This is a genomic window from Geobacter sulfurreducens PCA (genome assembly GCF_000007985.2).
GTDB classification, from domain to species: Bacteria; Desulfobacterota; Desulfuromonadia; order Geobacterales; family Geobacteraceae; genus Geobacter; species Geobacter sulfurreducens.
Genome location: NC_002939.5, coordinates 1089841 through 1147511, shown reverse-complemented (window position 1 = coordinate 1147511; position 57671 = coordinate 1089841). Strand labels below are relative to the sequence as shown.

Sequence of the window (57671 nt, the reverse complement as noted above, 5' to 3'; positions counted from 1 at the left end):
CCGGCCCTCATGCAGCGGCTCGTGGCCAAGCTGCAGCGGTCCTCCGTGGACATCGGCGAGTACCAGGCCAAGCGAGACCTGTTCTACGACAGCCTCACCGCCATGGGGTTCCGGATGGTGAAGCCCGACGGCGCCTTCTACCTCTTTCCCCAATCGCCGCTGGCAGATGATGTGGCATTCGTCACCATGGCCCAGAAACACCGCATTCTGCTCGTCCCCGGTGCCGGATTCGGCGCACCCGGCTTCTTCAGGATCGCCTACTGCGTGGATCGGGGCGTCATCGAACGGAGTCTGCCCGCATGGCGGGAGCTGGCCCGCGACGCAGGCCTGGGCGGGAGCTGACGATCGGCAACAATTTTAATTTTCAAAATCACAGCATTATCGATTCAAATCAATAACATTTGAAACTTGACTTTTCGAATTGAAATGCGCTAAGGTCAGCTCACTTCAGACATAGCGTCAACACTGCCGCAGATACACGACAATACTAAACCATCCGCGAGGATGGGACGGAAAGCCCACAGGGTCTCACCGAGACAGCCGGGTCGCCGAATTATCGAGATCGATATTCAGGCGACCCGGCTTTTTTTGTGGCGACGATTAAGGAGGAAACACCATGAATATGGGAAAAAAGATACAGGAAATGGCCGTGTGGCTCGAATTTCTCGTGGGATCGGGACTGGCGATCTTCTTCCACCTGGTGCTCCACTACGAGCAGGCCGCCTACGTGATCTTCGGCATCGGCATCCTGCTGGCCCTGGGCACCTACCTGATCCGCGAAGAGATCGAAAAAAACCGCTCACACTTAGTGGAACAGTACCAGCAGGCCCACGAAATCCCCTTTGCCATGGCCGGGATCGCCGACCCCGAATGCCTGGCAAAGGCTCATGAGCTGATCGCCGGCACCCGACGCACCATCACGATTCTTCAGCAAGGGTACATTCCTCTGGACGAGAATGAGTTCTACCTGGAAGGGGCGAAACTGTCCGATCAGGCGGTACGCGAAATACGTGCCGTGGATCCGCTGATGGCGGGATGGTGGACCAGGGGAGCCCTGGTCAACTTTTACCAGGCAAACCTGCGCGCCCTGGACCGCGGCGTGAGGATCAGGCGGATCTTTGTCGTCAACCGGGAAGAACTTGGAGAGCCGGAGGTGCAGAAGGTGCTCCTCAGCCACTACCGCGACGACATCGACATCCGGATCGTGTACCGGGACGAGCTGCCGGCAGCGGGCGAGATCATCGGCCGCGACACCAACAGCTCTTTCGACTTCGCCCTCTACGACGATCGCGTTGCCACCGATGTCTTCGCTCATCCGGGCAAGTATTACGGCAGGAAAACGGCCCAGCCCATGGAGGTGGCCAAGTACCGGCACCTCTACGAACTGATCGAGCACAGCGCCCACACGGTCAGCGAGGATGGTGACAGGATCGTGCCGTCGGCCGAGGTCATGCCCCTGGCCTCCTGAAATGAACGAAAAAACCCGTACCCCCGCGAGGGTACGGGCTCAGCCACAGGGTAACGGAACCGCCTAGCCCTTGCCCAGGGCTTCCAGCATGGCGACGCCCATCTTGGTGGGGCTGGTGGCCACCACCACCCCGCATTCGGAAAGGGTCCGGATCTTGTCCTCGGCTTTTCCCTTGCCGCCGGTGATGATGGCGCCGGCATGCCCCATCCTCTTGCCCGGAGGCGCGGTGACGCCGGCGATAAAGGATGCCACCGGCTTCTTCATGTTTTCCTTGATCCAGTAGGCCGCTTCTTCCTCGGCAGTGCCGCCGATCTCACCGATCATGAAGACCGCCTCGGTGTTCTTGTCCTCGTTAAAGAGCTTGAGCACGTCAATGAAGTTCATGCCGATGATCGGGTCGCCGCCGATGCCGACGCAGGTGGACTGACCGAGCCCCGCCTCGGTGATCTGCTTGACCGCCTCGTAGGTGAGGGTGCCGCTGCGGGAGACCACACCAATCTTGCCGGGCTTATGAATGTAGCCGGGCATAATCCCCACCTTGCACTCGCCCGGAGTGATGACGCCAGGGCAGTTCGGTCCCACGAGCCGGGTCCGGCTCTCCTGGAGGATGCGCTTCACCGGAACCATGTCGCGCACCGGGATTCCTTCGGTGATGCAGACCGCCAGTTCCAGTCCCGCGTCGGCCGCCTCAAGGATGGCGTCGGCCGCGGCCGGCGGCGGGACGAAGATCATGGACACATTGGCCCCGGTGTACCTGACCGCTTCCTCGACGCTGTTGAAGACCGGTATCCCTTCGATGTGAATCCCCCCCTTGCCGGGGGTGACGCCGGCCACGATCCTGGTGCCGTAGTCCCGGCACTGCTGGGTATGGAAGAGACCGCTGCGGCCGGTTATGCCCTGAACGACTATTTTCGAATCGCTGTTGATGAGTATGGACATTGATGATCTCCGTCAATTGATGTGTAGGGGCAAACCTTGTGTTTGCCCTGACAGAAGGCGATCACAAGGATCGCCCCTACGGACCCGTTCACCCGAGCATCCCCACGATCCGTTCCGCCCCCTCGCCCAGGGAGTCGGCGGTCTGGACGTTGAGCCCCGATTCGACCAAGAGCTGCTTCCCTTCCGCCACCTTGCTGCCGTCCATCCGGACCACGATCGGCAGGGTGCAGTGCACCTCGCTGGCGGCCTCGATGATCCCCTGGGCGATCACGTCGCAGCGCATGATCCCGCCGAAGATATTAACGAAGACCCCCTTCACGTCCGCATCCTCCAGGATGATCTTGAAGGCCTCGGCCACCTTCTCGCGCGTGGCGCCGCCGCCGACGTCCAGGAAGTTGGCCGGCTCGCCACCGAACTCCTTGAGCACGTCGAGAGTGGCCATGGCGAGCCCCGCGCCGTTGACCATGCAGCCGATATTGCCGGAGAGCTTGATGTAGGAGAGATCGTACTTGCCGGCATTGATCTCCAGGGTGTCGAGCTGGGAGTAATCCATCATGTCCGGGTATTCCCGGTGCCGGAAGATGGCGTTGTCGTCAAAGTTGATCTTGGCGTCCATGGCCATGAGCCAACCAGCCCGGGTGACCACCAGGGGGTTGATTTCGACCAGCGAGCAGTCCTTTTCCAGAACCACCTTGTAGAGATTGAGCATCAGCTCCACGCAGTCCTCGCAGAGGGTGCCGGAAAGCCCGAGGGCCAGGGCGATGCGGCGGGCCTGGAACGGACGAAGGCCCGTGTAAGGGTCGATGGTGAGAACATGGATCTTGTCGGGGGACTTCTGGACCACCTCCTCGATGTCCACTCCCCCTTCGGCCGAAGCGATGAGGCAGTAGCGAGAGGTGGAACGGTCGAGAGTAATGGAGAGATAAAACTCGCGGGCGATCTCCACGGCCTCCTCCACCAGGATGCGGCGGACCTTGAGACCTTCGGGACCGGTCTGGGGGGTGATGAGGCGACGCCCGAAAAGCTCCTTGCCGTAATCCTGGGCCTGCTCCGGATGATGGACCAGTTTGACGCCGCCGGCCTTGCCGCGTCCGCCGGCATAGATCTGGGCCTTGATGACGCAACGCCCCCCCATCTCCTTGGCCGCCCGCTCCACCTGGTCGGAGGTGAGGGCCACCCGCCCCCGGGGCACCGGGATGCCGTAGGCGCTCAGTATTTCCTTTGCCTGGTACTCATGAATGTTCATGACGCCCCCTTTAGTATTAATAAAACAGTTTTATGTATACCATAAACGCAATGCGAATGGTAAGACAAATTCACACGATCAACCTTAACTGTTTACTCCTGTCGTCAACGATTTATAATACTACCAGACTATGCCCAGGGAGGAAGCCGTGCCCGGAAATGAACTTCAGGAACTTGTCGCCCGCGGGATGAAGGCTGCCAACAGCGGAAGGACCGCTGCTGCACTCGAATGCTTCGAACGGGTGGTGAAGCTGCAGAGCACTCCCGTCAACTGGTCCTATCTTGCCTTCTGCGTTGCCCGGGAGCGGCAACAGTTCGAGCATGCTACCCGGCTCTGCGAGGAGGCGGTTCGCCGTGAACCCCGCAGCTCGGTCCTCTATCTGAACCTGGGGAAGGTTTACCTCCTTTCCGGCCGCAAGGACGACGCCATCAGGACCTTTCGCCAGGGGCTCCTCTATGAGCGCAACACCTTGATCGAATCGGAGCTGCGCCGGCTCGGCCTGCGGAAACCGCCGGTCCTGAACTTTCTTGCCCGAGAACACCCCGTTAACAAATATCTCGGCATTATGCTGAAAAAGTTGAAGATAAGATGAGCCCGCCGGGCGATTGGGAGGAGGGACGTGATGATCAGGCACCTGGAATTCAAGAGCAGAACGCGAACCGACATGATCGACATCACGTCCGCGGTGCAGGAGCAGGTGCGGTCCGCCGCCGTCCGGAACGGCGTGTGCCACTTGTTCGTGCTTCACACCACGGCGGGAATCACCATCAACGAGGGGGCCGACCCGGCTGTTCAGCGCGACATGGTCAACTTTCTCGATCGGCTTGTCCCCATCGATCCGTACTTCACCCACGCGGAAGGAAATTCGGACGCACACATCAAATCAACCCTCACGGGAACCTCGCTGACAGTCTTCATTGTGGAGGGGAAATTGCTGCTCGGCAGCTGGCAGTCGATCTACCTCTGTGAATTCGACGGACCGCGTCATCGACGGGTGGCCGTCAAGGTGGTACCCGACCCCTGACGCAACGGCGATGAAATCAGGGGGTCCGTCACTCAAGTTTCCTGCCGAATTGCCGATAAAGATACTAATGAAAGCATGCCTACCCGATAGTGCCCGGATCAAGGCACAGTCCCGAGCATGACCGGGGATCCCGCATCCCTCGTGGCAGCCGGCCTGCTGCTGGGAATGGTCGCGGGATTCGTCATGCACCGTTCCGACTTCTGCATGGCGGGTGCGTTTCGCGACCTGTTCCTCTTCGGCAGCGCCACTATGCTCAGGCCAGTGCTGCTGATGTCAGCGGCTGCCATGGTCCTGTTCGAGGTCGCACGCGTGTGCGGGTTGGTGCCGCTGTACCCCTTCCCCCTTTTCGGAGTACCCTCCGCGTCGAACCTCGCGGGGGGCGCCATCTTCGGCGTCGGCATGGTGCTGGCGGGAGGGTGTGTCGTGGGGACCCTCTACCGGGTCGGGGCGGGAAACGTTGCCGCGATGGTTACACTGGCGGGGCTCGTGGCCGGGAGCGCACTCTACGCAGAGATCCACCCCGTCTGGAAGCGCCTGGCCGACGCTACCGCCATGCCGGCGATGGGGGTTACGGTCCCGGCGTTTCTGGGGATTGAACCCTATTGGCTCACAACGCCGCTGGCCATCGTAGCCGCCCTGATTGTCTTCCACTGGCAACGCCGGGGCATGCTGACCCGCCAGGCACAGGTGGAAGGCTACCTCCAGCCGTGGTGGACGGCGCTGGCGCTGGCAGGGGTCAGCCTCCTGTCCGTGATGGCCACTACCATGCCGCTGGGGGTGACAACGTCCTACACAAAGGCGGGAGGATGGCTTCTCGACCGAGTCATTCCCGGGCATATTGCCGAACGTAACTACTTTCTGGCGCTTCCGCTCAACCTTGCGGCAACGACACCCCTTGGTGAAGTGCCCCTTATCGGCGGACCCGCGCCGGTAACGGACGCAATCGCGCTTGTCCAGGTACCGGTCATCGCCGGAATCATCGCGGGCAGCGCGCTTTCCGCGCTCCTGCTGGGAGAGCTCGGCTTCCGCTACCGCATCCCGGCCCGGCAGTACCTGGCCGCCCTGACCGGTGGGATACTCATGGGCCTTGCCGCACGAATGGCTCCCTCCTGCAACATCTGGCACCTGGCCGGAGGGTTGCCGATCCTGGCGTGGCAAAGCATCATCTTTACAGCAGGGCTCCTGGCCGGAGCCTGGCTGGGGAGCAGGATCATCATCCGGCTTCTTGCATGACCGGGCCCGGACGGGCTTGGGGACCATCTCGCGACAGAGGTTGATGTCATGGAAACCATTGAATTCGACATCCGCGGCCAGATCTGCCCCTCCACGCTGCTGACTGCGCTGAAGGAAATCAACCGCCACCGCACCAGCCTCAAAAACGGGAACTGCGTGCTCGTGTTCCTGACCGACAATCGGGATGCAACCATCACGATCCCGGAAACGGTGCGCAACATGGGATATGGGGGCCAGGTGGAAAAACGGAACGGATACTACGTGCTGACGATCTCACAGGCGGGCGGAAGCGATGGGCCTCATTGATACGTTGAAATCATTTTTCGGCAATCTGTCCGGCAGGGACGAGATACGCCGGCTCCGCAGGGAAAACGAGGAACTGGCCGAGCGGGAGCGCAAGGCTATCGCCTATATCCGGGAGAAGACGAACCACCTGCTGACCACCATCGGTACCCTCCCCCTGCGCCACGAAGAGCTTGACGACCGCAGCCTGCTGGAAGTGGATCCCATCGGCATCGTCTGCGATTCCTTCGAACAGATTCTTGAGCACATGAAAGAGGTGAATGCCGAGCTGAAGCTGGCCCATGACGAGATCCAGGGAATCTTCGACTGTTCCGACGCCGCCATTTTCGTGCTGGACACCTCGATGAACATCCAGGCGAGCAACTCCCAGGCCCGGAAAATATTCGCCTACGACGGCAACCCCATCGGGAAGACCTGCGACGAAATCATCTGCCGCACGAAATATCCCGAAGGCTGCATTTTCACGAGCATCATAGCCTCGAAACGCGCCGAGCGGCGCAGCGAGTGCGGCCGCGTCGGGAGATGGTTCAACGTCCACGGCGCCCCCATCAAGAACCGCTTCGGCGACATCACCCACGTGGTTCTCTTCTACACGGACATTACCGAGGAGAAGCGGGTGCTCGATACGCTCCGCGAACGCGAGGGGATGTATGACCTGATCCTCGACAATGCCAGCGACTTGTTCCAGAGCATAGCCATCGACGGTTCAATCAACTATGTGAACCGGGCATGGCGTACCACTCTGGGCTACACTGACGACGATCTCGCCACGCTCTCAATCTTCGACGTCATTCATCCTGAGTCCGTGGATCATTGCCGCGAGATATTCATGAGACTGCTGGCCGGCGCGCGTTCAGGGCCGGTCTCCTTCTCGTTCGTAACAAAACACGGCCGGATCGTACCGGTCACCGGCTCCGTATCGTGCAATTTCCGGGACGGGAAACCCTATGCCACCTGCGGCATTTTCCACATCATGTCCGGCGTCGGCCAGGACAACGCCACCGCCGGCCCCGACAAGGAGAGCCGGGCCGGCGGCCAGCGCGCCGGCTGATCCGCGACCATGGGCAGCACTTCGTCCGGTTCCTTCTTCGCCTATTCCCCCGACACCAGCATTCACTATCGTATCCACGGCTGTGGCCCGGTGAGCGTGGTCTTTATCCACGGTTTTGCCGCGGCCCTGACCACATGGGACGATCTGGTCCCCCTCTTCTCCCCTGGCCGTTTCACCCTTTACCTGATCGACCTGAAGGGATTCGGTTTTTCGTCCAAGCCGCGGCGCGGTTCGTATTCTCTGGCAGAACAGGCCGCCGTAGTCACGGCCTTCATACAGACACAGGGCCTTCGGCAGGTCGTGCTCGCGGGGCATTCCCTCGGCGGCGGCATCGCACTGCTGGCGGCCCTCCGCGCCAACGAACGGGGTGACGACGGACTGATCGACAGGCTGATTCTCCTGGACTGTGCCGCCTACCCCCAGCGGCTTCCCCGTTTCATGCGACTGCTCGGGGTGCCGGTGCTCGCCCGGCTCGGCATGGCCCTGATCCCGGTACGCCTGATCGTCAAGTCTACCCTCCGCGCGGTATTCGAAGACCCCACCGCCATCACGGCGGAACGCATCCGGCGTTACGAAACCTGCTTCGGCAGAAGGGGGATAGCGCGGGTGCTGATCCGGACCGTGCGGGAGCTTTCACGGACCGACGTCTCAGCCGTCATTCAGCGGTATGGAGAGATAGCCATCCGCACCCTCATCATCTGGGGAGAAAACGACCGCATCGTCCGGCCGACTCAGGGCCGCCGCCTGGTTGACGCCCTGCCGTCGGCGCGGCTGGCTGTCATTGGTGCCTGCGGCCACAATCCCCACGAGGAGCAGCCGCTCCGGACCTACGAACTGATGAGGGAATTCATCGAAGAAGGAGAGGATAAGGGCGAGGGTATGAGCGCCGCGCAACGCAGCCGATGTCCTGCGCTGTAGTTTTGCATCGACGAATATGGCTACGGAGTGCGGCGCAGTTCGTCAATAAAGCGCCGGTAGCGCTCCTCGCCGGCGATGAACTGGGTAATCTTGATGCCCATCCCGCTCTTCCTGACGAGATGGATGACCTGGGGGGGGACCTTTTTGGACCACCTGACCATCCCTTCCAGAAAGACCGGCTCGCTATCGGGCAGCTCCAGTTCGATCTGGATGAGGGTGCCCGGCGGGCAGAGGTTGGTGGTCTTGATGAAGAGGCCGCGGGGCGAGACATCTTCAGTGAAGGCGAGCCGACTGGGGGTATCGGTTCCGAACCTGAGCGACAGGCGTTTTTTTGACCTCCCCGTCTTCCGTTTCTCAACCATGCCCCATCCTTTCGCATCAACCCGGATCCGATGTTATGTAGAAGTCCTGGGCAGGTTTACACCAGCAGAAACCCGATGTGGTAAAGTAAAACTACCACAACCGCCACATTTGCACACACAAAATGCAGGCGATCGGAGGGCCGGGCGTCCGTCGTCTCGCCCGGACAAGGGAACGCCGGCTACGGCAGGGTGAAGGTGAAGGTTGCCCCATGGCCCGGCACGCCGTGGGCGGTAACGGTGCCGCCGTGCCGCTCGATGACCCGTTGTACGGTGGCGAGCCCCACTCCGGTGCCCGGGAACAGGCTCTCGTCGTGGAGCCGCTGGAACACCTCGAATATCCGTCCCACTTGCCTCATGTCAAAACCGGCGCCATTGTCGCGAAGATAAAAGACTCGTTCGCCGTTGCGGTCAACGGAGCCGAATTCTATCCGGCCGCCATCCACGTTCCGGGTGAATTTCCAGGCATTGGACAGCAGGTTCTGCAAGGCCACACGGAGCATTGAGGGGTCCCCCTCGGCCGTCAGATCGGGGGCAATGACAAAATCGATCCGGCGGGCCGGCTCCGACCGGCGCAGGTCCAGAGCGAGCTGGCTGACTAGTGCTCCCATGTCGACTTTTTCACGGCGGAGGTCTTTTCGCGAAACCTGGTTCAAGGCAAGGAGGGCTTCCATGAGGTCATCCATCTGGGAACTCCCTTCGCAGATACACGACAACAGGAACCGACCGTCGTCGCCCATTTGCTCGCCGTAGGTTTCCCGCAGCGTCTCAACAGCGCAGGATATCTTGGCGAGCGGGGCGCTCAGATCGTGGGAGAGAGAATGGCTGAACGCCTCCAACTCCCGGTTATTGGCTGCCAGATCCCTGGCGCGGCGCTCCAAGGCGGCATTGAGGGACTTGATTTCCTCCTCGCTGCGCCTGCGCTCGGTCACATCGCGAACCACCTCGACGCCGGCGACGATTTCACCGGCGGCATTGCGCACCGGCGAGGAGGTGATCTCCAGAAGACGCGTCTCCCCCTTGCTGATGAACCGGCGGCTTCCCGTGCATACCTCGCCCGTATCCATGGCGCGGGCCATGGGACAGTCACGGCAGGCATCCGGGTCTTCGCCGTATGCGTCGGAGCAGCGTTCTCCACCGTGCTCGCCGAGCAGGCGCTCATGGGCCCGGTTCTGGTAGACGATGCGGAAACCCCGGTCGAGCATGCAGACTCCGTCGCCGACCGCGGCAATGACGGCATCGGTCCTGGCCTTTTCATCCAGGGTAGTGGCCACCGCCGCTTCCAGCTTCCGGACCAGCAGCCGGCGCTCCCTGAACAGTCTGCGGACGAAGAAAATGAGCAGCAGTTGCGCAATGAGGGGGATCAGGTGGAACAGAGAGGCACGCACGGTCGGAGCGTGAAGGAGGCCGCATTCACATCCCATCTGGGGAATGACGGCATCGATCACCGTGTCGGCGAACCAGAAGGCCGTAAGCGCCACGAGGGTCGTGACGATGATCGATTCAATACCGTTTTTAGGCGGGTCACTCATTGTTTTCACGGATAAGACCTCGCGTCCCTGCGGGGAGTCATCTCTAAAACTACATTAACATTCCGCCAGTTGCGCCACCATACAATCAAAAATCAAAATACGTTAATTTTTTAATGCAAAGACAATACCCACAACTCAAGACGCGATACACTTGCCAGCAAAAGGCCACGGGAGGCTGATGATGCCGCCACTCTTTCACCCTCATCTCGTGAACGGCCCTTTCGATGATCCGGGACTCTACGTCGATTTTCTGTTCGAGCGGCGGGCGGTCCTGTTTGACCTGGGCGACACGGCTCCGCTGCCGCCCAGGAAGGTGCTCCGTCTCTCCCACATCTTCGTCTCCCACACCCATGTGGACCACTTCATAGGCTTCGACCGGGTGGTAAGGCTCTGCCTCGGCCGGGAAAAACGGCTTCACCTGCTCGGGCCGCCCGGATTCGTCGACCAAGTGGCCGCCCGACTGGCGGGATACACCTGGAACCTGGTGGAAACCTTCCCCACCGACTTCACCCTCGCTGCCGCCGAGCTTCATCCGGACGGAAGCGTTCACAGCGCGGAGTTTCATTGCCTTGCCGCGTTTTCGAGGGACAACGAGCGGCGGGATCGCGCCGCCGGCGGAGTGCTTCTGGATGAAGAGGCATTCCGCGTCAGAAGCGTCTTCCTCGATCACGGCATCCCCTGCCTCGCCTTTGCCCTGGAAGAAAAAAACCACGTGCACATTCTCAAGAACCGCCTGCGGGAGGCGGGATTACCGACTGGGGCGTGGCTGGCGGAACTCAAACGGGCAATCCTGGGCGGCAGGGACGACGGGGAGCCCTTCAGGGCATGGTGGCGGGACGGTGGAAAAGAATGCGAGGCGTGGTTCCCTCTCGGCGAACTGCGGGAGCGTTTTACCAAAACCGTGGCCGGACAGAAAATTGTCTACGTCACGGACGCAGCACCGACCCCGGAAAACCGGCGTCTCATCGTGGAGCTGGCGGCCGGTGCCGATTACCTCTTCATAGAGGCCCCCTTCCTGGATGAAGAGCGGGAGCGCGCCGGCGACCGATGTCATCTGACCGCCCGCATTGCAGGCGAACTGGGCAGGGATGCGGGCGTTGCGCGGGTGGTCCCGTTCCACTTTTCCCCCCGTTACATGGGAAGGGAATCGCTACTGCGGGATGAAGTGGAGCGGGCCTTCAGGGGGTGACGGCGGAGCGGAAAAACGAACCGCGGCGCCGAAAGGGCGCCGCGGTCACGGTCAGACGGCGAACAAGGTCAGGCGCCGCAACACTTTTTGTACTTCTTGCCGCTACCGCAGGTGCACGGATCATTGCGCCCGATCTTAGTGCTCACGGCGGGCTGGGGCTTGATCCCATAGCCGTCGGTAAAATACCAGGCATCATCGACCTTGCGGAACTCGGCCAGTTCATGGTGGGTGCGGCGCCCTCCGGTGTCGCGGTAACGGGCGATGAACTCAACCCGTCCCTCGGTGTCGGCGGGTCCTCCGCCGGCAGTGGCAAGGATTTCGAGCCCCTCCCACTGGGATGATTCGGCCCACTCGCGGGTTCCCTTCTCGTCGAAATCGGCCCGGTGGTCCGGATGTGTGGTGTCGTGGATATAGCCTATCTCCGCACGGGTATAAGCGGTGTAGCGCGAACGCATCAGCTCTTCGGCGGTGAGAGCTGCGCGCGCGCCTGTGACGAGGGGCTCACAGCACTCGCCGAAGCTTTTGCCGGTACCGCAGGGACAAAGGTTGGTCATGGGTGGCTCCTTGTAGCGTGTAAATCGGCCCCGTTGCCATGGGCTCGGGGGGCCTTCTGAAAGCCATTACATACCTGCCCGCGCTGTCCGTGTCAACTGTTAAGGAGCCGCTACCGGAACGGGATGACGAACAGAGCATCGAGGAAGGGGCCAACACGCTCCCGGTCTGTCGGAGTCAACGCGCTCACCGGCAGCGGTGTGCTGAAGCGCCTCAAAAACCGCCGATCGGCAAAGCCGAGCACGGGATTCTTGAGGCCGAGACGGGGAGGTACGGCCAGCGGCGCGAGACGGAGAACGCCCACATCGTGCCGGAGGGCCGGATTGAGCATCAGGAGCGCGTCCGGGGCGAGGCCGCAGCCGCCCCGGGGCTCGCGCCCCAGGTAGAGTACGAAGTTGGGCACCGGTTCACCGGCCTGCTCTAGCCCGCGCAGACGCACCACCTCGGCCCCCGGCTCGGCAAGGGCCCGGGAATGGGCGAAACGGAGCGGAACAAGACCGGTTTCCCCCACCATGGCCATAAGCTCGTCAATGCTGAAGATGCGGGCGCGGGGATGAAGCAGGGCGTCGGCAAGCCCCGCGTCCCCTCCCCCTTCGCCCGAGGCCTCCACGGCATGGCTGAGCCTCGACCCCGGCGGCGAACGGCGCAGAAGATCCTTGAGCCGCGCCACGTCCCGCACGCCGGCGAATCGCAGGGCCCGGCGGGCCGACTCCACCACCCGTCGCGCGCCCCGGCTGTAGACCATGAGCCGGAGGATCCCCCCCGGCGCCAGCCGCCGCTCCAGGGCCCGCAGTCCCGCCAGAGGGTCGGCAAGGTGGTGGATAACGCCGAAGGAATCGATGAAGCCGTACTCTCCTTGGGCCGCGGCCGGGTCCATCAGGTCTCCCTGTTCGAAGGAAATGCCGAACCTGCCGTGCATCCAGGCATGGAGCCGGGCCCGCCTGAGGTTGGCGGCGGAGAGGTCCAGGGCGGTGACCGGTACGCCGGGGTTTGCCACCGCCGTGGGGTAGGGGGAAAAACTGCCGCAGCCGGCAAGGAGGATACGGCGGGCCGCAGCCGGCGGCAGCGTGCCGTTGAAGCGGGCATAGAGAGCGTCGAGACTCAGGGCATAGGTGTCGCTCCGCCGCACCGAAGCAGCGAGCGGATAGCGGGGGTAGACCCAGGTTTCGTAGTGGAGGCGGACCTGATCGTTCATGGTTCCGGGGTTTTCCGCAACCAGAACTTGCGCACCAGTTCCACCGGGTGGTAGGAGAGCTTGGCGGTGCGCAGGCCCGGCTCGCCCAGGTCCTGCTCGCGGTTCACGAAGGTGCAGTCGGTGAAGAGACGACAGAACTCCCGGTTCACCAGTTGGGAAATCCCTTCCATGAAGGGGTCGGACTTTTCGAAGTGACAGACGGCGGTCTCTCGGTTGAGCCGTTCTCCCAGGGCAAAGGCCCCCACCCTCCCCTCCACGGCAATCACCACCCCTTCGAGCCCCAACTCGGCGGACAGAGTCACCGCTTCGGCGGCAGCGGCCGTTTCCGGGTCGAGCGACGTACTGCCGGCGGCATCGCGCACCCGGCGCCACTCGTCGAGCAGCGCCAAGCATCCTTGCCGGTGGTCCGGCCCGAACACCCGCACCTCGAAGGGATGACGCGCGGCAAAATAGTTGATCCGGTTCTTCTTCTTGTGGAAGCGGTTACCGGGGAGATCGGCCAGATCCGATCGGAGATAGAGGTAGTCGAAGCCATCACGGTCTTCTTCGACCGTGATGGCTGCATCCGCCCCATGGCGTTCCAGAAAGGTGTCATCGGCCCCGTAGATGGTGAAGCCGTCCGCCAGAAGTGTGCGGAGCGCTCCCGTAACGTCGCCGGAGAGGGGCGGCAGGGCGTACGCCTCGCCGCCGTAGCCCCGGCCGAGCACCACCAGCGCGTCTCCCAGCCGAGTGAGGCGGTAGTCGTGAATCCCGCGGAACAGGTAGAGATTGGCGAACGTCAGTTCGGACACACGGGGCTGAAGCTCTGTGAACAGGGCGTCCAGCAGCGGCTTGTCCGCCAGGGCAAGGGGGCGGGAGTCGGGGTGGCAGGGAATCTCCATGGTGTTCTTCACCCTAGAGCAGGATAACCAGCACCACCCCGCCGGCAATCACCGACAGGTTGCACGCCGCAGAAATCCCGTGGAGCTTCGAAAACTCGCGCCTGAGAGGATGATCCTTGGTGGTGGTTTCGAAAGAGGGGATCTGGCGCTTGAGCTCCGCGGCCTTCGGCTCGATGTGGAGGGCCTGGAACGCCGTGACGGCAAGCATCACCACCATCAGGGCCGCGGCCGGAATCCAGTTCTTTCCCCTGACGACCAGGAGCGCCACCAGGGCCACGGCACCGCAGGCGAGCCCCCAGCGGAAGTAGCCCGGGAAGAGGTAGCCGACGATACGCCCTGCTGCGTCACGACTCTCGGAACGGAAGATGGTCGGGGTCAGGACAAAGGTGAACAGGGTTGCGCCGCCGACCCACAGGGCGACGGCCAGGCGGCAGAGAGCGGAAACAAATGACACGGTGAACCTCCCTTACGGTGCTGGTACGCTTTTCCGAATCCCGATTCCCGGGTTCCGGCCTTTCATGACTTTTCCCGGTCCCCGAGTGCAAAGCGCTCGATGATCCACCGGGCAATGCTGCGGTGATGGGGGAGCGAACCGGGCATCCGGTCCACGCTGAACCAGCGGCCGTCCTCGATTTCATCGGGATCGACCCGGATCTCGCCGCCGGTGTATTCAGCCACGAACCCCGCCATGAGCTGGCTCGGAAACGGCCAGCACTGGCTCCCCACATAGCGGATGTCGGTAATCTCAACCCCTGCCTCTTCCCGCACCTCACGGCGGGCGCACTCCTCCAGCGACTCACCGAAATCGAGAAAACCGGCCACGAGGCTATAACGCCCGGGCGCCCACTCGGGCTTGCGAACCAGGAGAAACTCGTCTCCCCTCCTGACGAGGATGATGGCGCAGGGATGGATGTGGGGAAAATGCTCGGTCCGGCACGAGGGGCAGTGCTTGCCCCATCCGCCGGCAAGACGCTCCGTGGCACCACCGCAACGCGGGCAGCGGACGCTGGAGAGATCCCAGTGCAGGACCTGCTGGGCAATGCCGCCCAGAGTGAGGGTTGCGTCATCCAGACGTTCGTCGCCTGCGTTGAACGGCTCAGCAGCCAGATGCGACGGCAGCTCGGCCCGGGAGCCGATGCGGACGGCCCTGACCGGCAGCCCCTGCCAGCGGGCAATAAGGACAGGCTCGGACTCGGCAACAAGCCCATCCGGCAACGTCCCACGGGGGAGAACCAATCGGTCGGCCTGGGCGGCCACAACCAGCGAACCGCCGCGCAGAATGGTCCAGATGCCCGGCGCGCCATCATCGGGGATGCCGGGATGGAGCATTTCGAAGCAGTCGCCGAGTACCGCTGCGTTAAAGGGAAGATTGACCGTATCGGGATACCGCATGGGGCCTCCGGAGATTGTCGAAGCGGGTGTTGTCCGCAACCGGTGCCGGCGTGCGGGGGCTGGCGACACGCCGTCAGCGCCTTGGCGGCCCGTTGCCTGCAAACAAGCTCTAAGAATACCCCCCGCGCCGCGCCTGCGCAACCGCGAACTGCGGAAGAGAGCGACTGAGTCCCGCGACGGCGCGTTATGCTTCCTCAGGGATTTCCTGGCTTGCGCAGCACGGCATTGAGCCGGTATACTCACCGCCGCATCGTCCCGCGAACGTTTTGGTTACAAGACATCAAACAGGTGCAGGGATATCCATGATCGAGAACAGGAACTCGTCTGAAACCGTACCGCTCCTCGTCATAGGAACCGGAATCATCGTCGCGCTCTACCTGACGAGCTTTTACAGCTTCGTGCTGTTCCACGTCCTAGTTGAATTCTTCTCCGTGGTCGTGTCGGGCGCGATCTTCGTCATCGCCTGGAACTCGCGCCGCTTTGCCGCCAACGGGTACCTGCTGGTCATCGGCATCGCCCACCTCTGCGTCGGCAGCATCGACCTGCTGCACACCATCGCCTACAAGGGCATGGGGCTCTTCCCCGGCTTCGACGCCAACCTCCCCACCCAACTCTGGATAGCCGGGCGCTACCTGCAGAGCGCCTCGTTCCTCCTGGCACCTTTCTTCATCGGCCGCCGGCTCCTGTCGCGCACCCTGCTGACTGCATACCTGGCCGTCACCTCGCTGCTGCTCGCCGCCATCTTTGTCTGGCAGATCTTTCCCGTCTGCTTCGTGGAGGGAGTGGGGCTTACCCCCTTCAAAAGGGTCAGCGAATACATCATCTCCGCAACATTCGTGGCGGCCCTGGTCCTGTTGCGAGTCAAGCGCAGGGCGTTCGACCGCCGGGTCGCCAATTATCTGTCGGGAGCCATTGCTCTCATGGTGGGCGCCGAACTGGCCTTCACCTTCTACATCGACGTCTACGGCCTGAGCAATCTGGTCGGCCACCTGTTCAAGGCGGCGGCCGTGCTGCTCATCTACCGGGGGCTGGTCGAGACGGCCCTGACCCGCCCCTACGATATCCTGTTCCGGGAACTGACGGAACGGGAAGAGGCCGTGCGGGAGTCCCACCAGCGCATCTCCACCATCCTCGAAAGCATTACCGATGCGTTCTTTTCACTGGATCACTCATGGCGCTTCACCTACCTGAACGGGGAGGCGGAGCGATTGCTCGGGCGCACCCGAGACGACCTGCTGGGAAAGAGTATCTGGGAGGAATTCGCCGCCGCCGTGGGCACAAGGTTTGACGTCGAGTACCGTCGCGCCGTGGCAAGCGGAACGACTGCCACGTTCGAGGAGTACTACCCTCCCCTCGCCTGCTGGTTCGAAGTCCACGCCTACCCCTCGCGGGATGGGCTCTCGGTCTTTTTCCAGGACATTACCACCCGTAAGCGGGCCGAAGCCGAGCTCCGCGCTTCGGAAGAGCGCTTTGCAAAGGCATTCAACACCGCGCCCACCATCATGATCATCGCATCCCTTGTCGACGGACGGTACCTGGAGGTAAACGGAGCGTTCGAAAAAACCCTTGGCTGGCGGAAGGAAGAGGTGCTCGGCCGCACATCGTACGACCTCGGCATCTGGATTGACACCGCCGAACGCGAAAACATCCTGCGCGAGGTTGCCGAACAGGGATCGGTCCATGACCGGGAAATCCAGTTCCGCAGCAGGAACGGTGAAACGATCATCGGCCTTTACTCGGGCGTCATCATTGAACTGAACGGCAAGCAGTGCCTGTTAAGCATTGTACGGAACATTACTGCCCGCAAGCGGGCCGAGCAGCAGATCGTCATCCTCAACAAGGAATTGGAGGACCGGGCGGAGGTGCTGGAGGAAACCAACTGCGAACTGGAGACGAGTGTCGAGCAACTGGAAGCGGTAAACCGCGAACTTGAGGACGCCAACGAAGAGCTGGAGGCGTTCAACTATTCAGTCTCTCATGACCTGCGCCGTCCCCTCACCAACATCAACGGGTTCTCCCAGCTCATCCTGGAGTTGTACGGCCGTCAACTGGAGGCACAGTGCCGCGATTTCGTCCGCTGCATTTACGACGAAACGCGCAACATGGATCGCCTTATCGGGACACTGCTCAACTTTTCCCGGATCTCGCGCTGTGCGATGAAGCCCGAAACGGTCGACCTGAGCACCATGGCCCGGCAGATAACCGAAACCCTGAAAATAGGCGAGCCGGAGCGCAAGGTCAGCTTCCACCTGACCGAGGGAATAACGGCCCGGGGAGACGCGGGGCTGCTCCATATCGTACTCGACAACCTGGTGGGAAATGCGTGGAAATACAGCAGCAAGCAGGAAGACGCCCGCATCGAGTTCGGCGTGACCGACAGGAGCGGCACCGTCGCCTACTTCGTGCGCGACAACGGAGCCGGCTTTGACATGGAGTTCGCGCAACAGCTGTTCACGCCGTTCCAGAGGCTCCATCACAGCGAGGATTTCGAAGGGCACGGCATCGGCCTTGCCACGGTGGCGCGGATCATCCAGCGCCACGGCGGAAAGGTCTGGGCGGAAGGAGAGGTAGGACAGGGAGCTACCTTTTACTTCACCCTCTGCTGAAGATAAGACGCGAACTCCCTGTCCATGCCGCAGACATGGTCCACGAGCCACTGGAACAGGGTCCGCCCGGTTTCGATCACCAGCAGGTTGGTTACCCCCTGCTCTGCGAGCGATGCGGTGATGTCGCCGAGCTGCCGGCGGAACGTCTCGTGGGCCATGCGATGGAAGCCGGCGTCGGGATAGTGGCATTCCTGCTGCAGGGATTCCTCCTCCCGGAAATGGTTCTCGGCGTATGATTCGAGGAACGCGATCGTTTCCAGCAACTCGTGCCTGGCGGTCCCCCCGGTGAGGGCATCCATCAGCCGATGAAACCGGGCGAAAAGTTCGCGATGTTGCCGGTCCACCTGCTCGACCCCGATCAGATACTCATCCTTCCATACAACCATCACGTTCTCCCTTCGTGATCTATCCCGCAAAGGTCGGCGCCTCCTGCCGACCCTGTCCGCTAAGCCGCCGTGCGAAACCGCCCCACAATGCTCTGGAGTTCTTCGGAGAGCGCCGAGAGGGTATGGGCCGCGTTGGCGGTTTCCTCGGAACCGCGGGAGGACGCCTCGATAACGCTCGAAACCTGCTGGAGGTTCATGGTGATCTGATCGGTGGTGGCGTTCTGCTGCTCGGAGGCGACGGCGATCTGATTGATCTGTGTCGTCATGGCCTCGATCTGCTCGACGATCTCCCGGAGAGCACCGGCGGATTGCTGGGCGTCCTCCTTGCCGGCAGAGACTTCCGCCACCCCTTCTTCCATGGCCTTGACCGCACCCTCGGTTTCCTGCTGGATGGAGCGGATCATCTGGGCGATCTCACGCGTCGCCTTGCCGGTTCGCTCTGCCAGCGCACGTACCTCGTCGGCCACCACGGCGAACCCCCGCCCCTGCTCCCCGGCCCGGGCCGCCTCGATGGCGGCGTTGAGGGCCAGCAGGTTCGTCTGGTCCGCGATGTCTTCGATAACCGAAACAATCTGGCCGATCTGGTCGCTGCGGGCCCCCAGTCCGGCAACGCTCTCGGAGGAGCGCTGAACCTTTTCGGCAATGCGATGCATCCCCTCGACAGTGCGACGGATGACATCGGAGCCTGCCGATGCACGGTCGTTGGCCCTCCGGGAGCTTTCGGCGGCATGGGAACAGTTCATGGCAATCTCGTGGGACGTTGCGGCCATTTCCTCGCTCGCCGCGGCAACGGTTCCCGTCTGGGCCGCCACTTCCTCGGCCCCCTTGGCCATCTGGTCCGCCTGCACCGCAAGCTCCACCGAGGCCGAGGCCAGATGTGACGATGCATTGGCCAGGGCTGCCATGGCCGTACCCATATCGTCCGCCATGCGGTTGACGGATACGGCGAGCGCCCCGGTTTCATCGCTTCCCGTGACCGGAATCCTGATGGTGAGATCGCCCGAAGCGATCCGGTCGATGGCGGACACCGCCTTGCCGAGGGGGGCGGAAATGGCTTTCCCGATGAACCAGGAGGCGAAAAGCCCCACAATGATCCCGGCAGCGGCAAGGGCGATAATGACCTTTTCCAGCCCGCCGAGCGTTTCGTCCACAGACGCGGTCATGTGGTTGGCTTCTCTGACCTGCCCCTCCTTGAATGTTCTCATGTCTTCGGCAAGAACCGTTGACACCTTGTCGAAATCGCCCATCAAACGGTTACCCGCTTCCGTCCCCTCGGCCATATAAGCCTCGGCCATCCGTCGACCCAGCTGATAAAAGGACTCAAAGTCCTTCTCCATCTTTTCAACGGATTGGAGGGCAGCGGTATCATTCTCGCGGCGGTACATGTCTTCGAACTGCTTCAGAGACTTGCGGAAATTTGCCGCGGCCGCGTCCGCCTCGGCATAAGCATCGGGCTCCCGCGTCGCCCCCACGTCGGTCAGGAACTGCTGGACCTGAACCACCTCGAACGCCATTTCCTCGGCGAGCAAGGCATAGGGAAGGCTCTCGGTCCTGATCTGGCTCGTGCTCGTCTTCACGAACCGGATGGAAATGATGGTTACTGTGGTGAAGATCACCAGCAGCAGAAGAAGTCCTCCGAACCCGGTTGCCAGTTTCGTCCCGATTTTCCAGTTTCTCATGAACATGCGGCGATCTCCTTCCAATAAACAGAAAAAATTAATCATCATCACAAATAAAGCCGACGTAATCATGCATAAAACAATGCACATGAAGAGCGGACTTCACTAGAAGCATGTCGGCACTGCATGAAAATACTTGAGTATAAATTAAGAAACAAAAAACGGATGGGTCAATTGGGCAGTAGGCATTCGAGGCCCGATGCGTGGACAAGTGTTTAAAACTACTTAAAGTCACCGAAGATGCCGTGTTCATCAAGCTTGCGATAAATAGTCCGGCGGCTCATGCCGAGCAGCTTTGCCGCCTTGGTCTTGTTGCCGCCGGCCCGGACGAGGGCATCGCGGATCAGGGCTGCTTCGTCCGTTACCCTGACCGTCCGCGGCGCCGCGGAAGCCGGCACGGCAGGAGCAAGGTCGGCAGGCAGATGATCGGACAGAATGACGTGCCCCCGGCAGATGACCGCCGCATGTTCCAGAACGTGTTCAAGTTCGCGCACGTTGCCGGGCCAGGGGTGGGACATCAGCGTGTCCAGCGCCTCCTGGGAGATGGTGAGCGGATTTCTCTCGAAGCGGGCGGTCAGTCGCCCGAGAAAGTGCTCCACCAGCAAAGGGATATCCTCTTTGCGCTCCCGGAGTGCAGGAAGTTCCAGGTGCACGACTTTAAGACGGTAATAGAGATCTTCCCGGAACCGCCCTTCGCGGACCAGTTGCGCCAGGTCGCGGTTGGTGGCCGCCACGATCCGCACGTCGACCCGGATGGGCGTCGCATCGCCTACCCGCTCGAACACTTTCTCCTGAAGCACCCGCAGCAGTCTCAGCTGCATGGCGGGGGATATATCCCCGATCTCGTCCAGGAAAATCGTTCCGCCATCGGCCTTCTGGAAGCGCCCCTCCTTGTCCCTGAGCGCGCCGGTGAACGCCCCCTTCACATGGCCGAACAACTCGCTCTCCAAAAGGGTTTCGGGAAGAGCGGCGCAGTTTACCGCAACAAAGGGCTTGTCCGCACGGTGTCCGCCCCGGTGGAGGGCATCTGCGGCCAGCTCCTTGCCGGTTCCGCTCTCGCCGGTGATGAGGACGGTGGTATCCACCTCCGACAGCGCCTCCAGCAGCGAATAGAGCCGCTGCATCGCCGCGCTGCCGCCGACCAGCGACAGATGGGAACGGCGCCCCGAAGCCCGGCGCTCCAGGTGGTCGAGACGGGTTTCGTCCCGGGCCACGAGGACGGCTCCGTCGAAACCTTCCAGTTGATCCAGCAAGGGCGACGTGGCTGCGGCGATTATGCGATCGGGCTGTCCCTGTCTGCGGCAGACGAACCGCTGCCCTTCGATGGGCTGACGCTTGACGAGGGTCTCCTCCAGAAGCTTCAGGCACTGGTGCTGGCAATCTTCGGGGCAGAAGAGCTCCTGAGCCTCGACCCTGTCCTTCGTGATGCCGCAGAGCGTGGTGGCGGCAGCGTTGCAGGCGATGAGCCGCATCCCCCGGTCGACAGTGACGATGGCATCCTTGACGCTGCGGAAGATTGCCTCCAGGTTGGAGCGGTACTGATCTTTCTCCTTGGAGACCAGGTGGTGACGGATCGCCATGCGGGCAACCCGGACGATGGTCTCCTGCTTCACCGGCTTGGGAATGTAGTCGTAAGCGCCGAGCCTGAGCGCTTCAGAGGCGGTATCGATGTGGGGGTAGCCGGTCACCATGACGAAGGGAACGTCGAAACCGCGCAAACGGGCCTCGCGCAGCAGATCGACGCCGGTCCAGCCGCCGAGGACGATATCGGCGAAAACGAGATCGAACCCGGCGGGCAGAGCCGCCAAGGCCTCTTCGTAGTTCGCCGCAATCGCTACCTCATAGCCCTGATGCTCCAGGAAGCAGCGGAAGGTGTAGCGAAGGCTTTCCTCGTCGTCTACCACGAGAATGCTGTATGTCATGGCGTCTCCTCGGCGGGAAGGTCGATGCTCACGAGGGTGAATTCCCCCTCGCGGCTCTCGATGGAGAGGTTGCCGTCATGGTCGCGGATGATGTTCTGGCTGATGCTGAGCCCCAGGCCTGTCCCCTTGCAGGTAGGCTTGGTCGAAAAAAACGGCGTCATCACCTTGTCCTTGATGGCTTCCGGGATACCGGTACCGGTATCGTTGAAGCCGATCCGGATGTACGGCCGGTCATCGATGAGCACGCGCTCGCCCCGGATCTCCAGGATCTTGGCGGAATGGAAACCGCGGAACTTCTCGTTGAGCGCATAGCGGGCGTTGCTGATAATATTGAGGAAGACCTGCTGGAGCTGCTGGTGGCTGGCTCTCACGCGACCCAGGTCAGCCGGCACCCCGACCTTGAGAGTAATGCCGTCCTTGCGGATCTGGGCCTCGGTGAGGGTGAGCGTGTCGGTCAGGACGTCGGCGACATTGCAGGGCAGGCGCGCCCCCATGCCCTCCCGGGCAAAGAAGAGAAGCCCCCGGACGATCCCCGCCACCCGATCTCCCTCCCGGATGATCCGTTCGGCGATGTCGCGCTCCTTGCAGGCGGACGGCAGCCAGTTCACCAGCAGTTGCGCATAGTTGATGATGCCGTTGATGGGGTTGTTGATCTCGTGGGCCACGCCGGCTGCCAGTTCGCCCAGGGCTGCCAGTTGTCCCGACCGGAGGGCCTCCGCCTGGAGTGAGACCACCTCCGTCATGTCCGAGGCGAGCTCGATGATGCCGCGCACGGTGCCGTCTTCGCCGCGCACGGGGAAATACTTCATGTCCCAGATCCTGCCGTCGGCGGCTGATACGCGCTCGTAGCAGGGCTCGCCCGAGCCGAGCGACGCGCGTACGGCAATGGCATCGGACGGGATGCCCCGCGCCCCCTTGAGGGAAGTGAACTCCTGACCAACGAGCTGCTCGACGTAATCGCCGTAGAGATGCTCGGCGCTCCGGTTGGCCCAGAGCAGTTTCAGATCGGTGGAGAACAGGACAAGGCTGTCGTTGATTGAGTTCAGGAGCGCCATCAGCTCGCCCGAAAGCAGGCGGCTGGTAGCCTCGCTGCGCTGGAGGGAGACAAAGGCGTCCCGCGCCCGCAGCAGATAGGGAAGGCGGTGGTTGAGAAGCATCCAGTTCACGGGCTTCTCGATGAAATCGGTGGCCCCGGCGTCAAAGGCACGGCCGATTGAGTTAGCATCGTCCAGGGCAGTCATGATGATGATCGGGACATGCTCGCCGCCCGGCAGGCCGCGGATCGCCGCACAGGCGCCATACCCGTCCATGACCGGCATCATGATATCGAGAAGGACCAGATCCGGTGAAAGTTCGCGAAACATCTCAACCGCCCGGGCGCCGTCTTCCGCGTCGGCCACGCGGTATCCCGAAAGCGTGAAGAGGTTGCGCAGCATCTTGCGGGTCACCGCATCATCGTCCACCAGGAGGATCAGAGGAGGTGCATTTTCCAGAGCACATTCATCCATAACATGTTTCATCCGCACGTGAGTGGTCATACTTTACCGTATCGGTCATAAGTATCGGTGAATTTAGATTTTTTTCAACCTCCCAACGGCTCGGAAACATTTTTTTGTCAAATCGGGAGATTCGACGCAAAAAAGGGGCTGCGTCTTCCGCAGCCCCATCACTCCCCTCCTCTTCATAATGTTCGGCAGTTCAGCCGACGCGCCCGCCTCACCTTCCCCGCGCCAGGGCACGTGCGGGCGCGTCGCGCCATCTCCCGGCCCGGAGCATCAGGCTCGCCTCATCGGGATGCACCGGCTTGCCGAAGAGGAACCCCTGAGCCTCGTTACAGCCATGGGCAAGGAGAAATTCCGTCTGTCGATGGCTTTCGACCCCTTCGGCCACCACCTGGAGATTCAGGTTACGCGCGACGGCAATGATGGCCTTGATGATCGCCGCATCCTCGTGGGGTGAATCGATTTCCCGCACGAATGAGCGGTCGATCTTGACCGTGTTCACGGGGAAGCGCTTGAGATACCCCAGCGACGAGTAGCCGGTGCCGAAATCGTCGATGGATATCCTGACTCCCATGTCCCGCAGCTCGGAAAGGATCCGCATGGTTTTCTCGGTCCGCTCCATGAGGATTCCCTCGGTGATTTCGAACTCTAGACAGGAGGGAGGCAGTTCCGTCTCGTCAAGCACCTCTTTTACCATAGAGGTGAGGTTGCCGCTGGTGAACTGGTGACTCGACAGGTTAATGGCCATGCACAAATCGGAGAAGCCTTCGTCGATCCATGTCCTGGCCTGGGCACAGGCGGCTCTCAGCACCCACTCGCCGATCCGGACGATCAGGCCGTTCTTTTCCGCCAGGGGAATGAACGTATCGGGAGGGATCAGTCCGAGTTCCGGATGGTGCCAACGGGCAAGGGCCTCGAAACCGGTTATCTCCCCACAGGACAGGTCAACTTTCGGCTGATAGTGGACGAAGATCTCTCCCCGTTCCAACGCCTTGCGCAGGCTGAGTTCTATGGAGAGACGCTGCTGGGCGGCTTCGTTCATGCCCCGGGTAAAGAAGCGGAACGACGGTCCTCCCTCTTCCTTTGCGGCAAACATGGCCATGTCGGCGTTTCTGACCAAGGAGCCGGTATCTTCGGCATCGTCGGGATACATGGAGATGCCGATGCTCACTGATACGAATATCTCATGACCATCAATCCGGAACTCCCGGGAAAACTCGCTGATAATCCGCTGCGTCACCGCCACCACATCGTCAACGGAGTCCAGGTTTCCCAATGAAAGGATGAACTCGTCGCCGCCGAAGCGGGCGATATTGCCGCACAGGCCGCTCTCCGCCCCGCTGGCCACGTAGTCGCTGCTCCGGACGCATCCCTTGAGGCGCTGGGCAGCTTCCCGCAGCAGGTGGTCACCGGCGGCGTGGCCGAGGGTGTCGTTGATGAGCTTGAAGTCGTCCAGGTCCACGAAAAGAATGGCAACCTGCTTGCCGTCGCGCCGGGCGCGGGAAAGAACGAGCTCCAGCATTTCGCCGAAAAATATCCGGTTGGGGAGTCCCGTGAGGCTGTCGTGATGCGCCAGGTAGCGGATCATCTCCTCCGACTGCCGCCGCTCCGTCACGTCGCGCACGATGGCGAGCACCGTGCCGGTACCGTTGGCAACGATCCTGGCCTCGTGGGTGTTGAGACCGCCGGGGCCCTCCAGCTCATACTCGCAGACCATCATGGTTCCCGTGGCAAGCGCGTGTCCGACTTGAGCCATGAACTGGGCCGCCGCGCCGGGGGGAAGAAGATCGGCAATGGTCCTGCCGCGGAGGTTTCCCCCGAACGCCGCATAGGCACAACCGTTGCCGGCACGGAAGTCGAGAATGGTTCCCTCGCGGCAGACATGGAGCATCATGTCCGGAATGGCGTTCAGCAATGCCCGGTTTTGCGCTTCGCTTTCATGGAGTTCCTGGAGGACACGGCTTGATCTGACAAGGTAGGTGAGGTGTTCGGGGAGGGTCGATAGGTTGATCGGTTTCGGGACAAAAAAGGTGGCTCCCGCGTCGAACGCCTCCCGAACCGCATCCGAATCGCCCAGAGCCGTCATCATGACGACGGGGACCCGCTCGCCGCCGGGCATCTCCCGCAAGACCCTGCACACGGTCATGCCGTTCATGTAGGGGAGGATCACGTCGAGCAGCACCACGTCGGGCCGTACCCGACCGAACTTGACCACGCCTTCCCGGCCGTCACATGCCTCTTCCACCACAAACCCTGCTTCCTCAAGCACATCCCTGGCAAGGAGGCGAACCTGCCGGTCATCCTCGATGATCAGAACGACCGTCGGCCGTTCCGGCACCTCGCTCTTCATGCCGCACAGGGCGTCAAGCCCTGAAAAACAGCGGTGCTGGCCCCTGGGAGAGGGAAACCGCTGATCCTTTTTCTCACGTATGTACTGGCGAACGGTCCATTCGGCCGGGGGATCTATCGCCGGCCGGGAGACGCCGGCCGAGGTGGCAGGCACCGGGCGGGCGTCATGGTCGAATGAAGGGACCGACGCTTTGGGATCCAAGCCCGGCTGGCTGACCAACCGCATTATATTCCTTTGTCGTGTACCTCTGCCCTCCCTGCCCATTGGGTACCCTCCCCGATATCATGACATCATGCAGTGCGAGCTTCTGTCTTTCGGATTACAAGTGTCGTGCCGTCGTGAACAGAATCGCCCTATCGAAACACAATGTCGGCAACCCTTCCAAAACACCAATGATTCAAGTGCGATACACGTCAACCATGCGGCCTGCGACCACCTATCAGCATCATGTCCTGCCGCGCTCTCTCACTGTCAAGTGTGCCGTGGCACGATAGTGTGACATACAGGTCTGTACCACGGCACACTCCTGAGAGGGTCCTGCGACCAACCCGTCCAGGGAACCACAACTCGGCGTCGAATAAAGTTATTTTTTAGGTTATAATCAATGAGTATGATCTTACCTATACCTGCCGGGTCACAGGCAGGATTCAATTGAGCGGCAAACGGCACGGATGCGACAGGACCTTACATGATTCAGGATGATCACTGTAAAGGCGGCACGAGATCTGCATTAAGAGGGAATCTCCTCGGACAGGCCATTGTGGTGGCGGTGATGGTCTTTGGCGTATGCGCGACCATCGTCACCCTGATGGAACAGCGCTATCACCAGGAACAGCGGCACATCGTCGCCGAAGTGGCCGCCGGCGCCGCCCACTCCCTTGACCGGCAACTTTCCCGCTCCCTTTCTCCCACCTACGTCCTGGCCTCCATTCTCCGGGCCTACGGCTCCATCAAGAATTTCGACAGGCTGGCCGTCGACATGATGGAGCAGTACGGCGGCATCAGCGCGCTGGACCTTGCCCCCCAAGGTGTTGTCTCGGCCGTCTATCCTCTGGCGGGCAATGAGAAGGCCATCGGGTTCAACCTGCTGAACGACCCGACACAGCGGACAGAAGCCCTGCACGCCATCAGCAGCCGCTCGCTCACCCTGGCCGGCCCCCTGGAGCTCAGACAGGGGGGAACGGCCCTGGTGGGACGGCTGCCGGTGTTCCTGGAAACGGGAGGGGGACCGGAGCGCTTCTGGGGGTTCGTCATTGCGGTCCTGCGTCTCGAAGATTTTCTCCCGGCAACCAACCTGGGCAGCCTGACCCAAAGCGGTTACGATTATGAAATCTTCCGAGCCCACCCCGAAACGGGAAAACGTCAGAGTATTGCCCGCTCCACAGCCATCCCCCTCCCTAAACCCGTCACCCATGTGATCGAGGTGCCCAACGGTCAATGGATCCTGGCGGTGGCGCCCCAGGGAGGGTGGCGATGCTCTCCTCTCTATTTTGCCGGCTACGGGCTGGCTGTGGCGGTCTCGCTGCTGGTCGGGGCCCTGTTCTTTTCCACCCAGCGCCAACCGGCGCTGCTGCGTCGCCTGGTGGCGGAAAGGACGAAGGAACTGGAGCGCACCAATCGGGAACTGACCTCGAAGGTTACCGAGCTGGAACAGGCGCGTGCTGAAATCCGCACCTTGAACGACCAGTTGGAATTACGGGTTGCCGAGCGAACCGCACAGCTGGAGAGCGCCAACCGGGAGCTGAGCTCCTTCAGCTACTCGGTTTCCCACGACCTGCGGGCTCCCCTCCGTCACATCGCCTCCTATGCCCAGATCCTGCTCGATGAACAGGGTGACAAGCTCAATGGGGAAGGAGTGGGAATCCTTGGTCGGATTCATGCGGCTGGAGTACGGATGGGGGAATTGATCGACGCGCTGCTCAATCTCTCCCGGATGTCCCGGGACGCCCTGCGCCGCAGACCAGTCGATCTGGCGGCACTGGCCGGCGAGATCCTCGACGAACTGAAAAACGCGGAGCCGGAGCGCCGCGTGGCGGTCACCCTCCCCGACCGGCTGGAGTGCTGCGCCGACCCGGACCTCATCAGGTCGGCGCTACGGAACCTGCTGGAAAATGCATGGAAGTACACGGCCCTCAATCCAGCCGCAGCCATCGAGCTCGGCGTTACCCAGGATGCGGGTACTCCGGTCTATTACGTGAAGGATAACGGGACGGGCTTCGACATGAGATATGCGGGCAAGCTGTTCGAGCCCTTCCAGCGGCTCCACGGCGAGGGGGAGTTCGGCGGCACCGGCGTCGGCCTTGCCACGGTGGACCGGATCATCCGTCGTCATGGGGGCAGAATCTGGGCCGAGGCGGAACTGGAAAAAGGCTCCACCTTCTACTTCACGCTGGGCGGAGAGGAAGACAACCTTGCAGGGGGGAAATGACAACGCCGGGGTAACCCGGCGTTGTCGACAGTACCTGCGAACGACCGCTACCCGGCGACCCTGAACCGGCCCACGGCGGCATGAAGCTCTTCGGCAAGACCCTGCAGGTGCGCGGCGGCATCGGCCGAATCCTGGGCGCCGCGGGTAGTGCTCTGGACTACGTCGGAGATCCGCAGGATATTGCCGCTGATCTCGGTGGTGGTGGCGGTCTGCTGGTCAGCGGCCGCGGCAATCTGGACAACCTGCTCCTCCACGGCATGGATTCGTTCAAGGATGCCCCTCAGGGCCTCGCCCGACCGGGACGCCTCGGCCGTCCCCCGCTCAACCTCGACAACACCCGCGGTCATGGCGGTAACAGCCCCCTGGGTTTCCTGCTGGATGGAGCGGATCACGGCCGTGATCTCGCGGGTGGCCCGGGCCGTCCGTTCGGCAAGCGCCCTTACCTCGTCGGCAACCACGGCGAACCCGCGCCCCTGCTCCCCTGCCCGGGCCGCCTCGATGGCGGCGTTCAGGGCCAGGAGATTGGTCTGATCGGCGATATCCTCGATGGAACCGGCCAACTCCCCGATCTGATCGCTCCGCGCGCCCAGGCTTTCGACCGTCCGGGCCGAATCCCGCACCAGCGCGGCAATGTTCGCCATGATGCAGACCGTGGCCGACACGACCTCCTCGCCCGCCGTGGCCGACTCAGTGGCCTGACGGGCATCCGCGGCCACGGTGGAACAATTGAAGGAAATCTCGAAGGACGTGGCCGCCATCTCTTCGCCTGCCGTGGAAACGCCGACGACCTCCGCGGCGGCAGACTGGACGCCCGCCGCCATCTCCTCTGAGGTGGACGACAGCTGACGGGCGGCCGTGGTCACTTCGGCCGCCGCCCCCGCAACGCCCGCAACCATGTCCCGGAGTTTTTCAACCATACGGTTCATGTCGCCCGCCAGCATGCCGAGCTCGTCACCGCTCGCATAATCGACGGTAACGTTCAGATCACCATCGGCAACATGGTTGACCTTTTCGGCAAGCATCCGGACTGCGGCGGAAACGGGTCTGATCACCAGGAGCATGAGCAGCGTGCCGGCCACGAACAGGACAGCGCCCATGACAACGGTGGTGATCAGGCTTGAACGGAGGACGGCGTTCACGTCCGCGGTTGAGACGTCGACGCCGATGACGTACGTCGCGCCGCCGCTGGAGCGAACCGGAAGGAACAGGGACCGGAACGTACCCCACTGGTCGGAATAGGTATCGTAGCGGGGCTTGCCGTCGGCAATGGCATCCTTGAGAGCACTGCTCGCGTCGTCGTAGGGGTCGTACAGGGCGGCGATATCTCCCTTTTCCTTTTCCTCCCTGGTATGGCTTGAGGTGGTAAAGACAACCTTGCCGTCCTTCACCACCACGGTGTAGACGTACTTGACGCCCGCCCCTTCGGCAAACGCCGAAAGATTGTCGAGCATGGCCACGTACTCTTCCTGGTTGATGTCAGCTGACTGCCCGAGCCGGTCATGGAAGGCATCCCCCAGAAGCCGGACCCCCTGGGCGCAGGCGAGCAGCTTTTCGTCCACGGCATGCTGTACCGCCGTTTTCTGTCCCTGGTAGCTGGAGGCGGCCACCGCGGCGATGACGAACAGATTCAGTACCGCCAGGGCCAGGATCAGTTTGTGGGACAACTTCAGTGCTGCCAGCCGTGCAGGCATTCTCATTCCTATCCTCCCGATCGTTCATCCCGGCAGTTCATACCATCCTATGTCGCCAGCCGGAACTGTCCCACCAGCCGCTGCAACTCCTCGGCCTGGCGTTTGAGTCGCTCGGCGGCCAAGGCAGACTCCTGGGCGCCATGTGCCGTCTGCTGGACGACATCCGTAATTTCCTGCATGTTGCGACTGATCTCGTTCGTGGTCGCGGTCTGCTGTTCGGCTGCGGTTGCGATCTGGTGCACCTCGTGGACCACGTCGTTGATCCGCGAAAGAATGTCCTTCAGCGCTTCACCCGACCGGGCGGCCTCGCCGGTGCCGGCTTCCACGTCCCGCACGCCCTCTTCCATGGAGCTTACCGCGTCATTGGTTTCCGACTGGATTGCCTTGATCATGCCGGCAATCTCGCGGGTCGCCCGCGTGGTCCGCTCGGCCAGGGCACGCACCTCATCGGCCACGACCGCAAAGCCCCGGCCGGCTTCCCCGGCGCGGGCCGCCTCGATGGCGGCATTCAGCGCCAGAAGGTTCGTCTGGTCGGCAATGTCTTCGATCGTCTCAATGATCTCCCCGATCTGAACACCCCGCTCCCCAAGCTTTTCGACGGTCCGGGCCGCCACGTTCACCCGCTCGGCGATATACCCCATCACCCGCACGGTGGCTTCCACCACGCCGGCCCCGTCATCGGCCGACTGGGAGGCACGGTTCGCCCCCTCCGATGCCAGGGAGCAGTTCTGGGCAATCTCGGCGGATGTGGCAGCCATCTCTTCGCTGGCCGTGGCCACGGTGCCGGATTGGGCCGCCACCTCCTCGGCGCCGGTGGCCATCTGCTCGGCCGTGTCGTAGACATGGGCCGCGGCAGACGCCACCTCGGCGGTGGTCTGGGCGACACGGGAGATGATGCCGTGGAGTTTGTCGATGAAGGTGTTGAACCAGGCGCTGATCTCGCCCAACTCGTCGCCCCTGTCCGCATCAAGGCGCTTGGTGAGATCGCCTTCCCCCTCGGCCATGTCTTTCAGCATGGCAAGCATGGTCCGCAAGGGGGCGGTGATGCTGCCGACGAGGAAGAGCCCCCCGGCGATCGCCATGACAAGGAGCGCCAGAGTGATGACTCCGTCACGGACAATGGCCGTGGAGGCGGTATTGGCGAGCCGGTCCGCCGTTGCCATGACTCCGGCCGAGAGTTGGTCCTCAACCTGCTTCATGGCATTGATCTTCTCGGTAATGGTCGTGAACCAGACCTGGGGGTCGACCTCGAACGATCCCTCCCGGTGCCGCTCAAGGGCCCGGCTGCGCATGTCTTCCACCGTGGCGGCGGCGGGGCTGGTCATCTTCTCCTTGAGCAGCGCCATGGCCCCGTCGTCCGCATAGGCGGCGAAAAGATGCAGGTACGCGTCCTGGGCCGCCAGAATCGAGACGAAGCGGCGATAGGTCTCGTCATCGAAGGAGCCGGCCGTGAACACGGCATTGAGGGTTGCCCGCTCGCGGCCCGCCTGCTCCTTGGCATTGATGAACGCGGCATAGGCGCTGATCTCGCGGGAAAGATCGTGATGGGAACTGGTGCGGGCGATCCGCGTAACGAGGTCCGTGAAGGAGCCGATGAGCCTCGAATAGAAGGCGAACGATTCCTTGCCCGCCAACTGGAGTGACGTGGCCGAGCCGCGGACGTCGCCAATCCGGCCGAGGTCGGCCATGGCCTTGTCCAGTGCCGCGCGCACCGGTGCAAGCCCTTCACTGTTGGCCGCGACGAACGCCTTGAGATCGCTGATCCGACCGTCGGTCTCGCTGCGCTGGCGGGACAATTCATCGCCGAAACGGCCTCCTCCGGATGCCAGGAACCCGGCGGTCATGCCCCGTTCCTTCTGGGCCTCGTGAATCATGGCGCTCGCCTTGACCGCCAGTTGCGTCAGGGTCCTCACGCTTCGGGCGCTTGCCATGGCGCGGTAGTTGTCCGCCATTTCCATGGCGGCAAAGTAGACGAGACCGAGCAGCGGGAAGAGAAGAATACAGAGCATCTTTGATCTGATCTTCATGGTGACCATCCGCGTTAACTCCTTCGCATTGAGAGATGACTGCAACCGGCTCCTCCGGCGGATCGCACCTTATCCTGCCCACCGGAGTGTCACGGCTAATTAACAGGTATTACCATATTCCATATCGGGATTTTCCTGATTGACTTTAGGTAAAATATAATTTGTTACAAAAAAGCCCGCGACAGGCGCGGGCTCTTATGAAAACCGGAATCGGCAGTGTCATCTACAGCCGGAACTGCCCCACCATGCGCTGGAGGTCCTCCGCCAGCCGATTCAGCCCGCCGGCCGCGCATGCCGACTCGTCCGCGCCCTGGGCGGTCCCCTCCACAACCTCGGTGATCTGCTGGATGTTGCCGCTGATCTCTCGGGTGGTGGACGTCTGCTGCTCGGCGGCCACGGCGATCTGGTTCACCTGCATCGACACCGCCGTAATCTGGTCGAGAATTTCCCGCAGAGCCTCCCCCGAACGGGCAGCTTCGGCGGTGCCGGTCTCCACGTCCCTGACTCCTTCGTCCATGGAGGAAACCGCCTCCAGGGTTTCCGCCTGGATGGCCCTGATCATGCCGGAGATTTCACGGGTCGCTTTAGTGGTCCGTTCGGCAAGGGCCCGCACTTCGTCGGCCACCACGGCGAAGCCGCGCCCCGCCTCTCCGGCGCGGGCCGCCTCGATGGCAGCGTTGAGCGCCAGCAGATTGGTCTGATCGGCAATATCCTCGATCGTGCCGACTATTTCTCCGATCTGGTCGCTGCGCTCCCCCAGCCGTTCCACCGTGCGGGCGGAGTTCTTAACTTTTTCGGCGATCCGGTCCATCACCGTTACCGTGTTCCCAACCACCTCAGCCCCGGCAGTGGCCGTGCTGCTGGCCCGGCGCGCCCCTTCGGCGGCCATGGCGCAGTTCTGGGCGATCTCGGTGGACGTGGCGGCCATCTCCTCGCCAGCCGTGGCCACCGTCCCCGCCTGGGAGGCCACCTCTCCCGCGCCGGCGGCCATCTGCTCGGCAGAGCCGTGTACCTGGGACGCGGACGAGGCGAGTTGCTCCACGGTCCGGGCAACATGGGTGATGATACCGTGGAGCTTGTCCATGAATGAATTGAACGACCGGCTCATGTCGCCGACCTCGTCCTGTGCGAGGTAATCGAGCCGCTGAGTCAGGTCACCCTCACCCTGGGCCACGTCCCGCAGCACGTCGTGCATACGATTGAGGGGGGTGAAGAGCCGGTGGATGATTACCTTACTGGCAACGGCGGCCAGCAGCACGATGACCAGCACGATTCCGACCACTGTCAGTTTGAGACTCTCGTAGGACGCATAGAAATCGCCTTTCTTGACCCCCACGTAGAGTACGCCGATTACTTCGCCCCGGGAATCGCGGATCGGGTCGTAGGCGGTGAAGTAGGGAACGCCGAGGATATCCGCCTCCCCCCGGTAGGGTTTGCCTTCCTTTATTACGGCGTCGTAGGCGGCGCCCTGCAGCTTGGTTCCGACGGCGCGGCTTCCGTCCGGCTTGAGCACGTTGGTGGAGACCCGCGTATCCCCCATGAAAATGGTGGCGGTCCCCCCGGTCAGCTCCTTCAGCTTGTCGGGAAGCTCATAATTATCGTTGATGACATAGCTGCCTGCCATCAGTTTACCGTCGGCGACGGTGAAGCCGTCCCCCTTCTGGCGTAACAGCTCCCAGAAGGTCTTGAGTCTGATCTCCTGGGAGGTCACGGCCTGGCGGCGCAACTCGCGGTTGAACTCCACGAGGCAGGCGGCCGCCACGGCGGCAAGGGCGCAGCAGACGATCAACAGATTGACGACTACGAATTTGGTCCTGATTTTCATGGAAGCATCTCCAGAGGCACGTAGAGTAGGCCGGTGCGGTGCACACCCTGCCATCCCGCGAATAGTACGCGGGATCAGCAGTATAGCACCACGACCGCCATCGTCTGCGAACGTATACGCGCCGCGCGAGCCGGACGGCGTATACGTTCACCCCGAGAGACAAACTGAAAGGGCCGGTCGAAACCGGCCCCTGATGTGGAGACTAGTGGGGGGTCAGTGCTCACGCCGCCGCGCGTTGGGCTTCGAACTCGCGGCGGATATCGTCGAGGCGGGTAATGATCTCCCGTGACAGCTCTTTCAACTCGGGGAAGAGGCGGGCTGCCCGGTCTCGGTCCCCGCCGTTCACCGCAGCAACCACGTCACGGGCCAGTGAGTGGATCCGCTCGTGGGGTGCGTAGATAGCCTTGTAGCTGGCCAAGTGCCCGCACAGCTGCCTGCCGTCACCCTCATACCATTTGCCGAAGCGGCAAGTATGGTGGGTGGAGAGCTCACCCGCCTCCATGCGCCGGCGCCCGACGAGGACCGCCTCTACCGTGGTGACGAAACCGCTATGGTCCTTTTTGGCCAGTTCCAGAATGAAAAGTTCGCTTCCGGACGTCTTGAACGTTCTCACTTCGGTCTGCAGTTCATCGGCCAGCGTTGCCAGCCCGGTGGCGGCATCGGCGCTCTCGCCCGCTTCGCGGGCCGTATGGCCCACCACCTCGGTGATCTGCTGGATGTTCATGGTGATCTCGCTGGTGGTGGCGGTCTGCTGCTCCGCTGCCGTGGCGATCTGGGCCACCTGGCCCGTCACCTGCTCGATCTGGTCGAGAATTTCCCGCAGTGCGTCTCCGGAGCGGGCCGCATCGGCACTCCCCTGCGTCACTTCAACGACCCCTTCCTCCATGGACGCAACGGCTCCCCGCGTTTCCTGCTGGATGGATTTGATCATCTCGGCAATCTCGCGGGTTGCCCGGGTGGTCCGCTCGGCCAGGGCGCGCACCTCGTCGGCCACCACGGCAAAACCGCGCCCCTGCTCACCGGCCCGTGCCGCCTCGATGGCGGCGTTCAGAGCCAGCAGGTTGGTCTGGTCGGCAATATCCTGGATGGTGCCGACAATCTCGCCGATCTGGTCGCTGCGCGCGCCAAGGGCCTCGACCGTTCGGGCGGTATCGCGCACCCGCTCGGTGATGCGCTCCATGGCGCCGATGGTCTGCTGCACCACAGCCGCGCCGGACCGGGCACTGGCACTCGCATTCCGGGCCACGTCGGCTGCGGTCGAACAGTTCTGGGCGATCTCCTGGGAGGTGGCCGCCATTTCCTCGCTGGCAGTGGCAACGGTCCCGGTCTGGGAGGCCATTTCCTCGGCGCCGGTGGCGATCTGCTCCGACGTGACGCTCAGGGTGCGGGCAGACTCCGAAAGGTTGAGCACCGCGTTCTGGATCGATGTAAGCATGTGTTCGAAATTCTCCACCATCCGGTTGAACGTACGCCCCATGTCACCCAATTCGTCATCGGCCCTGATCACCACACGGGCGGTCAGGTCGCTGTCCGCCACCCGGGCGATCATCTCGGAAAATTTGCCGAGCCGGAACACGAAACGGCGGGCCGTATTGAATCCGAAGCCGGCAGCCAGCAGGGCCACGATCACCGAGAAAACCGCTTGGCCCACGAGCAGACGCTTGGACGAAGCGGCCAGGGCGGCACGGCTATCGCCAAAGCTTTGCCGGGCCGCCTTTTCCATCTCCTTCACCGCTGCCTCGAGAGGACGGTCAATCCCCCGGGCAAGATTGCGGTCAATGGCGGCCACATCGTCACTGGCACCGCGCGCCGCTACCAGTTCATCGATGCATCCCCGGTACTTGCCCAGCTCTTCCTTTGCCTTGCCGACCGCGGCCTTTTCCCCATCGGTGTTGGCCAGTTTCTCGAATTCGGCGATGTTTTTCTCAAAGGTACCGATGCTCTCGCGGAAACCGGTCACATGCTTGTCGTCCTTGCGCACCAGGTAATTCTTGTAGGCCCGGACCGCCTCCGCCAGGCTCACCTGCGACTTCAGGGCAACATCCACCTGGGCTGCGTCCACCTGAACGATGGTCTCGGTCTCCGCAACCTGGCGGTTGACCCCATAGAGGGAGAGCGCCGTTACCGCCGCCAGCCCCAGCACCGTAAGCCCTGCCATTCCGTACAACTTTGTACCAATGGAAATTCACATCGAACCTCTCCTTCCTCTTCCATCACAACTTCACGATGAGCCGCTCCAACCGTATCCACTGCCGTACCACGGGACGTTTGAGGGACACGTCCGGGAAAGCCGTATTCAATAGTAATTTCGGCACAATCCCGAAAAACTTTAATCGGCAGTTCGCAATGGTCACAAAAAATAAACCCGGCCTGAGCCGGGTTTATCAATGGGGATTCTGTGGAGCCATTTACTCTTCAGGAGAGGCGGAATTGTCCCACCAAACGCTGAAGTTCTTCGGCCAGACGCGCCAGGTCACTGGTGGCGGAGGCTGAGTCCTGGGCGCCGCGGGTTGTCTGGGTAATAACTTCGGTGATCTCATGAATGTTGCTGCTGATCTCGCTGGTGGTAGCTGTCTGCTGCTCGGCGGCGGTGGCGATCTGATTGACCTGGTTGGTCACCTCGCCGATCTGGTGCAGGATTTCCTCCAGCGCCTCACCCGATTTGGCGGCCTCTGACGTTCCCCTCTCCACTTCCTTGACCCCTTCCTCCATGGAAGAGACCGCCAGCTTTGTCTCCTGCTGGATCGACCGGATCATCTGGCCGATCTCCTTGGTGGCCTTGGTGGTCCGCTCCGCCAGCGCCCGCACCTCGTCGGCCACCACGGCGAACCCCCGGCCCTGCTCGCCGGCCCGGGCCGCCTCGATGGCGGCGTTAAGCGCCAGCAGGTTGGTCTGGTCGGCAATATCCTGGATGGTACCGACGATCTCGCCGATCTGATCGCTGCGCGACCCGAGGGACTCGACCGTATGGGCGGACTCCTTGACCCGGTCGGCGATGCGGGTCATGACCGTCAGGGTCTCCTTCACCACATGGGAGCCCTTGAGGGCGGTGTCATTGGCCTGGCGCGAGTTTTCGGCGGCAGCCATGCAGTTGCGGGCGATCTCCGACGAAGTGCTGGCCATTTCTTCGCCGGCCGTGGCCACGGTGCCGGCCTGAGCGGCAACCTCCTCGGCGCCCGTTGCGGTCTGCTCGGAGGTGCTGTGAATCTGGGCGGCGGCCGACGCCACCTGCATGCTGTTCTGGACAACCTGGGAAATGATGTTGTGCAACTTCTCGATGAACTGGTTGAAGGCACGCCCCAGGTCGCCCACCTCATCCCGGGTCACCACGTCGATCCGCCGGGTCAGGTCCCCTTCGCCTTGGGCAATATCCTCAAGGCTCGACACGACGACCTTGAGCGGGCGGGTAATCCTGACCCCGGCAAAGAGAACCAGCAGACAGGCAACCGCGCCGGCCACAACGATGGCGCCGATGATCTTCCAGCGCAGCATGGTGATATCCCGCTTCACGTCGTCCACGTAGATGCCGGTACCGATCACCCAATCCCACGGCTTGTGGTACTTCACAAAGGAAACCTTCGGCAGGGGCGTCTTCTCGTTGGGCTTGATCTGGCGGTAGTCCACGAACAACTCGCCGTTTTCTGCGCCGGCCGCCTTGGCGAACTCGCGGTAAATCAGCTTGCCGTCGGCATCCTTGAAATCCCCCATGTCCTTTCCTTCGTTTTCCGGCCTGAGGGGATGGGCCACGAGACGCGCGCTGGAGTCGTTGATCCAGAAGTACTCTTTTTTGGCGTAGCGCAGTTTTTTGATATCAGCAGCGGCCCGCTCCTTTGCTTCGTCAACGGTCAGCTCTCCCGCCGCGATCCGTGCCTCATAGGCCCCCACGATGCCGAAGGCCAGCTCCACCGATTGTCTGGTGGCACGCTTGCGGCTTTCCATCTCCTGCTTCTCGACCATGGGCAGGAAGTAGAAGAGCACTACCGCCGCCAGGAGCGCCACTCCGAGGAGCGCCGCGCCGATGATCTTCGGCAGTATTCTCCAATCCTTGAAACTCTTGATTGCCATTGCATCCTCCGCTCTCCGGGCCCGCAGGCCCCATAAACTTCATATCAGTTGATATCGGCAGGAAATCCGACGGGACTATCAGGAATTTCCTGATATGATCCCGGCAGTTGCCGTCCATGGCGGACCCGGGAGCGGAGCACAAAAAAAACCCGGCGGTTGCCGGGTTTTTTTACGGATATGATGGCTGATCAGGCGAGTTTGAACTTGTACACCAGGTCCTGCAGTTCCTCGGCCAGTTTCGCCAGCTGCTCGGCGGCCTGGGCCGACTCTTCGGCGCCCCGCGCGGTGAGCTGGACCACCTCCGTGATCTGCTGGATGTTGTTGTTGATCTCACCCGTGGTCGCGGTCTGTTCCTCGGCGGCAGTGGCAATCTGGCTCACCTGCATGGTAACGCCGCCGATCTGCTCCAGGATCGCCTGCAGGGCCTCGCCCGATTTGGATGCGTCCGAGGTTCCCTTTTCCACCTCTTTGACCCCCTCCTCCATGGAAGTGACGGCGCCCTTGGTTTCCCCCTGGATCGCCTTGATCATCTGGGATATCTCCTTGGTGGCCTTGGTTGTCCGCTCGGCCAGGGCCCGAACCTCGTCGGCGACCACGGCGAAGCCGCGTCCCTGTTCGCCAGCGCGGGCGGCTTCGATGGCCGCGTTGAGAGCAAGGAGATTGGTCTGGTCGGCGATGTCCTGGATAGTGCCGATGATCTCGCCGATCTGGTCGCTCCGCTCGCCCAGAGATTCGACGGTGCGTGCCGAATCCTTCACCCGCTCGGCGATGCGGTTCATGACGGTCAGGGTTTCCTGCACCACATCCGAACCGTTCTCGGCCCGATCGTTGGCGTGTCGGGAGCTTTCAGCCGCCAGGGAGCAGTTATGGGCGATCTCGGCCGAGGTGGCAGCCATCTCCTCACTGGCCGTGGCCACGGTGGCGGCCTGTTGGGCCACCTCCTCAGCGCCGGTGGACATCTGGGTGGAGGTGGCATGGAGCTGGGTCGCCGCGGCAGTCACCTGGGAGGCATTGTGGGCAACAAGGCCGATGATCTCGTTGATCTTGGCCGCGGTAGTGTTCACCTCACGCGCCAGCAGCCCCATTTCGTCGGCACTGACGACGTCGGCCCGGGCTGTCAGGTCACCGGCGGCCACGCGGGTGAGTACATCGAGCACCTTGTTGAGAGGACCGCTGATGGAACCGGCGATGGCCAGGCCCGCCGCAGCGGCGACGCCGATCACCCCCAGAATGATCACCACCATCATAATGAAGGAAGCTCGGTACGAGGCCATGTCCTGCTCATACATCTTATGAGCTTCGCCGATATTTTCCTGCACCATCGAGGCAATGATCTTGGCCGGGGTATCGTAGAGGGGGGCCACGCTCTGGGTGGCGAAGGTCATGGCATCGGCCCGGCCCACCTCGTCTCCCTTGGCGGTAGCGTCCTTGATTAGCTCGGCGAGTCTCGTTCCCTTCTCGACATAAGACTCGAAGCCACCCCTGAACTCGACGAGGGACTTTTTCTCGGTGTCAGTCAGTTCCTGCTTGCCCAGGTCGTCGAGTGTCTTTTTGATCCTGTCAGCGGCCTTCAGGAAATCCTGTTCCTTGCCGCCGATCTTTTCCGCATCTTTCAGGGCAAGCATGTAGACGAGCGCCAGCCTCATCTCGAGAAAGTCGCTCTTCATACCGGAAAGCCCCGCCACGTGCTCCATGCCGATGTTGGCTTCCTTCACGCTGCCGCTCAGGTTGCGCATATTGTAAAGCGCCACCGATCCCAGTACCACGAGCCCCAGACATCCGGCAATCACCAGGACGAAAATTTTTGTTCTCACCTTCAAGTCCCGCCATGCGCTCATCGTATCCCATCTCCTTCCAGACAAGTAATTATCCGATTCGGCATTACCAACTAATGCCATGACTGTTTACGTAACCCTATCGGCACGGTTCGACTAAACTTTAGGAGAAAGCAATTCAATACCAAAAAGGTAACGATTACCTGTTGGTTCGGGAGTCACAACTATGTAATCTTTATTAAAACTCGTCTTGCTCCGGAAATGACCATTGCATTCCGCGCCTGATTTTCCTAGACTTACCTTTTCAATCATCCCATGACGTTAGGAAGTATTTTCATGGCCATACGCCTCCCCGCAGAGTGGGAAGAGCAGGACGGGGTGCTCATCGCCTGGCCCCATCCCGGCAGTGACTGGTACCCCTGGCTCCGGCTGGTGGAGCCGGTCTTCGCCCAGATCGTCAGAGAGATCACCCGGTTCGAGACCGCCTTGGTGGTGGCGGCCGACGGCGAGCGGACCGCCGCGCTTCTGGAGGCCGTGGGCGCCCGAATGGAACGGGTGGCCATCGTGGAACTTCCCACCAATGACACCTGGGCCAGAGACTTCGGACCCGTTACCGTGGAACGGGACGGCCGTCCCGTTCTGCTGGACTTCGGCTTTAACGGATGGGGTCTCAAGTTCGCCGCCGACCGGGACAACCTGGTGACCCGGCGCCTTCGCCATTTGGGCATTTTCGGGGATATCCCCGCCGAGATGGTGGGGTTGGTCCTGGAAGGGGGAAGCATCGAGAGCGACGGCCGGGGCACGGTCCTCACCACCGCCGAGTGCCTCCTGAACCCCAATCGCAACCCCCATCTCTCGCGGGCGGAGATCGAAGAGGCCCTTGCCCGCTACCTGGGGACCGAGCGGGTACTCTGGCTCGAAAACGGGTTCCTGGCGGGCGACGACACCGACTCCCACGTGGACACCCTGGCCCGCCTGGCGCCGGACGACACCATCGTCTACGTCCGCTGCGACGACGCCACGGACGAGCACTATGCGGCCCTGTTCATGATGGAGAAGGAGCTGGCCAACCTGCGCACCCGCGAAGGGAGCCCCTACCGCCTCATCCCGCTTCCCTGGCCCCGGGCCTGCTTCGATCACGAGGGGCAGCGGCTGCCGGCCACCTACGCCAATTTCCTCGTCATCAACGGCGCCGTGCTGGTCCCGGTCTATGACGACCCAGCGGACGAGGCGGCGCTGGAGGCCATCGGCCGGGCGTTTCCGGGCCGCGAGATCGTCGGCATCGACTGCCGCCCCCTCATCATCCAGCACGGTTCGCTCCACTGCGTAACCATGCAGTTGCCCAAAGGAGTGCTTCCATGTCCAAACTGAGCGTCGCCCTTGTCCAGCAGAGCTGCACCGCCGACAAGGATCTGAACCTGGCCAAAAGCATCGAGAACATCCGCAAGGCGAGCGTCCTGGGCGCAAAGCTCGTGGTGCTCCAGGAGCTGCACACGGGTCCCTATTTCTGCCAGAACGAGGATACCGCCCATTTCGACCTGGCCGAGCCGATCCCCGGCCCCACCACGGAACTGCTCGGCGGCGTGGCCAAGGAATTCGGCGTGGTGCTCGTTTCCTCGCTGTTCGAGCGCCGGGCGCCGGGGCTTTACCACAACACCGCCGTGGTCTTCGAAAAAGACGGCTCCATGGCCGGCACCTACCGCAAGATGCACATTCCCGACGACCCGGGCTATTACGAGAAGTTCTACTTCACCCCCGGCGACCTTGGCTTCGAGCCGATCCGGACCTCGGTGGGAAAACTAGGGGTCCTGGTCTGCTGGGATCAGTGGTATCCCGAAGCCGCCCGGCTCATGGCCCTGGCTGGCGCCGACCTCCTCATCTATCCCACGGCCATCGGCTGGGACCCCCGTGACGACGACGACGAGAAGATCCGCCAGAAGGAAGCCTGGATCACCATCCAACGGGGCCATGCCGTGGCCAACGGCATCCCGGTGGTGAGCGTCAACCGCGTGGGACACGAGTCGGATCCCTCGGGAGTCCTCCCCGGCAGCCAGTTCTGGGGTTCGAGCTTCGTGGCCGGCCCCCAGGGCGAGATCCTGGCCCAGGCTTCCAACGACGGGGAGGAATTGCTCATCACGGAACTGGACTTGGCCCGTAGCGAGGCGGTCCGTCGCATCTGGCCGTTCCTGCGTGACCGGCGCATTGACGCCTACGGCGACCTGCTGCGCCGCTACCGAGACTGAGAGGCCCCCATGCTCCAGGACAAGGAACTGCTCGAAGCCCTCTCCAGCGCCCGGGTCCTCACCTCCATGATCACGCCGGCGGTGCTTATTTCAGCCGCCGGCACTCTTATCTTTTCCACCTCCAACCGCCTGGGGCGCGTGTTCGACCGGGTGAACAGCCTGAAAAGCGAGATCGAGTCGGTCCTTGCCGGCACGCTCCCCTTTGCCGCGGAGCGGATGGAGTTCCTGAAGGTGCAGGTACAGAAGCAGCGAGTCCGCGCCCGGCTCATCCAGCACGCCCTGGCGGCCCTCTATACGGCTACGGCCCTGTTTGTGGCATCGAGCCTCGGCATTGCCTTCAACGTGGCCTACGGCAGCAGGGAAACCAGCTGGATACCCACTGCTCTCGCCCTCTCCGGCGGCCTCTTCCTCTTCGCCGCCAGCGCCATCCTCATCTACGAAAGCCGCCACAACCTCACCTTCATCAACCGTCACATCGATTTCGTGGAATATCTGGAAGAGCAGTACGGCAAGCAGAACGGAAAGCACACGAAGGACATTTGAAAACAGCTTTCAATTTGCTACACTAGTACTTAAAAGATGGTCATATTTCCTTTGTGAGGAGGTCGTGTCATGGTCGGAGGCATCGGCATGGGTGGAGTAACCCCACCACAGTCAGCGGAACGGGACCGGCGCAACGACGAACTCCTCCGCGGAGCGGAGCGAAAGGGTGACAAGGACGTCCGCAATGAAGTCAAAGACCGGGTAACCATCGGTGAATCCTCTGAAGAGTCCAAAGAGGTCACCTACGGTAAACCGCTGGACCGGGAGCAGATCCTCGACTCGAAGTTTCTCATGCTGCGGGAGCTTGTGGCGAAGACCTTCAAAGAGCAGGGCATTTCCACGACCATCGATGTGGGCGAGGGGAAAACGGTAAACCTGGAGGACCTGACCCCCGATGAGGCGGCAAAGCTGGTGGCGGACGACGGTTACTGGGGGGTGGAGCAGACGTCGGACCGGATCGTGGAATTTGCCACGTCTCTGGCGGGAGGAGACGTGGCCCTCCTGGAAAAGATCAAGGAAGGTGTCGTGAAGGGCTTCGAGATGGCCAAAAAGGATTTCGGCATGGAGTTGCCCGAAATATCCCAGAAAACCTTCGAAGCAGTCATGCGGAAGCTGGATGAGTGGTCACAGCAGGCGGGCGCTGAGTCTGGAGGGAAGGAAGCTGTCACCTGAGACTGGTGCCGGAAGGCCTGCCGGGGCGGATGAACGGCAGAGGAGCGGAGACGGGCCGTTCGAGTGCCGCGAGTACTCCGGTACCAGCCTAATAAATAAAGAAAAATGTGTGGTGCTCCTTGCAAAGCGGCCGTCTGCTCGTACAATTGGGGGCAGACTTTCGTACTCAAAGGAGGAGCACCATGAAACGACTGATAGCAGCCGCAGCACTCACCCTGTTCTGTGCCGGCCTCGCCGTTGCCCACGACAAGGTCGTGGTCCTGGAAGCAAAGAACGGCAACGTCACCTTCGACCACAAAAAGCACGCCGGGGTGAAGGGCGAGTGCAAGGCCTGCCACGAAACCGAGGCTGGGGGCAAGATCGCCGGCATGGGCAAGGACTGGGCCCACAAGACCTGTACCGGCTGTCACAAGGAAATGGGGAAAGGCCCCACCAAGTGCGGTGAGTGCCACAAGAAGTAACTGCTGACTTCTGGAGGAAAAAAGAGGGGATGGCCACTGGCTATCCCCTCTTTTTTTCATCATCCCCCGAAGCGCCGGACAAAGACCCCGACGCCGAGCCGTTTGCGCAGGGCCCGGCAGTAGAGTTCCTCATACCTGGCCGCCGAATCCTCCCAGGTGAACCGCTTTGCCATTGCATTGCCGATGAGGGCTGCCATGGCGTCCTTGCGGCGGTACCAGGTATGCACCGTCCACCCCACCGTATCGAACAGGGCATCGGCATCGTGGCTCCAGAACTTGAAACCGTTGCCGGTCAGGTTCTGTTCGTCGAAGTTCTCCACGCTGTCGTCGAGCCCCCCCGTGGCCCGGACAATGGGCAGGGTCCCGTAGCGCAACGAGTACATCTGATTGAGCCCGCACGGCTCGAAGGCCGACGGCATCACGAAGAAGTCGCTCCCCGCCTCGATCCGGTGGGAAAGCCCATTGTTGTACCCGATATACAGGCCGAACTTCTCAGGATATTCGTTTCTGACATCCCCGAAATAAAAGTGCGACCAGGGCTCACCCGCCCCCAGCATGACGACCTGAACATCCAGGGCAAGGATACGGTGAATCGCCTCGGCCAGGATATCGATTCCCTTCTGCTTCACCAGCCGCCCCACCAGGCCGAACAACGGCACGTCATCCCGCTCGGGCAGGCCGAAGAATCGCTGCACGTCCCTTTTGCAGAGCTTCTTGCCCGACAGGTCGGAACGGGAATAGTTCGCCACGATGTGCGGGTCGGTCTCCGGGTTCCACTCCTCGTAATCGACGCCGTTGAGGATGCCGACCAGATCGGCGGACCGTGCCCGCACCACGCCGTCGAGCCCCCACCCGTACTCCGGCGTCTGCATCTCCCGGGCGTATCCCTCGCTCACGGTGTTGAGGACCGTGGCGTGGTAAAGCCCCCCTTTGAGCAGGTTGGTCTGGTTGTCCTTTTCGAGCCCCAGAAAGGTGAAGTGCTCCCAGCCGATGCCCAGGACCTCCATGGCACCGGGGTAGAAATTGCCCTGGTGCTGCATATTGTGGACGGTGAGCACCGATGCGGCACCGCCCACCAGCGGGTCGTCACGGTAAAGGGTGTTGAGGAAGACCGGCACGGCGGCAGTGTGCCAGTCGTGGGCATGGAAGACATCGGGGGCGAAGCCGATCAACTTGGGCAGTTCCATGGCGGCCCGGGAGAGGAAAATGAACCGGTTGTCGTTGTCCATGTACCCCACGTTGTCTTCCTCGTAGAGCCCTTCCCGACCGTAGTACCCCTCGTGTTCGAGGAAATAGACCGGCACGGCGGAGCCCGGAAGCCGTCCCTCCCAGACGCCGCAGTACTGATTGCCCATGATTCCCATGGGAACCACGAGCACGCCGGGAAGCCGCTCCAGCCCGAACCGCTCCGGGTCGATCCGGGAGTAGAGGGGCATCACCACCCGCACATCGTGCCCCATATGGGCCAGGTACTTGGGCAGCACCCCCACCACGTCCGCCAGTCCCCCTTCCTTGGCAAAGGGGACGCACTCGGACGCGGCCATGAGGATGTTCAGTCGTGTCATGTCAAACACTCCGTGTTGTGGAAATGGAAGTCAAACCGGGGGATTGTAGCCCGAACCCCCGGAGGCTCAAAGTAAAAATTCCATGCCGCTGCAATCTCTTCGTTCCTGCCGGGCCATAACCTGTGATAGTTTCATGGTTACCATCTTCACCCCCCTACAGGAGAACCAGCAATGACCGACCTGCCCCAATCCTCCGGCGAACGCCATATCGAACGGATCATGGAGGAACTCGATCCCTCATCGGAACGCTTCCAGGTACTGGAAACCGCAAAAAAGTTCAAATCATCCTGGGTGGAGCTGGGCGACCGGTTGTTCGGCGTGAACAACCGCAATCTCTACCGTGACTGGGGATACGGCAGCTTCGAGGAATACTGCACGAGGGAAATCCGCATCAAGAAGGAAACGGCCCAGAAGCTGACGCTGGCCTACCGCTTCATGGAGCAGCACGAACCCCAGCTCCTGGCACGGCGGGAAGAGCCCCGCCCCCTTCCCGACTACCGCTCCATCGACCTCCTGCGCCAAGCCCGGGAAGAAAAGGGGTTTTCCGACCAGGAATACGCCGACCTGCGCAAGCGGGTCGTGGAGGAGGAGCGGAGCCACCCCACGGTGCTCAAGCAGTTCAAGGAGGTTGCCAGGAGCCGTCAGGAGCCGGTGCGGGACCCGGCAGTCACGGTCAGGGGCGCCCTTGCCGCGGCCCGGCGCCTCGAAACCGCCCTGGCAGGGGTGGACGGGCTGCCGGACGGCCACCGGGAAGCGGTGAGAGGACTGGTTGCCCACCTGGAGAATGAACTGGAGGAACTGGCCGTGACGGTCGAGCACGGCTAAGGTTTCCCGCCCCGACGCAAAAAGGCCCGCCACCATGTGCGGGCCTTTTTGCGTCGGAAGTCCGACGCGCTTACAGCTTACATCTTGGGGAAAAAGACGAACAGCAGCACCGCAAGCCCCGCCAGGACCCACATACCAGCAGAGACCTGGTGTCTCTTGCCGGCGGCGGTCTTGAGGAGGGGATAGGTAAGCAGCCCCGTGCTCATGCCGACGCCGATGTTGTAGGTGAAAATCATCAGCACGATGGTAAGGAAAGCGGGAACCAGCTCGGTGAAGTCCTCGAAGTCGATCCGGCGGAGCGGCTCGATCATGAAGGAACCGATCACGATGAGGGCGATACCGTAAGCATGGGGAGGCACAATGGTGAACAGCGGCGCGAAAAAGAGGGACATCAGGAAGAGCCCCGCCACCACCAGTGCCGTGAAGCCGGTGCGCCCCCCTTCTTCGATGCCGGTGGCCGATTCGATGTAGGCGCCGGTAGTAGTGGTGCCCAGCAACGGCGCCACGGTGGTGGCAAGGGCATCGGCCAGCATCGGTTTCTCGATCTCCGGCAGGTTCCCCTTCTCATCCAGCAGATCGGCCCGCATGGAGAGGCCGATGAGGGTGCCCACCGTATCGAGGAACGCCATTATGAAGATGGTGAGGACCACGGGGAAGAAGCGGATGTCGAGGGCATCACCGATGTTGAGCTGAAACAGGATCGGCGAGAGATCCGGCGGCATGCTCACGAATTCGGTCGGCATGGGCGTCACCCCGCAGGCCACCGACAGGACGGTGGTGGCGACGATGCCGATCACAATGGCCCCGTGAATCTTGCGCGTCATGAGAAAGACAGTGAGGAGGTAGCCGAAGACCGCCAGAAGCACCGACGGAGAGGCGATGTTACCCATCTTGACCGGCGCCCCCGGCACGCCGAGGGTAACGAGACCGGTTTCGTTCAGGCCGATGAAGGTGAGAAACAGTCCAATACCGACGGCAAAAGCGCATTTGAGCGAGAGCGGGATCGCCTCGGCCAGCCAGCTCCGCACTTTGAAAACGGTCAGGACCGTGAACAGTACGCCCGCCACGAAGACCGCTCCCAGGGCTGTCTGCCATGAATATCCCAGCACCTTGACCACGGTGAAGGCGATAAAGGCGTTCTCGCTCATGTACGGAGCAATGGCAAAGGGGCGGTTGGCGTACAACGCCATCACTACCGTGCCGAAGACCGCGGCCACGATGGTGGCCGTTGTGGAGGGGCCCCGCGGAATCCCCGCCGCCTCGAGGATGGCGGGATTGACGATGATGATGTACGCCATGGTCAGGAAGGTGGTAATGCCCGCCACCGTCTCCTTGCGGTAGGTGGTGTTGTAGCGCTCGAACTGAAAAAAATGTTTCATGGACGCCTCAGAAAAATGGATATGAGTTTCGGACGGCGCTCAGGGTACCAGGGGGCAGCCCCTTGTTCTGTGACGCCGCTCACAGCAAAACTGTGCTGCCACGGGCTAGAATTGCTCAAAAGGTCCGTAATCCGTTACGCACTGTTTTCGAAGAGGTAAACCCCGGGTAACCGGGGGGCACAAAGCTGCGGGTCCCGCCTGAAACAGCGGGACAGCCGGGTTGGCGAAGAAACAGTACCGCGTCCCACAGGGGCAGGCTGTTTCTTTTTTTTTGCCCGCACCCACCACACACACGAAGGAGGAACCATGAAAGCGGCAGTACTGAGTCTCGTTATCCTTTTCGCGGCATCGGCATCGGCCCTTGCCCAACCGTTGCAGGTGGTTCTTGCAACCACTGCAACGGCTCTTACCGGCACGGTCATCAAACCGGCACCCACGGAATTCTACGGCCTCGAAGTCGTGCTGCAGCTCCCCGTGGGGATCACGCCAAAACTGGACCCGCTCACCCCGGGCAAGTACTTCCTCGATCCGGCAACGGTCGTCATGGTGGACAACAGTATGCTGAACACCGGCACGCTCGTCTCTTCCGCCCTGACCCCCTCGACGGATCCCAGTGTGGGCGACACCGTGAAGTTCCTGCTCGTCAACCCCTACGGGGTCAAGTTCGGGACGTTCGGCTCGCTCTGGTTCGACTTCAAGCCGGGATTCGTGCCGAACTACAACACGACCACACAGAATGTCAGCAACGCGGACTTCAAGGTCCTGAGCTACCGAGTGCTGGACGTCTCGGGAGCCGAGATTTCCACCGACCAGGCCGCCGCAAGCATCAGCAAAACCTACGTATGGAAGCAGCCCTAAGCGGTGCCCGAGCCGTTCAGGGCGAACCCGAGCCGTTCCCCGGCCCGCCCTGAACGGCTAATACCCCTTCACCGCATAGATCCCCGGCGCGTTGCGCCAGTATCCCTTGTAATCCATTCCGTAGCCGAAGAGGAACCGGTCCGGGGACACAAGCCCCGTGAAGTCGGCCTTCAACCCCGGCCGGGCCTTCCGGTCATGCTCCTTGTCCACGAGCACGGCGGTGAAGACCTTCGCCGCCCCCTCCTGCAGGCACCATTCGGTAATGGCGTCGAGCGTCGCCCCCTCGTCCAGTATGTCATCCACAATCAGTACCGTCCGTCCTCTCAGGTCCACAGTGGGACGCACCCGCCAGTCGAGGGATTTGCCGAAGATGTGGTGCCCATAGCGCGTGGCGTGCAGGTATTCGATCTCCAGGGGGAATCCGAGCCGGGGCAGCAGCTTGCCGGTGACGATGAGCCCGCCGTTCATGACGCAGAAGACCAGGGGATTGGCCTCGGCCAGACGTTCGGTGACCGCGGTGGCAAGCCGGCCGATGGCGGCCTCCACCTCTGCTTCGGAAAAGAGACAGTCGGCCTCTTGGTAGACTTGTTTGATTTCATCGAGAGTTACGGACATGAAAGACCTCGCGGAAAAATGGTGATCGCAGGTTACAGTAGCCCAAGGCGCTCGCATTGACAAGCAGGTTGACATGAAAACAACCAAACCATTTCACCACGCCCCGACGGGAGCGGCTGAACCCGGCAGGACATCACATGAGCATCGTAAGCAGTATCTGCACAATGAGAATCTTGCTGATGGTCGCCACGGGATAGACCGAGGCGTAGCCGATATTGGGGAGATCGTTGCCGGTCTGCTCCAGGGCGTAGCCGAGAACGGCGGGTTGGGTCTGGAGGCCGGCGACCATACCGATGAGGATGCTCATGGGAATTTTCATGAGTTTGTGACCGATCCAGAGGGTGGCGAGGGCCGTAAGACAGGTGACGACCGCACCGGCGGCGAAGATGGCCAATCCGCCCCCCTTGGCGAGGGTGGTGACGAAACCGTAGCCCGCCCGTGTGCCGACTCCGGCCAGGAACAATACCAGGCCGATCTGGCGCAGGGTCATGTTGGCGCTGTAGGGCAGGCTCCAGACCATAGAGCCCGACCGGCCGATGGTGCCGAGAATCAGCGCCACTATGAGGGGCCCGCCGGCGAAACCGAGCTTGAGGGTGATGCCTCCGGGCAGGGGAATGGGGATGATGCCGAGCAGGAGTCCCAAGGCCAGTCCCAAGCTGAAAGTGAGGATATCCACCTCGCTTACGGCCCGGTAGGAATCGCCGAAAAAGGCCGTCACTTCTGCCATGTGATCGCGGTGCGTGACGACACGTACCCGGTCGCCAAGCTCGAGGACCATGTCGTCATGGGGCAGGAAGTCGTCGTCGCCACGCCGCACCCGCGTAACGGTGGCACCGTAGTTCTCGAACAGGTTAAGCTCTCCCAGCTGCCGCCCGGCTACCCGGGGATTCGAGACAAAGATCCGCCGGTAGTCGTACTCGCTCCGGTCAACGGTGATCTCTTCTTCGCTCACTTCCCCCAGAAAGGCGGCTACCCGCCGCAGCTCCGTCTCGGTTCCCACTGCGGTAACAAGATCGCCCGGCTGGAAGCGAACCTGCGGGCCGGTGAGAAGATATGAATCCCCGCGCCGGATCCGGCCAAAAATCACGTCCCACTTCTCATGGCGGGCCAGCTCGGCCACGGTGTGGCGCCCTGCCCCGGGCCAGGCGATGCGTACCGTCATGCTCCGCAGCGCCTCCGACGCGGTTCCAGCAAGCCTGAGCCGTTTCCCTTCCTCGCCGTAATCGACGTTCCAGAGCTTCTGCACCAGACTGATGGCGAGCACCACCCCCATGACCCCCATAGGGTAGGCCACCGAGTAACCCACCACCGGTTCGGCCAGCAGCAGTTCACGCAGTTCCGGCGAGGCGATGTGTTTGATGGTTTCCAGTGCCCCGGCCAAGGCGGGGGTATTGGTGAGGCTTCCGGCAAAGAGGCCCGCGGTGACGGTCCCCTTGAACCCCAGGAGTCGTTGGGCTCCCACGACCAGCCCGGCAGCGACCAGGAGCATTCCGATGATCAGGGCGTTGTTGCGGATTCCCTCGCGTTTCAGGGATGCCACAAAGGCGGGGCCGCTGGAGAGGCCGATGGTGTAGACAAACAGGGCGAGGCCCAGGACATAGACGATTTCGGGGAGCTTCAACTCGGGATGGAGCGATCCCATGGCCAGCCCCACGAAGAGCACGGCCGCAACTCCGAGACTCGATCCCCGGATTTTGATCCTGCCGAGGGGATAGCCGATTGCCGCCACGAGGAACAACACAAGAAGAGGGTTTTCAAGGAGGATTGAAAGCATGGGAGCGGGGCTCACATCCGGAGCGTGGGCTTGATGGTGTCGGGAATGAAGCTCTCGGCTGTGCGCCACCCCTTGCCCGGCACGTGAACGAACTCGAACCGGTAGGCGATGAAACCGAGGAGGTCAAAAGGAGGCGGCATGTCCGGGTCGTACCGGACCACCTTGTAGCCGATCAGGTCGCCGACTGAGGGGGCGCGCGAGGACTCCTTGAGGGTACACGCCTCGATCGCCTGGCCGCCCTGGCTGTTGGCCAGACGGATGCGAAAGTAGCGCTCACCCTCGGGACTTACGCGTACGAACTCCTCCACCAGGGCGGGTATCACCGCTTCGAGGAGAATACGGTTTTCCAGATTCCGGCAGGCATAGTCGAAAGCGGCTTCGGCGCTGTCGAAGATGGCTGGGTCCGCCTTTTTACGTTTGAACAGTCCGAACACGGCTGCCTCCTGGCCGATCAGGGATTACCGCTAGCCAGCCTTTACTCTCGTCGTCCTGAGGAACACGACCACTGCGCCGCTGCCCCCCATGTCCCGGGGGGCCGGAGCGAATTCGGCCACCATGCTCTTGCCCCGCTCCCGGAGCCAGGACAGGACCGCCCCTTGGAGCACCGGCTCACCGGAAGAGTTGTTCCCTTTTCCCGTAATGACGAGAACAGCCTTCTGCCCCCTTCGATGGGCACCGGTGATGAACCGCTCAAGGCTCGCCACGGCCTCTTCCCGGGTGAGCCCGTGGAGGTCCAGCTCCAGATCGATTCGTATCTGGCCGCTCTTGAGCTGGCGCAACCGGCTCACCGGACGGGGAGCGCCGCTGTCGCCCGGCAGACTCTCGCGAAAACTCACGTCAAGCTTCAACCGCGCGATGGCTTCGGCAAAGGCTGCCTGGTCGGCAGCTTCCAGCCCCTTGACCAGATCATCGTCAGCTGTCCGAGCCTGCCCGGCCGGTTCTTTCGGCGGGCGTTGTTCCGACGGCCCCTTGCCCGACCGATCCATGCGGTTTACACCGGCCATTTCCCTCAGAAAAAGATTCAGATCGTCGGGTTCCGCCGTGCTCCGGGGCGGAGGAGCGGCAACCGCCGGCTGTTTTTTCTCCGGCTCGGCCGGCTCGGGACGAAATCCTTTGAGGCCGCTGAAGGGGCTGGGGGAGAACTTTTTCGTTTTCTGTCCGGATTGTGTGCTTTTCTTCTTCATGGACATCGCGCGTCAGGGGGCATCCTTCGGCACCAGGATGATCTCGATGCGCCGGTTTTTGGCCTTGCCTTCATCGGTATCGTTGGGAGCGACGGGGTGATACTCTCCGTAGGCCACGGCAGACAGCACGGCGGGATCAATTCCACGGCTCTGGAGGAAACGGGTCACGTTGATGGCGCGGGCTGAGGAAAGCTCCCAGTTGGTGGGGAAGCGCTTGGCAAGGTTGCCGACGATCTGAACGTTGTCCGTATGTCCTTCGATCCTGATGGCCTTGTCCTTTACATCCTTCAGGATCTCGACCACCTTCTGGAGAAGGTCCATACCCGCCGGTTTCACCTCGGCTTTGCCCGAGTCAAAGAGAATTGCATCCACCATGTTCACTGTCAGCTTTCCTTTGAGCTCGGAGATGGTCACCTGTCCCTGGGCAATCTCGCCCTTCATCTTGTCGAGCAGATCCTCGTAGGTCTTGCTCACTTCCCGGACCTGCTCCTCCTTGGCTTTCTGGGTCGAGGCGATGTCGGCCTTGAGGCGGGCATTTTCGGCTTCCAGCTGGCTCACCTTCTGGCGCAACTCCACAATATTCTGGGAAAGTGAGTCAGATTTCGCCTGGAGCACCTGCTGGAGCTCCCGGTTGTCAGCGGTGAGCTTCTCCTTGTCCTGGGCAAGACCGGCGGCCTCGTCCTTGAGCTTGGCAAGCGCCCCCTTGAGCCCTTCGTTCTCCGAGGACAGGGCTGAATATTTCTCCTGAAGCGTCGTCAGTTCCTTCGACAGGTTATCGGCTTCCTCTACTTTTTTCAGATACTTTCCTTCGCCGACAAGGCACCCGGACAGCATTAAGGACGAGAGAGACAGTACCGCCAGGATCACCAATCGTTTCAGCATGAAACCCTCCTTTTCGCTCTGCAGCAACCGGCACGGCCCCGTCGAGGAACGGCGCCACGGACGCGAGCTGCATCATGTCTGGAATCATTGAAAAATATACACCGGCACCACGGCTGCCGCAAGCACAAGGGCCTGGGGAATCCACAACCGGTGATAGACTTTGGTCATATCCGCCCCGAAATACTCGCGCGTAAGGACGAGGCATAGATGGACCGGCGAGATCATGACCCCGGCAAATCCACTTCCAAACGCAAGCGAAAGCAGACCTAAAGACGGGACGTCGCCCCCCATCAGCGGCATGAGGATCGGAAAGGTGATCCCCACGAAGGCCACGGTGAGGCCGGTCATAGTCCCCGCAAGGAATGGAATGACCGTAATGATGAGCACTGTGGGCAGGCCGCTCTCGGCGAAAAAGCGCGAGATGCCGTCCAGCGCCCCGGTCAGCCGCAGGGTCTCCTGAAAGATCATGATCCCGAAGACGAGGGTCATGGCCTTGAGCGATATGCTCTCCCTGAGGGACCGGACGATGGCGGCCGGCGAATACCGGTGGGCCAGGTACATGAGCACGGTCACACCACCCATGGCCGGGACTGGATTAACCCGGAAGACAACCACCAGGACAAGGGCGGCCATTATGGGCGATATGGTAATGAGGAACACGCGCAGCGCCTTCCCACGCCCCACGGACGTGCTGCTGCTGGCCGGAGTGGGACCAACCCCCGAAAAGGCGAACACCCCCCCCCAGAGCACCACCGACAGGGCATAGGGAAGGTTGGCCAGGACAATCTTCTGGTAGGGGATATGCGCCAGTCCGGCCACGAGAATAATGCCGGGATAGAGGGGGGAGACGTATTCCCAGATATGGCGATACCAGTAGTTGACGAACGCCTTCTGGTCAGCGGGAATCGATAGGCGGGACGCGGCCTCGCTCACCATTGGCGCCGAAAAGACCGCTCCGCCCGGAGAGGGCAGCATCCCGATCATGGCCGGCATGGATGCCATGACGAACCGGGCGTCGGGGAAAACCTCGGACAGGCTTTCCACCATCCGCTTCAGGGTACCGGTGGAGCGGAGAATATTCTCCATGATCATGGTGAAGATGAGGGTAGCCGTCATCTCCAGCGAACTGGGAGAAACCAGCGCCACCCAGGCCCCGGCGAGAAAATCGAGCGGCGGCGTCAGGTAGAGAAGCGCCAGGATCGCCGCTCCAATGAGCATCACGAGTCCCAGGTGCATCTTGCGCCGCAGCAGGATGACCACCACGACGAGGACGGCGAGTGTTCTGAGGAGATCATTCATGTCTGGCCCGGAGAGAGGGTTGGGTTACCTGCCCGCGAACAAAAAAAGGGACGGAACCGTCCCTTTTCGTGCTGCCTTGCGTTAGACGGCGACGTCTACTTCCGGACGAACCGCCGCTTCATCCCCATGGCGGCCGCCTGCTGCTTCATGACGACGCTCTGGCGCTCCAGGTGAAACTGGAGCCACATCTCGCCGTAGTTCTTCATCTTCATCTTCTTCCCTTCCTTGAGTGCCTCAAGGTTGGCGGTTAGCTTGTCGTCGCCCGGGATCTTCTTGAGTCCACGCTCCAGGACCTCACGAGCCTGCCCAATATCCTCGCACTCGGTCCAGCAGTAGGCATACACGCTCCAGAGCAGCGACTCCTTGGGGCTCCACTGGACCGCCTTCTCGAAGGTCTCCTTCATCTTGTCCCGCTTGTTCCGCTTCATGTAGGTGATGGCGAGCATGGCCATGGCAACCCAGTTCTTGTTGAAGGCCTTCTCAAGATAGGGAAACGCGCCGGAGAAATCCCGTTTCAGGTAGTAGATGATGCCGATCTGGGCGTTGATCTGCCCCTCCACGTAAATCTGCCAGCGAGAGTAGCGGAGTCCCTCTTTCAGGTCGCGGATCGCCTTTTCCACCCGCTGGGCCTGGATATCCCGGGATGCGCTCTCCATGAGGGCAAGAACCTTTTTCATGACCACGCGGGAGATGAGGAGGAAAGAGCCGCCGAACAGCGTCAGCCCAACAAGAATGGCCCACCACCAGGACGAGGTGCCGGCGGCGAGGATGATGACGACAATGGCGACAAGGGCGATCGCGCCGGAAATCAGGAAGTTGTACATTGCGGATGAAGTCCTTTCATTCGTGAGTGCAGTGAAGAATAGAGCGTGCTAGCTGTTCTCCCCGCCGTCGACCGGCACCATCGACCCTTTTTTCTCCACATACTTGGCGACGATGATCCGCTTGCCGGGGTGAAGGGCCATTTTGCCCTTCAAATTATTCCATGCTGCCAGAATCCGTTGGGAAATGTTGAATTTCTTGGACAGCGAGGCGACGGTGTCGCCTTTCTTGACCGTGTAGTACTTGTTGAATGCGCGGGACTCGTCCTTCTTCGGCGACGCCTTGGCGACGGTCCTTTCCGCGGCATCCTCCGTCGCGACCGGCACCGGCACCAGCAGGGTGCGGCCCCGGAGCTTCGAGGTCGGCTTCAGTTTGTTAACCTCGGCCAGGGTCTCGGCAGTGGTGCCGTAGCGTCGCGCGATCGCCTGCAGGGTATCCTTTTTCTTAACCCGGTAGCGGCTGTAGACAATCCGCTCGACGTAGCGCTGGTCCGCGGGGAGATGGGCGTATGCCTCCTCGAAGGACGTGCGCTTTCCCTTGGGGATTTTGAGCTCGTAGTCGGGGTAGTCGGGAGGTGTGCACCAGCGGCGCAGTTCCGGGTTCAATTCCTTGATGGCCTTGACATCCACCTCGCAGAGTTTGGCCACCAGGTCCAGATCGGTGCGCGAAGGAATGGCAACTAAGTCGAACTCGATGGGGGGAAGATACGCCACATCGGCGAAGCCGTAGCGGGCCGGCTCCTTTGCGATGATGGCGGCGGCCAGGAGCTTCGGCACGTAATCCTTGGTCTCCCTCTTCAAATACGAGCCCTTGGATATTTCCCAGAAGTCCCGCGTGTTGTATTTGTCGATGGCGCGCAGGATCTTGTTCTCGCCGGCGTTATAGCCTGCCGCAGCCAGATACCAATCCTGATTGAAGAGGGAGTAAAGCTCCTTCAGGTACATGGCGGCGGCAACGGTCGACTTGAGCGGATCGCGCCGTTCGTCGATCCATTGGTCGATCCTCAGGTCGTAACGTTTTCCCGTGCCCGAGATGAACTGCCAGGGGCCCACGGCGCTCGCCACGGAAACCGCATGGGGCGTAAAGCCGCTCTCGATCATGGCCAGGTAGACCAGATCCTCGGGAAGTCCTTCCTTCCTGAGAACCTCGCGCATCATGGGAATGTATCGTTCGGAGCGGGAAAGCCAGCGGGAAAAGGACTTGCGGCCGGAGGTCTGGAAATAGGAGATGAAGTACTCTACCTTGCCGTTGAGGGCAAGCGGGATGTCCGATTCGGGGAGGTCCTGGCCGGGGAGCTGCAGTTCGAAATCATCCTCAAGGGATGTCTCGTCCTCCACGACGATGAGCTCTCCCATGGACGGCTCCAGCGGATTCGCCCGGCGCCCCTCGGCAGGGGAGGCAGCCTTTGGCCGCGCCGATCCCACGCGGGGAACAACTCCCGACAGATCGGCCTGCAGCGAACCGCTCCCCAGGGAGGTCAACTCCCGCAGGGGGTTCAAGTGAAGATCGGATGCCTGGGCAATGGGTGTAAACAGCAGGACTATGGCCAGCAGGAAAAAAGATCGATTCATGGGAGCCCTTCCACGCACTTTCGCGAGGGAATAATGTGGGAAGCCGGTGCCATGCCGGATGCGGCAGTATAGTCGCATTTCACCAAACTGTCAAGATTAGGAGGTTTTTAGATGATAACCAATTGAAGGGACGGGTGTTTCGACTCAGGAGAGGTCGGACGGCACATCCTGCCCTGCCTCGTCGGGCCAGAAACGCCGCTCCATCTCCAGTAGGAGCGGTTCAAGGCTCGAGCGGTCTGTCGCGCTGATGGTGATGGCCCCGTGACGGCGAGCCAGCTGGCGGATCTTCATGAATGCCAGAGGGGCCTTCCGCTTCAGCTCAGGCACCAGATCCCCCTTGTTGAACACAACCAGGCGCGGTTTATCGCCAAGCTTAAGCTCTTCGAGGATCTTCCCCACCTGCTCGATCTGCTCCTCGATGCGGGGATTGGCGCAGTCCACCAGGTGAAGGAGGAGATCCGCGTCCTGGAGTTCTTCCAGGGTAGCCTTGAATGCCCCCAGCAAGGACGCGGGCAGGGAGCGGATGAAGCCCACCGTGTCGGTGATGATCACCTCGCGCTCCCGGGGGAAGCGGAGCCGGCGGGTTGAAGTATCGAGGGTGGCGAAGAGGAGATTTTCGGTAAAGACGTCGCTCTTGGTCAGGGCGTTGAGCAGGGTCGACTTCCCCGCATTGGTGTAACCCACGATCGAGACGATGGGAAGGCCGGCCCGAACCCGCTTCTGACGCCGCTGCTGGCGGCCCCGGGAAAGCTCCTCGAGCTCCCGTTCCAGCTTGGCAATGCGGTCCCTGATGCGGCGGCGGTCAATCTCCAGCTTGGTCTCGCCTGGCCCCCGGCCGCCGATCCCCCCCATCAGACGCGACATCTGCACCCCGCGACCAGTGAGGCGCGGCAGGATGTACTTAAGCTGGGCAAGCTCCACCTGGACCTTGCCGTCAAGACTGGTGGCCCGGCGGGCAAATATGTCGAGGATCAGCTGGCTCCGGTCGATAACCTTGAGTTCGGTCAGGGCCGAGATGGAACGAACCTGGGCCGGGGAAAGCTCCTGGTCGAAAATCAGAAGCGTCGCTCCCAGCTGAAGCGCCCGGATCACGACTTCCCGCATCTTGCCCTCCCCCATCAGGTAGCGGGGATTGAACTGGCGGGGACGCTGGATCGCGATATCGAGAACTGCCACGCCGGCGGTGCGGGCCAACTCCCGAAGCTCGTCCATGGAATCCTCGGCCTCCTCCCGGGGATGTTTCGTGACCGAGATGAGGATTGCCCGTTCCGTACCGGCAGCGACTTCCCGGGAGTCGGTGGCGACGGCCTTTTCCAGAGAGCGTTCGAGGTTCGAAATAAAGGCGCCGAAATCCATCCGGTGGGCGGCCAGCGGCTCGGCTGACTCCACGCGGTAGGGATGGGCACTGTCGTCGGAGGGATTGAGCGATGCGGTCTGGAT

General features: G+C 61.9%; 49 protein-coding genes and 2 riboswitches (2 of these 51 only partly in view). Of the genes, 18 read left to right on the top strand and 31 right to left on the bottom strand.

Annotated features, from left to right (window positions below; genetic code table 11):
- A protein-coding gene (locus GS_RS05300) for a pyridoxal phosphate-dependent aminotransferase (RefSeq protein ID WP_010941722.1) crosses the window boundary here: on the top strand, positions 1-342 show its 3' portion. It extends 855 nt beyond the left edge of the window; only the last 342 of its 1197 coding nucleotides appear in the window; its start codon lies beyond the left edge, outside the window; the stop codon is at positions 340-342.
- A gap of 134 nt (positions 343-476) precedes the next feature.
- Positions 477-553: riboswitch (cyclic di-GMP riboswitch) on the top strand.
- Between the two features lie 63 nt (positions 554-616).
- The gene (locus GS_RS05295; RefSeq protein ID WP_010941721.1) at positions 617-1468 is read left to right on the top strand and encodes a hypothetical protein; all 852 of its coding nucleotides are present in this window, start codon (positions 617-619) and stop codon (positions 1466-1468) included.
- A gap of 63 nt (positions 1469-1531) precedes the next feature.
- Here the strand turns inward: GS_RS05295 and sucD are convergent, their stop codons facing one another.
- Together sucD and sucC are read right to left on the bottom strand one after the other, a co-directional pair.
- On the bottom strand, positions 1532-2407 hold the full coding sequence (gene sucD, locus GS_RS05290) for a succinate--CoA ligase subunit alpha (RefSeq protein ID WP_010941720.1): 876 nt from the start codon (positions 2405-2407) through the stop codon (positions 1532-1534).
- 88 nt (positions 2408-2495) lie between these two features.
- Complete coding sequence (gene sucC / locus GS_RS05285; RefSeq protein WP_010941719.1) at positions 2496-3653, bottom strand: ADP-forming succinate--CoA ligase subunit beta; 1158 nt, start codon at positions 3651-3653, stop codon at positions 2496-2498.
- A gap of 148 nt (positions 3654-3801) precedes the next feature.
- On the opposite strand from sucC, the gene GS_RS05280 reads away from it, so the two are divergent.
- The 6 genes from GS_RS05280 (at position 3802) to GS_RS05255 (ending at position 8182) form a co-directional block, all read left to right on the top strand.
- Positions 3802-4245, top strand: a complete 444-nt coding sequence (locus GS_RS05280) for a tetratricopeptide repeat protein (RefSeq protein WP_010941718.1) — start codon at positions 3802-3804, stop codon at positions 4243-4245.
- Positions 4246-4275: 30 nt separating this feature from the next.
- Positions 4276-4677, top strand: coding sequence for a secondary thiamine-phosphate synthase enzyme YjbQ (locus tag GS_RS05275; RefSeq protein ID WP_010941717.1), 402 nt, complete (start codon positions 4276-4278; stop codon positions 4675-4677).
- A gap of 117 nt (positions 4678-4794) precedes the next feature.
- A complete protein-coding gene (locus GS_RS05270; RefSeq protein ID WP_010941716.1) occupies positions 4795-5910 on the top strand; it encodes a YeeE/YedE family protein in 1116 nt (371 codons plus the stop codon).
- A gap of 48 nt (positions 5911-5958) precedes the next feature.
- The gene (locus GS_RS05265; protein ID WP_010941715.1) at positions 5959-6216 is read left to right on the top strand and encodes a sulfurtransferase TusA family protein; all 258 of its coding nucleotides are present in this window, start codon (positions 5959-5961) and stop codon (positions 6214-6216) included.
- Between the two features lie 4 nt (positions 6217-6220).
- Positions 6221-7264 (top strand): PAS domain-containing protein, encoded by a 1044-nt coding sequence (locus GS_RS05260; RefSeq protein WP_235044979.1) that lies wholly within the window; start codon positions 6221-6223, stop codon positions 7262-7264.
- Positions 7265-7273: 9 nt separating this feature from the next.
- A complete protein-coding gene (locus GS_RS05255; RefSeq protein WP_010941713.1) occupies positions 7274-8182 on the top strand; it encodes an alpha/beta fold hydrolase in 909 nt (302 codons plus the stop codon).
- A gap of 20 nt (positions 8183-8202) precedes the next feature.
- Here the strand turns inward: GS_RS05255 and GS_RS05250 are convergent, their stop codons facing one another.
- On the bottom strand, positions 8203-8544 hold the full coding sequence (locus GS_RS05250) for a PilZ domain-containing protein (protein WP_010941712.1): 342 nt from the start codon (positions 8542-8544) through the stop codon (positions 8203-8205).
- 179 nt (positions 8545-8723) lie between these two features.
- Entirely contained in the window at positions 8724-10073 is a 1350-nt protein-coding gene (locus GS_RS05245; RefSeq protein WP_235045025.1) for a sensor histidine kinase, read from the bottom strand.
- Positions 10074-10254: 181 nt separating this feature from the next.
- Between GS_RS05245 and GS_RS05240 the strand changes: the two genes are divergently transcribed.
- The gene (locus tag GS_RS05240) at positions 10255-11262 is read left to right on the top strand and encodes a ribonuclease Z (protein WP_010941710.1); all 1008 of its coding nucleotides are present in this window, start codon (positions 10255-10257) and stop codon (positions 11260-11262) included.
- Positions 11263-11330: 68 nt separating this feature from the next.
- On the opposite strand, the gene GS_RS05235 is transcribed toward GS_RS05240, so the two are convergent.
- The 5 genes from GS_RS05235 to nudC all read right to left on the bottom strand — a co-directional run bounded on the left by GS_RS05235 (position 11331) and on the right by nudC (position 15282).
- A complete protein-coding gene (locus GS_RS05235) occupies positions 11331-11816 on the bottom strand; it encodes a YchJ family protein (protein WP_010941709.1) in 486 nt (161 codons plus the stop codon).
- Positions 11817-11926: 110 nt separating this feature from the next.
- A complete protein-coding gene (locus tag GS_RS05230) occupies positions 11927-13009 on the bottom strand; it encodes a class I SAM-dependent methyltransferase (RefSeq protein WP_010941708.1) in 1083 nt (360 codons plus the stop codon).
- Positions 13006-13890 (bottom strand): DUF2156 domain-containing protein, encoded by an 885-nt coding sequence (locus GS_RS05225; protein ID WP_010941707.1) that lies wholly within the window; start codon positions 13888-13890, stop codon positions 13006-13008. The genes GS_RS05230 and GS_RS05225 overlap by 4 nt, the downstream gene beginning before the upstream one ends.
- 13 nt (positions 13891-13903) lie before the next feature.
- Complete coding sequence (locus GS_RS05220; protein ID WP_010941706.1) at positions 13904-14344, bottom strand: DUF4149 domain-containing protein; 441 nt, start codon at positions 14342-14344, stop codon at positions 13904-13906.
- Positions 14345-14406: 62 nt separating this feature from the next.
- On the bottom strand, positions 14407-15282 hold the full coding sequence (gene nudC, locus GS_RS05215) for an NAD(+) diphosphatase (RefSeq protein WP_010941705.1): 876 nt from the start codon (positions 15280-15282) through the stop codon (positions 14407-14409).
- 302 nt (positions 15283-15584) lie between these two features.
- Between nudC and GS_RS05210 the strand changes: the two genes are divergently transcribed.
- Positions 15585-17888, top strand: a complete 2304-nt coding sequence (locus GS_RS05210; protein WP_010941704.1) for an MASE3 domain-containing protein — start codon at positions 15585-15587, stop codon at positions 17886-17888.
- Here the strand turns inward: GS_RS05210 and GS_RS05205 are convergent.
- The 5 genes from GS_RS05205 to GS_RS05185 form a co-directional block, all read right to left on the bottom strand.
- Positions 17870-18274: a hemerythrin family protein gene (locus GS_RS05205; RefSeq protein ID WP_010941703.1), complete on the bottom strand. Its 405-nt coding sequence runs from the start codon at positions 18272-18274 to the stop codon at positions 17870-17872. The genes GS_RS05210 and GS_RS05205 overlap by 19 nt on opposite strands.
- Before the next feature lie 59 nt (positions 18275-18333).
- Entirely contained in the window at positions 18334-19959 is a 1626-nt protein-coding gene (locus GS_RS05200) for a methyl-accepting chemotaxis protein (RefSeq protein WP_010941702.1), read from the bottom strand.
- Positions 19960-20174: 215 nt separating this feature from the next.
- The gene (locus GS_RS05195; RefSeq protein ID WP_010941701.1) at positions 20175-21875 is read right to left on the bottom strand and encodes a sigma-54 dependent transcriptional regulator; all 1701 of its coding nucleotides are present in this window, start codon (positions 21873-21875) and stop codon (positions 20175-20177) included.
- The gene (locus GS_RS05190; RefSeq protein WP_235044978.1) at positions 21872-23395 is read right to left on the bottom strand and encodes an ATP-binding response regulator; all 1524 of its coding nucleotides are present in this window, start codon (positions 23393-23395) and stop codon (positions 21872-21874) included. The genes GS_RS05195 and GS_RS05190 overlap by 4 nt, the downstream gene beginning before the upstream one ends.
- A 196-nt stretch (positions 23396-23591) precedes the next feature.
- A complete protein-coding gene (locus GS_RS05185; RefSeq protein ID WP_235044977.1) occupies positions 23592-25928 on the bottom strand; it encodes a putative bifunctional diguanylate cyclase/phosphodiesterase in 2337 nt (778 codons plus the stop codon).
- Positions 25929-26415: 487 nt separating this feature from the next.
- On the opposite strand from GS_RS05185, the gene GS_RS05180 reads away from it, so the two are divergent.
- Positions 26416-28155 carry an ATP-binding protein gene (locus tag GS_RS05180; protein ID WP_010941698.1) on the top strand — a complete coding sequence of 580 codons (1740 nt, stop codon included), beginning with the start codon at positions 26416-26418 and terminating at the stop codon, positions 28153-28155.
- A gap of 47 nt (positions 28156-28202) precedes the next feature.
- On the opposite strand, the gene GS_RS05175 is transcribed toward GS_RS05180, so the two are convergent.
- From GS_RS05175 to GS_RS05150, 6 genes are all read right to left on the bottom strand, one after another.
- A complete protein-coding gene (locus GS_RS05175) occupies positions 28203-29852 on the bottom strand; it encodes a methyl-accepting chemotaxis protein (RefSeq protein ID WP_010941697.1) in 1650 nt (549 codons plus the stop codon).
- 41 nt (positions 29853-29893) lie between these two features.
- A complete protein-coding gene (locus tag GS_RS05170) occupies positions 29894-31882 on the bottom strand; it encodes a methyl-accepting chemotaxis protein (RefSeq protein WP_010941696.1) in 1989 nt (662 codons plus the stop codon).
- 214 nt (positions 31883-32096) lie between these two features.
- A complete protein-coding gene (locus tag GS_RS05165) occupies positions 32097-33698 on the bottom strand; it encodes a methyl-accepting chemotaxis protein (RefSeq protein ID WP_010941695.1) in 1602 nt (533 codons plus the stop codon).
- Positions 33699-33918: 220 nt separating this feature from the next.
- A complete protein-coding gene (locus tag GS_RS05160; RefSeq protein ID WP_262421270.1) occupies positions 33919-35877 on the bottom strand; it encodes a methyl-accepting chemotaxis protein in 1959 nt (652 codons plus the stop codon).
- A gap of 236 nt (positions 35878-36113) precedes the next feature.
- Complete coding sequence (locus tag GS_RS05155) at positions 36114-37763, bottom strand: methyl-accepting chemotaxis protein (protein ID WP_010941693.1); 1650 nt, start codon at positions 37761-37763, stop codon at positions 36114-36116.
- Positions 37764-37951: 188 nt separating this feature from the next.
- Entirely contained in the window at positions 37952-39601 is a 1650-nt protein-coding gene (locus GS_RS05150; protein WP_010941692.1) for a methyl-accepting chemotaxis protein, read from the bottom strand.
- A 273-nt stretch (positions 39602-39874) separates the two neighbouring features.
- Here GS_RS05150 and GS_RS05145 point away from each other — a divergent pair, with 273 nt between their 5' ends.
- The 5 genes from GS_RS05145 (at position 39875) to GS_RS05125 (ending at position 43457) form a co-directional block, all read left to right on the top strand.
- Positions 39875-40909 carry an agmatine deiminase family protein gene (locus GS_RS05145; protein ID WP_010941691.1) on the top strand — a complete coding sequence of 345 codons (1035 nt, stop codon included), beginning with the start codon at positions 39875-39877 and terminating at the stop codon, positions 40907-40909.
- The gene (locus GS_RS05140; protein WP_010941690.1) at positions 40897-41781 is read left to right on the top strand and encodes a carbon-nitrogen hydrolase; all 885 of its coding nucleotides are present in this window, start codon (positions 40897-40899) and stop codon (positions 41779-41781) included. Before GS_RS05145 ends, GS_RS05140 begins: the two co-directional genes overlap by 13 nt.
- 9 nt (positions 41782-41790) lie before the next feature.
- A complete protein-coding gene (locus GS_RS05135) occupies positions 41791-42324 on the top strand; it encodes a DUF2721 domain-containing protein (RefSeq protein WP_010941689.1) in 534 nt (177 codons plus the stop codon).
- 69 nt (positions 42325-42393) lie between these two features.
- A complete protein-coding gene (locus GS_RS05130; protein ID WP_010941688.1) occupies positions 42394-42996 on the top strand; it encodes a hypothetical protein in 603 nt (200 codons plus the stop codon).
- Positions 42997-43178: 182 nt separating this feature from the next.
- Positions 43179-43457, top strand: a complete 279-nt coding sequence (locus tag GS_RS05125) for a cytochrome c7 (RefSeq protein WP_010941687.1) — start codon at positions 43179-43181, stop codon at positions 43455-43457.
- 59 nt (positions 43458-43516) lie between these two features.
- On the opposite strand, the gene GS_RS05120 is transcribed toward GS_RS05125, so the two are convergent.
- The gene (locus tag GS_RS05120; protein WP_010941686.1) at positions 43517-45022 is read right to left on the bottom strand and encodes a glycogen synthase; all 1506 of its coding nucleotides are present in this window, start codon (positions 45020-45022) and stop codon (positions 43517-43519) included.
- A 171-nt stretch (positions 45023-45193) separates the two neighbouring features.
- Here GS_RS05120 and GS_RS05115 point away from each other — a divergent pair, with 171 nt between their 5' ends.
- On the top strand, positions 45194-45847 hold the full coding sequence (locus tag GS_RS05115; protein WP_010941685.1) for a hypothetical protein: 654 nt from the start codon (positions 45194-45196) through the stop codon (positions 45845-45847).
- A gap of 77 nt (positions 45848-45924) precedes the next feature.
- On the opposite strand, the gene GS_RS05110 is transcribed toward GS_RS05115, so the two are convergent.
- Positions 45925-47226 (bottom strand): NCS2 family permease, encoded by a 1302-nt coding sequence (locus GS_RS05110; RefSeq protein WP_010941684.1) that lies wholly within the window; start codon positions 47224-47226, stop codon positions 45925-45927.
- 144 nt (positions 47227-47370) lie between these two features.
- Positions 47371-47454, top strand: a riboswitch (cyclic di-GMP riboswitch).
- Positions 47455-47532: 78 nt separating this feature from the next.
- Here GS_RS05110 and GS_RS05105 point away from each other — a divergent pair.
- Positions 47533-48084: a hypothetical protein gene (locus GS_RS05105; RefSeq protein ID WP_010941683.1), complete on the top strand. Its 552-nt coding sequence runs from the start codon at positions 47533-47535 to the stop codon at positions 48082-48084.
- Positions 48085-48141: 57 nt separating this feature from the next.
- Here the strand turns inward: GS_RS05105 and GS_RS05100 are convergent, their stop codons facing one another.
- From GS_RS05100 to hflX, 9 genes are all read right to left on the bottom strand, one after another.
- Entirely contained in the window at positions 48142-48699 is a 558-nt protein-coding gene (locus GS_RS05100; protein ID WP_010941682.1) for a hypoxanthine-guanine phosphoribosyltransferase, read from the bottom strand.
- Positions 48700-48832: 133 nt separating this feature from the next.
- Positions 48833-50473, bottom strand: coding sequence for an aspartate:alanine exchanger family transporter (locus tag GS_RS05095; RefSeq protein WP_010941681.1), 1641 nt, complete (start codon positions 50471-50473; stop codon positions 48833-48835).
- An 11-nt stretch (positions 50474-50484) separates the two neighbouring features.
- Entirely contained in the window at positions 50485-50907 is a 423-nt protein-coding gene (locus GS_RS05090) for a hypothetical protein (RefSeq protein ID WP_010941680.1), read from the bottom strand.
- Between the two features lie 30 nt (positions 50908-50937).
- Complete coding sequence (locus tag GS_RS05085; RefSeq protein ID WP_010941679.1) at positions 50938-51657, bottom strand: Smr/MutS family protein; 720 nt, start codon at positions 51655-51657, stop codon at positions 50938-50940.
- Between the two features lie 12 nt (positions 51658-51669).
- Positions 51670-52539, bottom strand: a complete 870-nt coding sequence (locus GS_RS05080) for an OmpA/MotB family protein (protein WP_010941678.1) — start codon at positions 52537-52539, stop codon at positions 51670-51672.
- An 84-nt stretch (positions 52540-52623) separates the two neighbouring features.
- The gene (locus GS_RS05075; protein WP_010941677.1) at positions 52624-53838 is read right to left on the bottom strand and encodes a DUF401 family protein; all 1215 of its coding nucleotides are present in this window, start codon (positions 53836-53838) and stop codon (positions 52624-52626) included.
- Positions 53839-53933: 95 nt separating this feature from the next.
- Entirely contained in the window at positions 53934-54662 is a 729-nt protein-coding gene (locus tag GS_RS05070) for a tetratricopeptide repeat protein (RefSeq protein ID WP_010941676.1), read from the bottom strand.
- A 48-nt stretch (positions 54663-54710) separates the two neighbouring features.
- Entirely contained in the window at positions 54711-56231 is a 1521-nt protein-coding gene (locus GS_RS05065) for a lytic transglycosylase domain-containing protein (protein WP_010941675.1), read from the bottom strand.
- A 144-nt stretch (positions 56232-56375) separates the two neighbouring features.
- Positions 56376-57671, bottom strand: the 3' portion of a protein-coding gene (gene hflX / locus GS_RS05060) for a GTPase HflX (protein WP_010941674.1). It continues 372 nt past the right edge of the window; 1296 of the gene's 1668 nt are visible here — the last part of the coding sequence; its start codon lies beyond the right edge, outside the window; its stop codon occupies positions 56376-56378.

Bases quoted from the DNA above. Each gene is read 5' to 3' on its own strand.
- GS_RS05295 (WP_010941721.1), top strand. From the start codon at position 617: ATGAATATGGGAAAAAAGATACAGGAAATGGCCGTGTGGCTCGAATTT.
- sucD (WP_010941720.1), bottom strand. From the start codon at position 2,407: ATGTCCATACTCATCAACAGCGATTCGAAAATAGTCGTTCAGGGCATA.
- sucC (WP_010941719.1), bottom strand. From the start codon at position 3,653: ATGAACATTCATGAGTACCAGGCAAAGGAAATACTGAGCGCCTACGGC.
- GS_RS05275 (WP_010941717.1), top strand. From the start codon at position 4,276: ATGATCAGGCACCTGGAATTCAAGAGCAGAACGCGAACCGACATGATC.
- GS_RS05270 (WP_010941716.1), top strand. From the start codon at position 4,795: ATGACCGGGGATCCCGCATCCCTCGTGGCAGCCGGCCTGCTGCTGGGA.
- GS_RS05265 (WP_010941715.1), top strand. From the start codon at position 5,959: ATGGAAACCATTGAATTCGACATCCGCGGCCAGATCTGCCCCTCCACG.
- GS_RS05255 (WP_010941713.1), top strand. From the start codon at position 7,274: ATGGGCAGCACTTCGTCCGGTTCCTTCTTCGCCTATTCCCCCGACACC.
- GS_RS05250 (WP_010941712.1), bottom strand. From the start codon at position 8,544: ATGGTTGAGAAACGGAAGACGGGGAGGTCAAAAAAACGCCTGTCGCTC.
- GS_RS05245 (WP_235045025.1), bottom strand. From the start codon at position 10,073: ATGAGTGACCCGCCTAAAAACGGTATTGAATCGATCATCGTCACGACC.
- GS_RS05240 (WP_010941710.1), top strand. From the start codon at position 10,255: ATGCCGCCACTCTTTCACCCTCATCTCGTGAACGGCCCTTTCGATGAT.
- GS_RS05235 (WP_010941709.1), bottom strand. From the start codon at position 11,816: ATGACCAACCTTTGTCCCTGCGGTACCGGCAAAAGCTTCGGCGAGTGC.
- GS_RS05230 (WP_010941708.1), bottom strand. From the start codon at position 13,009: ATGAACGATCAGGTCCGCCTCCACTACGAAACCTGGGTCTACCCCCGC.
- GS_RS05225 (WP_010941707.1), bottom strand. From the start codon at position 13,890: ATGGAGATTCCCTGCCACCCCGACTCCCGCCCCCTTGCCCTGGCGGAC.
- nudC (WP_010941705.1), bottom strand. From the start codon at position 15,282: ATGCGGTATCCCGATACGGTCAATCTTCCCTTTAACGCAGCGGTACTC.
- GS_RS05210 (WP_010941704.1), top strand. From the start codon at position 15,585: ATGATCGAGAACAGGAACTCGTCTGAAACCGTACCGCTCCTCGTCATA.
- GS_RS05205 (WP_010941703.1), bottom strand. From the start codon at position 18,274: ATGGTTGTATGGAAGGATGAGTATCTGATCGGGGTCGAGCAGGTGGAC.
- GS_RS05200 (WP_010941702.1), bottom strand. From the start codon at position 19,959: ATGTTCATGAGAAACTGGAAAATCGGGACGAAACTGGCAACCGGGTTC.
- GS_RS05195 (WP_010941701.1), bottom strand. From the start codon at position 21,875: ATGACATACAGCATTCTCGTGGTAGACGACGAGGAAAGCCTTCGCTAC.
- GS_RS05190 (WP_235044978.1), bottom strand. From the start codon at position 23,395: ATGAAACATGTTATGGATGAATGTGCTCTGGAAAATGCACCTCCTCTG.
- GS_RS05180 (WP_010941698.1), top strand. From the start codon at position 26,416: ATGATTCAGGATGATCACTGTAAAGGCGGCACGAGATCTGCATTAAGA.
- GS_RS05175 (WP_010941697.1), bottom strand. From the start codon at position 29,852: ATGAGAATGCCTGCACGGCTGGCAGCACTGAAGTTGTCCCACAAACTG.
- GS_RS05170 (WP_010941696.1), bottom strand. From the start codon at position 31,882: ATGGTCACCATGAAGATCAGATCAAAGATGCTCTGTATTCTTCTCTTC.
- GS_RS05165 (WP_010941695.1), bottom strand. From the start codon at position 33,698: ATGAAAATCAGGACCAAATTCGTAGTCGTCAATCTGTTGATCGTCTGC.
- GS_RS05155 (WP_010941693.1), bottom strand. From the start codon at position 37,763: ATGGCAATCAAGAGTTTCAAGGATTGGAGAATACTGCCGAAGATCATC.
- GS_RS05150 (WP_010941692.1), bottom strand. From the start codon at position 39,601: ATGAGCGCATGGCGGGACTTGAAGGTGAGAACAAAAATTTTCGTCCTG.
- GS_RS05145 (WP_010941691.1), top strand. From the start codon at position 39,875: ATGGCCATACGCCTCCCCGCAGAGTGGGAAGAGCAGGACGGGGTGCTC.
- GS_RS05140 (WP_010941690.1), top strand. From the start codon at position 40,897: ATGTCCAAACTGAGCGTCGCCCTTGTCCAGCAGAGCTGCACCGCCGAC.
- GS_RS05135 (WP_010941689.1), top strand. From the start codon at position 41,791: ATGCTCCAGGACAAGGAACTGCTCGAAGCCCTCTCCAGCGCCCGGGTC.
- GS_RS05130 (WP_010941688.1), top strand. From the start codon at position 42,394: ATGGTCGGAGGCATCGGCATGGGTGGAGTAACCCCACCACAGTCAGCG.
- GS_RS05125 (WP_010941687.1), top strand. From the start codon at position 43,179: ATGAAACGACTGATAGCAGCCGCAGCACTCACCCTGTTCTGTGCCGGC.
- GS_RS05120 (WP_010941686.1), bottom strand. From the start codon at position 45,022: ATGACACGACTGAACATCCTCATGGCCGCGTCCGAGTGCGTCCCCTTT.
- GS_RS05115 (WP_010941685.1), top strand. From the start codon at position 45,194: ATGACCGACCTGCCCCAATCCTCCGGCGAACGCCATATCGAACGGATC.
- GS_RS05110 (WP_010941684.1), bottom strand. From the start codon at position 47,226: ATGAAACATTTTTTTCAGTTCGAGCGCTACAACACCACCTACCGCAAG.
- GS_RS05105 (WP_010941683.1), top strand. From the start codon at position 47,533: ATGAAAGCGGCAGTACTGAGTCTCGTTATCCTTTTCGCGGCATCGGCA.
- GS_RS05100 (WP_010941682.1), bottom strand. From the start codon at position 48,699: ATGTCCGTAACTCTCGATGAAATCAAACAAGTCTACCAAGAGGCCGAC.
- GS_RS05095 (WP_010941681.1), bottom strand. From the start codon at position 50,473: ATGCTTTCAATCCTCCTTGAAAACCCTCTTCTTGTGTTGTTCCTCGTG.
- GS_RS05085 (WP_010941679.1), bottom strand. From the start codon at position 51,657: ATGAAGAAGAAAAGCACACAATCCGGACAGAAAACGAAAAAGTTCTCC.
- GS_RS05080 (WP_010941678.1), bottom strand. From the start codon at position 52,539: ATGCTGAAACGATTGGTGATCCTGGCGGTACTGTCTCTCTCGTCCTTA.
- GS_RS05075 (WP_010941677.1), bottom strand. From the start codon at position 53,838: ATGAATGATCTCCTCAGAACACTCGCCGTCCTCGTCGTGGTGGTCATC.
- GS_RS05070 (WP_010941676.1), bottom strand. From the start codon at position 54,662: ATGTACAACTTCCTGATTTCCGGCGCGATCGCCCTTGTCGCCATTGTC.
- GS_RS05065 (WP_010941675.1), bottom strand. From the start codon at position 56,231: ATGAATCGATCTTTTTTCCTGCTGGCCATAGTCCTGCTGTTTACACCC.